Annotated in this window: 35 protein-coding genes, 2 tRNA genes and 1 riboswitch; of the genes, 28 read left to right on the plus strand and 9 right to left on the minus strand. The window is 45.3% G+C overall.

The features are described 5' to 3' along the window. Positions 1-3 precede the first annotated feature (3 nt). The 8 genes from IEY09_RS18260 to IEY09_RS18295 all read left to right on the plus strand — a co-directional run bounded on the left by IEY09_RS18260 (position 4) and on the right by IEY09_RS18295 (position 7,367). A tRNA-Val gene (locus IEY09_RS18260) sits at positions 4-79 on the plus strand. A 25-nt stretch (positions 80-104) separates the two neighbouring features. Further along, positions 105-180, plus strand: a tRNA-Val gene (locus tag IEY09_RS18265). 150 nt (positions 181-330) lie between these two features. After that, positions 331-561, plus strand: coding sequence for a hypothetical protein (locus IEY09_RS18270; protein ID WP_011073026.1), 231 nt, complete (start codon positions 331-333; stop codon positions 559-561). Between the two features lie 392 nt (positions 562-953). Then, positions 954-1,973, plus strand: coding sequence for a TRAP transporter substrate-binding protein (locus IEY09_RS18275; RefSeq protein ID WP_037420553.1), 1,020 nt, complete (start codon positions 954-956; stop codon positions 1,971-1,973). 65 nt (positions 1,974-2,038) lie between these two features. Further along, positions 2,039-2,683: a TRAP transporter small permease gene (locus IEY09_RS18280; RefSeq protein ID WP_037420550.1), complete on the plus strand. Its 645-nt coding sequence runs from the start codon at positions 2,039-2,041 to the stop codon at positions 2,681-2,683. Beyond that, positions 2,683-4,080, plus strand: coding sequence for a TRAP transporter large permease (locus tag IEY09_RS18285; protein ID WP_037428311.1), 1,398 nt, complete (start codon positions 2,683-2,685; stop codon positions 4,078-4,080). Before IEY09_RS18280 ends, IEY09_RS18285 begins: the two co-directional genes overlap by 1 nt. 99 nt (positions 4,081-4,179) lie before the next feature. Further along, positions 4,180-5,991 (plus strand): sensor histidine kinase, encoded by a 1,812-nt coding sequence (locus IEY09_RS18290; protein ID WP_188872185.1) that lies wholly within the window; start codon positions 4,180-4,182, stop codon positions 5,989-5,991. After that, positions 5,988-7,367 carry a sigma-54-dependent transcriptional regulator gene (locus tag IEY09_RS18295; protein ID WP_037428305.1) on the plus strand — a complete coding sequence of 460 codons (1,380 nt, stop codon included), beginning with the start codon at positions 5,988-5,990 and terminating at the stop codon, positions 7,365-7,367. Before IEY09_RS18290 ends, IEY09_RS18295 begins: the two co-directional genes overlap by 4 nt. Before the next feature lie 125 nt (positions 7,368-7,492). On the opposite strand, the gene IEY09_RS18300 is transcribed toward IEY09_RS18295, so the two are convergent. After that, positions 7,493-10,564, minus strand: a complete 3,072-nt coding sequence (locus IEY09_RS18300) for a transglycosylase domain-containing protein (RefSeq protein WP_188872187.1) — start codon at positions 10,562-10,564, stop codon at positions 7,493-7,495. 283 nt (positions 10,565-10,847) lie between these two features. Beyond that, positions 10,848-11,426 (minus strand): thymidine kinase, encoded by a 579-nt coding sequence (locus IEY09_RS18305; RefSeq protein WP_037420539.1) that lies wholly within the window; start codon positions 11,424-11,426, stop codon positions 10,848-10,850. A 538-nt stretch (positions 11,427-11,964) separates the two neighbouring features. Here IEY09_RS18305 and IEY09_RS18310 point away from each other — a divergent pair. Next, positions 11,965-14,079, plus strand: a complete 2,115-nt coding sequence (locus tag IEY09_RS18310; RefSeq protein WP_188872190.1) for a multiheme c-type cytochrome — start codon at positions 11,965-11,967, stop codon at positions 14,077-14,079. Between the two features lie 171 nt (positions 14,080-14,250). Further along, positions 14,251-16,401, plus strand: coding sequence for a M3 family metallopeptidase (locus tag IEY09_RS18315; protein ID WP_047537187.1), 2,151 nt, complete (start codon positions 14,251-14,253; stop codon positions 16,399-16,401). Positions 16,402-16,493: 92 nt separating this feature from the next. Here IEY09_RS18315 and IEY09_RS18320 read toward each other — a convergent pair whose 3' ends face one another. The 3 genes from IEY09_RS18320 to IEY09_RS18330 all read right to left on the minus strand — a co-directional run bounded on the left by IEY09_RS18320 (position 16,494) and on the right by IEY09_RS18330 (position 20,110). After that, on the minus strand, positions 16,494-18,062 hold the full coding sequence (locus IEY09_RS18320; RefSeq protein WP_188872192.1) for a Na+/H+ antiporter NhaC family protein: 1,569 nt from the start codon (positions 18,060-18,062) through the stop codon (positions 16,494-16,496). Positions 18,063-18,141: 79 nt separating this feature from the next. Next, a riboswitch (Lysine riboswitch) is annotated at positions 18,142-18,338 on the minus strand. A 95-nt stretch (positions 18,339-18,433) separates the two neighbouring features. Then, on the minus strand, positions 18,434-19,360 hold the full coding sequence (locus IEY09_RS18325) for an electron transfer flavoprotein subunit alpha/FixB family protein (RefSeq protein WP_037420528.1): 927 nt from the start codon (positions 19,358-19,360) through the stop codon (positions 18,434-18,436). After that, positions 19,361-20,110 carry an electron transfer flavoprotein subunit beta/FixA family protein gene (locus IEY09_RS18330; protein ID WP_037420526.1) on the minus strand — a complete coding sequence of 250 codons (750 nt, stop codon included), beginning with the start codon at positions 20,108-20,110 and terminating at the stop codon, positions 19,361-19,363. 309 nt (positions 20,111-20,419) lie between these two features. Between IEY09_RS18330 and IEY09_RS18335 the strand changes: the two genes are divergently transcribed. The 12 genes from IEY09_RS18335 to IEY09_RS18390 all read left to right on the plus strand — a co-directional run bounded on the left by IEY09_RS18335 (position 20,420) and on the right by IEY09_RS18390 (position 35,147). After that, positions 20,420-20,812: an H-NS histone family protein gene (locus IEY09_RS18335; protein WP_037420523.1), complete on the plus strand. Its 393-nt coding sequence runs from the start codon at positions 20,420-20,422 to the stop codon at positions 20,810-20,812. A gap of 207 nt (positions 20,813-21,019) precedes the next feature. Continuing rightward, positions 21,020-24,094, plus strand: coding sequence for an amidohydrolase family protein (locus IEY09_RS18340; RefSeq protein ID WP_188872194.1), 3,075 nt, complete (start codon positions 21,020-21,022; stop codon positions 24,092-24,094). Beyond that, positions 24,094-25,383, plus strand: coding sequence for an amidohydrolase (locus IEY09_RS18345; protein WP_188872196.1), 1,290 nt, complete (start codon positions 24,094-24,096; stop codon positions 25,381-25,383). The genes IEY09_RS18340 and IEY09_RS18345 overlap by 1 nt, the downstream gene beginning before the upstream one ends. Before the next feature lie 77 nt (positions 25,384-25,460). Continuing rightward, a complete protein-coding gene (rcsF, locus tag IEY09_RS18350; protein WP_037420516.1) occupies positions 25,461-25,841 on the plus strand; it encodes an Rcs stress response system protein RcsF in 381 nt (126 codons plus the stop codon). 95 nt (positions 25,842-25,936) lie between these two features. Beyond that, positions 25,937-26,671 carry a tRNA (N6-threonylcarbamoyladenosine(37)-N6)-methyltransferase TrmO gene (tsaA, locus tag IEY09_RS18355; RefSeq protein ID WP_188872198.1) on the plus strand — a complete coding sequence of 245 codons (735 nt, stop codon included), beginning with the start codon at positions 25,937-25,939 and terminating at the stop codon, positions 26,669-26,671. Then, a complete protein-coding gene (locus IEY09_RS18360) occupies positions 26,672-27,301 on the plus strand; it encodes an acyltransferase (RefSeq protein ID WP_188872200.1) in 630 nt (209 codons plus the stop codon). It abuts the gene before it with no gap. 198 nt (positions 27,302-27,499) lie between these two features. Further along, positions 27,500-29,212, plus strand: coding sequence for a proline--tRNA ligase (locus IEY09_RS18365; protein WP_037428285.1), 1,713 nt, complete (start codon positions 27,500-27,502; stop codon positions 29,210-29,212). Positions 29,213-29,476: 264 nt separating this feature from the next. Then, positions 29,477-30,601 (plus strand): patatin-like phospholipase family protein, encoded by a 1,125-nt coding sequence (locus IEY09_RS18370; RefSeq protein WP_037428284.1) that lies wholly within the window; start codon positions 29,477-29,479, stop codon positions 30,599-30,601. 268 nt (positions 30,602-30,869) lie between these two features. Further along, positions 30,870-31,112: a hypothetical protein gene (locus tag IEY09_RS18375; protein ID WP_188872202.1), complete on the plus strand. Its 243-nt coding sequence runs from the start codon at positions 30,870-30,872 to the stop codon at positions 31,110-31,112. 150 nt (positions 31,113-31,262) lie between these two features. Continuing rightward, positions 31,263-31,973 (plus strand): YjbF family lipoprotein, encoded by a 711-nt coding sequence (locus IEY09_RS18380; protein ID WP_188872204.1) that lies wholly within the window; start codon positions 31,263-31,265, stop codon positions 31,971-31,973. Between the two features lie 10 nt (positions 31,974-31,983). Beyond that, positions 31,984-32,769, plus strand: a complete 786-nt coding sequence (locus IEY09_RS18385; protein ID WP_169547767.1) for a capsule biosynthesis GfcC family protein — start codon at positions 31,984-31,986, stop codon at positions 32,767-32,769. Next, positions 32,769-35,147 (plus strand): YjbH domain-containing protein, encoded by a 2,379-nt coding sequence (locus IEY09_RS18390; protein ID WP_188872206.1) that lies wholly within the window; start codon positions 32,769-32,771, stop codon positions 35,145-35,147. The genes IEY09_RS18385 and IEY09_RS18390 overlap by 1 nt, the downstream gene beginning before the upstream one ends. Positions 35,148-35,166: 19 nt before the next feature. Here the strand turns inward: IEY09_RS18390 and rfbC are convergent, their stop codons facing one another. The 3 genes from rfbC to IEY09_RS18405 all read right to left on the minus strand — a co-directional run bounded on the left by rfbC (position 35,167) and on the right by IEY09_RS18405 (position 38,170). Next, positions 35,167-35,709: a dTDP-4-dehydrorhamnose 3,5-epimerase gene (gene rfbC / locus IEY09_RS18395; protein ID WP_188872207.1), complete on the minus strand. Its 543-nt coding sequence runs from the start codon at positions 35,707-35,709 to the stop codon at positions 35,167-35,169. Continuing rightward, positions 35,696-36,586: a glucose-1-phosphate thymidylyltransferase RfbA gene (gene rfbA / locus IEY09_RS18400; protein ID WP_188872209.1), complete on the minus strand. Its 891-nt coding sequence runs from the start codon at positions 36,584-36,586 to the stop codon at positions 35,696-35,698. Before rfbA ends, rfbC begins: the two co-directional genes overlap by 14 nt. Positions 36,587-36,808: 222 nt before the next feature. Continuing rightward, positions 36,809-38,170: a sensor histidine kinase gene (locus IEY09_RS18405; protein ID WP_188872211.1), complete on the minus strand. Its 1,362-nt coding sequence runs from the start codon at positions 38,168-38,170 to the stop codon at positions 36,809-36,811. A 390-nt stretch (positions 38,171-38,560) separates the two neighbouring features. Between IEY09_RS18405 and IEY09_RS18410 the strand changes: the two genes are divergently transcribed. Both IEY09_RS18410 and IEY09_RS18415 read left to right on the plus strand, forming a co-directional pair. Then, positions 38,561-39,007 carry a copper resistance protein NlpE gene (locus IEY09_RS18410; protein ID WP_037420570.1) on the plus strand — a complete coding sequence of 149 codons (447 nt, stop codon included), beginning with the start codon at positions 38,561-38,563 and terminating at the stop codon, positions 39,005-39,007. 155 nt (positions 39,008-39,162) lie between these two features. Beyond that, a complete protein-coding gene (locus IEY09_RS18415; RefSeq protein WP_055646648.1) occupies positions 39,163-39,930 on the plus strand; it encodes a HutD/Ves family protein in 768 nt (255 codons plus the stop codon). Positions 39,931-40,043: 113 nt separating this feature from the next. Here IEY09_RS18415 and rfbB read toward each other — a convergent pair whose 3' ends face one another. Continuing rightward, positions 40,044-41,063, minus strand: a complete 1,020-nt coding sequence (gene rfbB, locus IEY09_RS18420; protein ID WP_188872213.1) for a dTDP-glucose 4,6-dehydratase — start codon at positions 41,061-41,063, stop codon at positions 40,044-40,046. A 545-nt stretch (positions 41,064-41,608) separates the two neighbouring features. On the opposite strand from rfbB, the gene IEY09_RS18425 reads away from it, so the two are divergent. The 4 genes from IEY09_RS18425 to IEY09_RS18440 all read left to right on the plus strand — a co-directional run bounded on the left by IEY09_RS18425 (position 41,609) and on the right by IEY09_RS18440 (position 43,713). Beyond that, the gene (locus IEY09_RS18425) at positions 41,609-41,911 is read left to right on the plus strand and encodes a cyclic-phosphate processing receiver domain-containing protein (RefSeq protein ID WP_188872215.1); all 303 of its coding nucleotides are present in this window, start codon (positions 41,609-41,611) and stop codon (positions 41,909-41,911) included. Next, positions 41,908-42,321 (plus strand): hypothetical protein, encoded by a 414-nt coding sequence (locus tag IEY09_RS18430; protein ID WP_188872217.1) that lies wholly within the window; start codon positions 41,908-41,910, stop codon positions 42,319-42,321. The genes IEY09_RS18425 and IEY09_RS18430 overlap by 4 nt, the downstream gene beginning before the upstream one ends. Positions 42,322-42,329: 8 nt before the next feature. Then, positions 42,330-42,929, plus strand: coding sequence for a metallophosphoesterase family protein (locus IEY09_RS18435; RefSeq protein ID WP_069454911.1), 600 nt, complete (start codon positions 42,330-42,332; stop codon positions 42,927-42,929). A gap of 103 nt (positions 42,930-43,032) precedes the next feature. Beyond that, complete coding sequence (locus tag IEY09_RS18440) at positions 43,033-43,713, plus strand: SIR2 family NAD-dependent protein deacylase (RefSeq protein ID WP_037428263.1); 681 nt, start codon at positions 43,033-43,035, stop codon at positions 43,711-43,713. Positions 43,714-43,862: the final 149 nt, after the last annotated feature.

Genomic DNA, 43,862 nt, shown 5'->3' on the forward strand with positions numbered 1-43,862 from the left:
CCGGGTCGCTTAGCTCAGCCGGGAGAGCACCTCCCTTACAAGGAGGGGGTCACTGGTTCGATCCCAGTAGCGACCACCATATTCTGCACTACTGATTTACCCCGGGTCGCTTAGCTCAGCCGGGAGAGCACCTCCCTTACAAGGAGGGGGTCACTGGTTCGATCCCAGTAGCGACCACCATATTTACCTCAAAAACTTTACCGCCTTAGTATCTCAACTATGCTTGTTCTAAATCAGCATGACGTTAATTGAGTCCATTACCTAGTATTTACCCTGATTTTGGCTAAAACGCGCTGATCCATTGTCTTGAGCTATTTGGAGATCAGCACTATGGCTAGCGTCAGTCAATCCGCATCCCTCACCAATATCGCCGCTTATCTTAAACATACTCATGCCTGTGACGAGCAAACTGCCTTAAGAGAAGCCCGTGAGGTCATGCAAAACCTTGTGAGTATGCGCCAAAAAGGGTTTATTACTGGCTGGTATTTCGATGAACGTGGACACTTGGAGTTACTCCCAAGTGATGAGATCTTAAAAAGAATAGGCGAAGATCACGGCTGACCGTCACTGTGCTTTATTTTATCCATGTCACCTCCCCCTACTCCACAGTCATTTTTCAAACCGTTTTTGATCTAAAAGCAACTTATTTTGCTCAGTTAACCATCAAGCTAAAAACCTCAGCTCATATCTCACAAAATGCAGTTTGGGTGGATTTCCACCCATAGGCAAAATCAACGTGAGCGAGATCTCACCCACAAAACTAAAAGTGTGACAAACGTCAAATGAACTACACTTTATTAACCAAACACTTACAGAATCCATCGTAAGTTGGCGTGGTATTTGCCTTTATTAAGACAGACCTCAGGGAAATCAAGGCTGTATTCCTACTCACACTTGGTAACAAACTAACCAAGGCTGAGGACAAATCCTAACAACAGAAAAAGGAACTCAAAATGACATTGAATCAACAAACTGGATTGACCCGTCCACTCAAAACCTTAGTCAAAATGCTCGCCGTTGCCTCCGTATTCGCAACCAGCTTTAACGTATTTGCAGAACCGATTGAAATTAAGTTTTCACACGTTGTGGCAGAAAATACGCCTAAAGGCCAAATGGCACTGAAGTTTAAAGAACTCGTTGAGCAACGTTTACCGGGTGAATACAAGGTCAGTGTATTTCCTAACTCACAGTTATTTGGGGATAACAACGAGTTAGCAGCACTATTGCTAAACGATGTGCAATTTGTAGCACCTTCACTCTCAAAATTTGAACGTTACACCAAACGCTTACAAGTTTTCGACTTACCTTTCCTGTTCAATGACATGGATGCAGTAAACCGTTTCCAACAGGGTGAAGCTGGTCAAGCACTACTCAACTCAATGAGCCGCAAAGGTATTGTGGGTTTAGGCTATTTACACAATGGTATGAAGCAGTTTTCTGCTAACGCACCACTCAAGCAACCTTCTGATGCTAAAGGCTTAAAATTCCGCGTGATGGCATCTGACGTATTAGCCGCACAGTTTGATGCAGTTGGCGCTATCCCCGTGAAAAAACCATTCTCAGAAGTGTTCACCCTGCTACAAACCCGCGCAATCGACGGTCAAGAAAACACTTGGTCTAACACTTACTCACAAAAATTCTATGAAGTTCAAAGCCATATTACAGAAAGTAACCATGGCGTATTGGATTACATGGTCGTGACCTCTGATGCCTTCTGGAAAAGCTTACCTGCGGACAAACGTAAAGTGATCAAAGAAGCATTAGACGAATCTATCGCTTTAGGTAACAAGATCGCTGCAGAAAAAGATAACGAAGACAAGCAATTAATCCTTGATTCAAAACGTTCTCAATTGGTGACCTTAACCCCAGCAGAACGTCAACAATGGGTTGATGTGATGAAACCAGTATGGGCTAAGTTTGAAGATCAAGTCGGTAAAGATGTGATTGAAGCCGCTGTTGCTGCAAATAAATAATAATGAAATAAGCCGCTTAATCTCATTTTGAGGTTAAGCGGTATTTGAGCGAGGGGAGTACAGCTGTGATATCGCGAATTTTTGGTTACTTTGAAGAAGGGGTGCTCAATCTCTTGATCACCTTAATGACACTCTTAGTGTTTACAGAGGTAGTGGCACGATTTTTCTTCAATACCGGTTTCTTATGGATCCAAGAACTCACCTTAACCCTGTGTGGTTGGTTTGTACTCTTTGGTATGTCCTATGGGGTGAAAGTCGGCGCTCACATCGGTGTTGATGCGTTTGTAAAAAATCTACCACCTAAAGCTAAAAAGCTCACATCTCTAGTGACAGCATTGATTTGCTTGGCTTATTGCGGACTATTTCTAAAAGGTAGCTGGCAATATCTGTCGCAGATGTACCAAATTGGCGTTCCGATGGAAGATATTCATTTCCCTAAGTTTTTGTTAAACAGCTTAGATCCTGACTTTGCTTGGAACACATTAAAAATTGATATTGAAGACGGCGCTGTGCCAATTTGGTTATCCCAAAGCATTCTATTGATTGGTTTTAGCATGTTGACTTGGCGTTTCTTAGAACTGTTTATCGCTATCCTGCGCAACCAAGTCTCTGGGTTCCAATTTGCCGATGAAGCGAAAGAAAGCATGCATTTAATTGATGAAGCTGCTCAGCACGCACAACAAGAAACAGACAATAAGGAAGCGAAGTAATGGCCATTGCGACCCTCTTTACTGCCCTACTCGTCTGTATGTTTTTAGGTATGCCTATCGCAATTGCGTTAGGTTTCTCGAGCATGCTGACGATTTTATTCTTTTCCAACGATTCCCTCGCCTCTGTGGCATTAAAACTTTATGAGTCATCGTCAGAGCACTACACCCTGCTGGCGATCCCTTTCTTTATTCTGTCCTCGGCTTTCCTATCAACAGGTGGCGTGGCAAGGCGGATCATCGACTTTGCAATGGATAGTATCGGCCATATCCGTGGCGGTTTAGCCATGGCCTCTGTGATGGCCTGTATGTTATTTGCCGCGGTTTCAGGTTCTTCCCCAGCGACAGTAGCCGCAATTGGCTCAATTGTTATCGTTGGCATGGTAAAAGCAGGTTATCCCGAAAAGTTTGCTTCAGGGGTAATTACCACCTCTGGCACTTTAGGGATTTTGATCCCACCTTCAATCGTGATGCTAGTATATGCAGCGGCGACAGAAGTCTCTGCGGCTAAAATGTTCATGGCGGGTTTAATCCCAGGCTTAATGATGGGTTTCCTACTGATGATAGTGATTTATATCGTCGCCCGTTTTAAGAATCTGCCATCACGTCCCTTCCCTGGCTTTAAGCAACTGGGAATTTCAAGTGCCAAAGCCTTAGGCGGTCTGGCGCTGATCTTTATCGTGTTAGGTTCAATCTACGGCGGTGTAGCCAGCCCAACTGAAGCCTCTGCCGTGGCTTGTATGTATGCATACTTTATTGCGGTATTTGGATATCGTGATATTGGTCCATTGAAAAATGTCGCATGGCGTAACCCTAATGAAGCCATCCCAAGCGCGATCGCTCGTAACTTAGGTCATATGGTGCTGGGGCTGATAAAAACCCCAATCGACAAAGAAATTCGCCATGTGGTGCGTGATGGTGCCAAGGTCAGCATCATGCTGCTGTTTATTATTGCCAACGCCATGTTGTTTGCACACGTGCTCACCACTGAACGTATTCCCCATATTATTGCCGAGTATATTGTGGGGATGGGGCTACCCGCTTGGGGCTTCTTAATCATTGTTAACTTACTGCTATTAGCGGCGGGTAACTTTATGGAGCCATCAGCGATCGTGTTAATTATGGCGCCAATTCTATTTCCGATTGCCACTCAACTTGGTATTGATCCTATCCACTTAGGCATCATTATGGTGGTCAACATGGAGATTGGTATGCTAACGCCGCCTGTTGGGCTTAACCTCTTTGTGACAGCGGGGATCACTGGCCGCAGCATTGGTTGGGTGATCCAATCCGTACTGCCATGGTTAGCACTGATGTTGGCCTTCCTGGCGCTGATCACCTACGTGCCACAAATCTCGCTATTCTTGCCAGAATTACTGGATAAGCTTAATGGATATTAATCTTCAGGAATAAAGATTATTCCTTGATTCTAGATAGTTTTTAAGCGAGCCTACTCAGGCTCGCTTTGTTTTATTCAGTGTGGATCAGGATCGCCTGCTATGTTGCCCATGACGCCTAAAGCCAAAAAACGTCTATTCATGACCATAGTGCTACTTGCGGGTTTGTTTGCCATCTTAAAATTAACGTACTGGGTGCATTTTTATCAGGGAAAAATAGACATCCAACAACAATCTGAGAAACAACTCAAAGAGCTAGTCAGCTTCTTAGATGGCGCCCTGTCACGCTATGAAAGCATCCCTCATGTACTCTCAACCAATCCCATGCTCGCCAATGTGCTCAACGATCAACAAAATGCCAAGAAGGTGCAAGAGCTCAACCTGTATTTAGAGGAAATTCAGCATGTGACAGAGGCGTCTGATATTTATCTTATTGATGCCCTCGGCATTGCAGTCGCAGCCAGCAACTGGCAACAGCCCTTTTCATTTATCGGCAAAGACTACTCCTTCAGACCCTATTACACCGATGCGATTTCGGGCAATTTAGGCCGCTACTATGCGGTGGGCACTAGCTCGGATAAACGCGGTTTTTACTTTTCTTATCCTATTTATCAGCAAGGCGGAAAAGGCATTCTGGGTGCCATTATTGTAAAAGTGGATATCGCCGATATTGAACAGCAAAGCACCAGTATTGCAATGGCTGGCCAATACCAATTTTTAATCAGCGATCCCGACGATATCGTTTTTATTTCAAGTGTAGATGAATGGCGCTTAACCTCACTCACACCACTGACTCAGGCCAAACAATATGCCTTAAATGCCTCAAAGCGTTACGCCGAACGCCCGATAGGTGAACTATTAATAAAACCGCAATATCAAGAAAATAGCCTCAGCAGCGGCCATATCTACCAAATCCGCCAAGGCAATAATCAATCGCAATATATGGATACCCACCATTTGATGACTAAAGCGGGTTGGCGAGTACATATTCTTGCACCATTAAAACCGCTACATGACTCTTTACCTGCACTGATGCTGCTATCGGCATCTATCTACTTGCTGCTTGCCTTAGGTTTACTCTTTAGCAGCGAGCGGCGCCGTAACTTGCAGCGTATGCAATTAGCACAAAGTTTGTTAGAGCAACGGGTCGAGGAGCGTACCCAAGATCTGCAGCAGGCAAATGATCGCCTAAAAGATACCCAAGATGAACTGATCCAAGCCGCTAAGCTGACCGTGATTGGTAGTTTATCCGCCAGTATCAATCATGAGCTTAATCAGCCCTTAGCGGCCCTTCGCAGCTACGCGCAAAATACTCAAACTTTCCTTGCCCGCAATATGCAAGATAAGGCACTGGATAACCTGAAAATTATTATTGAGCTGACCGACCGCTTAGCCGATATTGTTGGGCAATTTAAAAGCTTTACCCGTAAGAGCAAAGGTGCGGATAGTGCCACCGATCTAAAGGGCTGTATAAAACAAGCTCTGACCATAGTGCAGCCCGAAATCGACAAACAAGGGGTTGAACTCGATGTATTGCTACCTGAAGGCCAATATCAGGTTTGGGGCGACAAAGTGCGCTTGCAGCAAGTGTTTGTCAATATTATGAGCAATGCGGTAGTCGCCATGCAGCAATCTCCAAAACGTACACTGAGTATTAGGGTAAACTGCCAAGACAAGTTCTGTATCAGTATTCAAGATTCTGGCCCTGGAGTACGCGAAAGCCAAATGGAGAAAATTTTTGAGCCTTATTTTACCACTAGCGAGCGTACAGGACTTGGCCTAGGTTTATCCATTTCCCAGCGCATTATTGAGTCTATGCAGGGGCAGATTAATGTTGCCAATGCCGAGGACGGCGGCGCCATTTTCCACATTATTTTACCGATTTATTTAGCTGAGGAACGCCAGTCATCATGAGTCTTCCCAATTCAATTCAAGACTATAGCGTACTGATCATCGACGATGAGCCCCATATTGGCACAGTCCTGGTACAACTGTTTGAGCTTGAAGGCATCAAAGCCTTTGCCACCACCGATCCTAAAGGCATTGCTAAACTCCTTGATAGAGACTGGGCAGGTGTGGTGATTTCAGATGTGAATATGCCGCAACTCGATGGCATCAGCCTAATGCAGCAAATTCGCCAGCAAGATCCCGATTTACCCGTCGTGCTACTCACTGGCTTTGGCGATATCGCTATGGCAGTCAATGCGTTAAAGCAAGGTGCCTACGATTTTCTCGAAAAACCCTTTAACAACGAGCATATGTTAGATGTGGTGAAACGTGCCTTGGATAAACGCAGCCTTACCCTCGAAAACCGCAAGTTAAAGAAAGAGTTAGAAAGCCATAACGTGCCAGGGCCAAGAATATTAGGCCACAGCGTCGGCATTTTGCGTATGCGCCATATTATCGACCAAGTTATCGATACCCCCGCAGATGTGCTTATCGAAGGTGAAACTGGCACGGGTAAAGAATTGGTCGCACGCTATCTGCATGACCACAGTAGTCGCAATCAGGCCAACTTTGTCGCTATTAACTGCGGCGCTATTCCTGAAAATTTAATTGAGAGCGAACTCTTTGGTGCCGAAGCTGGCGCGTTTACCGGCGTCGATAAGCTAAGGATAGGTAAGTTTGAGTACGCTAATGGCGGTACACTCTTTTTAGATGAAATCGAAAGTACACCGCTGTCGTTGCAAGTCAAACTGCTGCGGGTACTCGAAGATCGCAAGGTCGAACGCCTAGGCTCCAATAAAAGCATCCATTTGGACATTCGGGTGATTGCCGCCACTAAAGTGGATTTAAAGTCCCTATGTGACACAGGGGAATTCCGCCAAGACTTGCTCTATCGCTTGAATCTGGTGACTGTGCCAATTCCACCACTCAGGGATCGCCGCGAAGATATCCCTTTATTGTTCTTACATTTTGCTCGTATGGCATCAGCGCGCTATCACAAGGCCTTGATTGCCCTCAATGCCGAGCAAAATGCCATCCTTACCTCCCACGATTGGCCGGGTAATGTGCGCGAACTTAGAAATCTGGCAGAGCGTTATGTGTTACTCGGTGGTGAAGCCGCCTTCGCTGGCACCTTAGGTAATGCACCGAGTCTGCATACCAGTATGTCCTTACTGCAACGGGTTGAGTTTTTTGAGCGAGTCTTGATTGAAGAGGCCTTAAGTCATAACAAGGGCAGTATTAAGCAAACCATGGAACAACTCGAACTGCCCCGCAAAACCTTGTACGACAAGATGCGTAAGTACGATTTAGACCGCAAGCAATATATCAACGCCGACGAATAAGCTTGTCGGTGCCAATAAAAACCCCGCAAACCGGTTCACGGCTGCGGGGTTTGCTTTATCTAAGGAACTTCAAACTCGCATTACAATGCTTATGTTTCAAAAACGCATATTGCAAAAGTGAGTCATTACTCATCCCGCACGCACATACCTTTTGATGATTTCACATAAGGCGCAAGAATAGGCATCATCCCTTTCATCACTTGTAATGGCAGCGCCGAGGTAAAACTAAAATCATCGGACTTACTGCCCGGCACAAAGGCAGTTAAGGTGCCGAAGTAGTTATCACCTAAGTAAAACACAAAAGTCGCAGTACGGTTCATCGCCGTGGTAGCGACTTTTCGGCCCTGCTGCATCTGGGTCACAATACGGTTGTCGCCCGTACCCGTTTTACCGCCAATGGCCAGCATCTCGCCGTTATCATCGGTAAAGATACCCTTAAGACGTCGTGCAGTACCGTTTTGAACGACATTTGCCAACGCCGCCTTTAACGCCTGGGCGACTTCATGACGCATCACTCGTTCGCCTTGGGTATTTTGGTTTTCGAGCCGTACTTCATAGGGCGTACCTTCAGCAAAGTGCAATTGATTAATCCGTACCGTCGGTAAACGATAACCATCGTTTTGAATAATCCCCATTAATTCCGCTAAAGCAGCAGGTCTGTCGCCCGAGCTGCCGAGCGCCGAACCTAAAGAAGGCACCATAGATTCAAAGGGATAGCCTAAACGCGCCCAACGCTGATGAATATCAAGGAAAGCTTCAACCTCCAGCATTACTTGTACACGCACATCCCGCGCGTTTTTGTGCCGAGTTCTAAACAGCCAGCGATAGACTTCCTGACGCTCATCTTTACTGGCCTCTTTCACATCGTTGAGGTTAGCTTCAGGATGTTGATTCAAATAATCGAGTACCCAGAGTTCAAGCGGATGCACCCGCGCGATATAGCCTTGATCTGGGAGGTTATATTTTTCGGGGCCGTACTTGTTATATAGCTCTTTGATGCGCTTATCGGTGTAACTATTTTGTGGTAGCCGCTGCTGTAAAAAGGCCTTAAAGGCGACGATAGACTCATTAGGCTGCAAATAACGATAAGCCGCAGTGAGTTGTTGTTCAGCTTGGGTTTGACCATCGAAAAACAGTTCTAAACGCTCATTGGGTGCCACTTTCTTATATTTACGGTAGAACTTAGTCACGAAGGTATTGCCTTCACGATCAGCAAATACCCGCAGATATTCCTCTCGGCGCGGATCCTTATCATTGCGCAGTAAGCGCGCCATATTGCCTTCGTTTTGCATGCTGCTGCTGTAGTTGACAATGTCACGCATTAAACGCACGAAGGGCAAGTTGATCGAGTCTTGCAGTGCTTGATACATGGTCGGAATCTTAAGATCTTCCGTTTTCTTAAAGTTATTAAATACATGCAAACCACCGCCAGTGAAGAACTGCTCATTAGGCGAGGCGGAATATTCCCGTTGCAGCGCAGCATCGAGCATACGATCAAGGCGCCTATCGGGATTGACAATCAAATAGTCAATCGCCCAGCGCGTGAGATGATCGCGAGGTTCAATCACAATCGACTCCAACTCAATGCCGTGTTTTTTCGAATACTTATCGTGAATTTCAGCAATGATCTCAAGGTAAGTCGCGAGCACCCTAAGCTTTGCCGTCGATCCGAGCTCCAACTTACTACCTTCGTTAATATCGAAAGGTTGGTCAGTACTGTCTGTTTGTACCCGTACACGATTGGCCGTGGCGGTTTTTTCATACAGCGTAAAACTGTAGAGTACGTTTTGCAGTTGGCTAGGTTCGAGTAAACGCTCACCTAAAAGTCCGACTTTTTCAGCCGTTGAAGTTTGCCCAAGGCTGCGTAAGTAGTTACTTACTTGCTGTTGTAACTCACTGTGTAGACTACTATTCACGGTTAAATCGAGTCGGTCCAAATCATATAAGCCGACATTCAACATACCCGCTGTACGAATACGGATAGTGTTAACGCCCTTGTCTGCGCCCGATTGGGTATTACGCTGAGGTTTAGCGACTTTAAACTGTAATTTTTGTCCTAGTGCGGCATCCCTGAGTTTACGGTCAATCAGATAATATTGGCCGAGTAAACGGATATGGCTATCAACTAGATTCTCTAAATCTTCATGTCCCTGTAATAGGTAATAGGATGGACGACGCTGAGCAATCATCAGTGCCACCACCTGGCGAAACACTTGGCCACGTTTGGCTGTATTAGCTTTAATTTGGGGGGAAGACAACAGTTGGTTTGCTGTATCGAAATCTGTACCAAACCAAGCCCATAGGCCGTCACCTATGCCATGCACTTCACCATGGTTAGGGGCTGAGGATAAAGGCACTGTGTTTAAGTAATCTTGGATGATACGTTTACGGGCAGGTTCAGTGATTTCTCCCTGTTGGTACACTCGCACTGTTGCTGAGGCTATTTGCAGCAATTTATCCTTGATACTTAAAGTTAATCCCTGAGAAGAATGGCGGAACTTCTCAATTTGCGTCGCCAGTGTACTGCCACCCGCAGTTGAGACATTCATCCCCACCATTTCAGCGATTTGGCTCATCCCCGCCACAATAAAACGTGGCCAATCAATCACCGGATTTAGTTTTGGCTCTGTGGTCCACAACTCGCGGTTTTCAATAAACAGCAAAGTATTGACGATTTCATTAGGGATTTTATCGTCATCCTGATACACACGTTTTGGATAAGTGAACTCGTAGAGATCGGTATTGCGACAGTCAAGCAAAGTCAAACCCGATTGTGCTTTCTCATGGTAAGGCGGGAAAAAGCCTATCTGGGCGTATTCCTGCAACGCAGGAGAAAACTCAACCTGCTGTGTCACTTGGAAATTACGTTGCAATAAGCGATCAATATATTGTGGCAACTTACTGTAGCCATGACGCTCATCGAAGGGGCCATAACTTGGATAGATAATCGACTGAGTAGGCTCGTTTTTCAGCTCATAGGTCAGAGTTTTAGCGTATTGGTGAATATACTTAGACTGGTAATAAGAGGTTTTGACCTCCTGACCAATCAAAATCGCTAAACAAAAAACCAGAATAAATAATAGAAACCAAGCACGCCCTTTAGATCTAGGCTTACGCTCACGCTTTGCCTTAGGCTCGGGTTGTGGCGGACGAGGACGATAGTTTTCAAATTGCATTTCTTGCGTAGAATTAGGCAAAACGGCTCCAAAAAATCACTTAACACATCCTTTCTACGTGGGATTTTTCCCAACTTATGCTTAATACATCAACATGAAGTACAACGGCAAAACTCACACTTATGCTTATCTGAGTGTATCGCCGCGATACATTCTTATTACCTTGCTCGAACAAGATCTAACTGCTCTTGGATGATGGATTATATGTGTTATATCTCACCATATTTTAATGACTTGGCAGCAAGCCTCAAAGTGGTTAGCACAAAAATTCTTATATTTTGGTTAAGTGCTAACCGAGCTTAGGTTAATCCCAAATAAACTCACGAAAATGTTTACGGCATACCGATTCGTAACTTTCATTACCGCCAATTGCGACCTGCTCACCTTCGCGCATGACTTTTCCTTCACCATCTAGCCGCACCACCATATTCGCTTTGCGACCACAGTGACAAATGGTTTTTAGCTCAATTAATTTATCTGCCCAAGCTAATAAATAATGACTACCACTAAAAAGCTCACCTTGAAAGTCAGTCCTCAATCCATAGCACAATACAGGGATATCTATATTATCAACAATGTATGTAAGTTGTTTGACTTGTTCTTTAGTTAAAAACTGGCATTCGTCTACCAACACACAACTCAGATGATTCACTTGATGGGCAGCGGTAATCATTTCAATCAAGTTGTCATCACGGCTAAAAACCTGCGCCTCGGTCTCAATACCAATCCGCGAAGCTACTTTGCCCTTACCGTATCGATCATCGATAGAAGCCGTCATCACTAACGTATTCATACCGCGCTCACGGTAGTTATAGGAAGATTGTAATAAAGAGGTAGATTTACCCGCATTCATTGCTGAATAGTAAAAGTACAATTGCGCCAAAATGAATCCCTTTTTCAAACTGATTGATCATATCTCTGTCACCAGAGTTTATGCCGCTTAGTTTAGCATTGCGCTTGACCCTAGCACACTAGGCCTTTCTCAGCTTTTATACTGAAATCTCAATCTAAATATCTAGAATGGATATTTTAGTGATTTCATGGTCAATCAACTTTGAAAATCATTGTTCGTATTTCTGTTCAACGCTCAACATATGGAAACAGATAAAGCCATAAAAGCGCAATTGTTACAACAACCTTAATTTAACCTTAAATATTGTTTTAATTAAGAAAAATCACATTAACAAAAGTTTAGAAATGCGATCTACCTCCAAAGTTATAGTCCTAAATGCGGTTTGGTTCAAAAAACAAACATATCAATAACAGTAATATTTCATCCGAGACCAAAAGTACTCAATTTAAAAAATAAAAGTATTCGATGCTTGCAAATGAAATCAGCGGTTCAAAGCACTAATCTCCCCTGCAAACGTTAGTGCTGCAATCCGTGCCTTTAAATGCGTATTGGATTAATGGAGATTATGATGAGAATATTCACCTCTAAAAAACTGGCATACGTTGTCGCCTTAGCACTTACCGGTGCTCTCGTAGGTTGCGGCAGTGATGGTAAAGATGGTGTAGATGGCGCGCCAGGCACTCCGGGGACACCTGGCACACCGGGAACACCGGGTGAACCTTGGGTTCCACCACCAGTCACGAGTTCAACAGTCACCAATGTAAAAGTACTGAACTATAGCTTTGGTGAAGGCAATATCACCTATGAATTTAAGATCACTGACGAAAATGGCAACTTAATCAATGGACTGAAAAATGCTGAAGCCAAAGTTGCAGCATTAACCGATAAAGGCTTTATCAATAATAGAAATGAAGCCGACAAAACCGACGCAAGTGGCAATCCTGTCAAAGATAACGTCAATATCGGTGGCGCTGCAACTCAAGCAACTGAGGGCGCTTTGCTCACTTCATTAGGCGATGGTCACTATAGCTTTAAAGCCCCAATGAAAGGTGTTAACGCTGGTACCGAAGGTATTGTATGGCTCAGAGTCGGCGGTAATGCTGAAACTGGCATTGCTCGCTCAGCACCGCTGGTGGTGAACAAGCCAGAGGGAACTCATTCAACCACGACCGATAGTTGCTATTCCTGTCACGTAGACTATTCAACAAGCCCACGTCGTCACGCTAGTTATGTAGCAACCGGTATGGACAGCGAAGTTACCTTTGTTGAAGGCTGTTTAGTCTGTCACGGCTCAGTTAGCTTTGCAGCAAAAAATGCCGAAGGCTTCTCTATCGGCGGTTACGCCACCAATACACTGTCTAAAATTGGCCACATTAATCACCAGAAATTCACTAAAGATTTCAGCGTGATGAACTGTACTTCTTGCCACGTTGAAGCGCCAACCAATATCAGCGTTTCAGGCCCTGGTTGTATCGACTGCCACAACACTGGCGGCGTACCAGGTGCGATTGTGCCAAGTAACGGTGCCGATGTGCGCCCAATGCATGAAGGCAAAGAAGGCATTACCGAGCGTCAAGCTATCCGTGCTAAGTACCAAGTAACACTCTCAACCCCCGTAAAAGTGGATGATATTTCCACCTTAACCGACCACTATGCGCCCGATGGCTCAAGCGTAGCGAAAGCAGAACCCGGTTGGTGTACCACCATCACAGTGAAAGACACTGACGGCAACATCTTTAGCATTAAAGATAACTTCAACTACTCAGATCCTCTGGTATTTGATGCCAAGAAGCCGATTGTCTACGCTGGTGCCTATCTGCATGCTTATGACAACAACACCTTAGTAGGCCGTCCAGGTGACCGTACTAAGTACTACTATGGTTACAACACCGATGGTACTAAGAATATCTGTCACCTACTAACTAATATCAGCGCAGTAAACGCTAACTATGCCTACTCTGCACGGGTCACCTTCAGCACCGCAGGTTGGATGGAGTACGACGGTAACCAACGCTATCAAAGCAATGGCAGCCTCAGAGCCAATGGCTATGACGGCTCAATGGGGGTCTCGTTCACCGCATACTCTGATGTAGTCGATCCTGCGACAGCAACCAAAGTATCCGCCTTTGAACGTCGCACCGTAGTCAGTGATAACAGCTGTACTACTTGCCACAATGATGCCACCGCATTCCACAAAAATGGCGCATTTGACGAAGGCGGTAAGGCTTGCGTAGCTTGCCATGATAACGGTATGGCACGGACTTCGGCCACTCTGGGTGCTGGTTTTGGTCCTATGGTGCACAGCTGGCACTGGGGCAACGGTGCGAATGTCGGTGAGATGAAGGCCGATGGCACTCAAGCGAAAACCGCTAACGGTGCAGGTGCAATCAACCCAGTCACAAGCTGTGTTGCCTGTCACGAAACCGCGATTGATTTAAACAAAATACCAAACCAATACATCCTTGAACCTGGTAGCAAAATGACCAGCCCTGTCACCGCTAACTGCTATGCTTGCCACACAGGCGATGCAGTCAAAGCTCACATGGCTAGCAATGGTGGCGAGATCAGCGTTCCTGCCGTAGGTGATTGGTTCAAACAACCAACAGGAGAAGCATGTGCTGTTTGCCATAACACAGGTAGCAGCTCAGGTATCGACAAATACCACAACTTCACCCGTAAATAGTTAATCGTCCCGCTATTTTCCCTGCAAGAAAATAGTTCAAAGCGCCCCGTAACCTTGGGGCGCTTTTTTTGTTTACTTTTACTTACAACTTCACCCCATAGGTTTTCAGTCCTATTTAAGTTAGTAACGCTAGAGTCACAAAAACTACAATTCTAAGGAAATCACTCAACTATGCGTAAAAGTTTTATTGCCATCGCCATTGGCGCCACACTGATGACCGGAGCACTCGCAGGCTGTAGCACTCAAGATACAAAAGCTGCAAATGTCACCGCAGTACAAACCCAAAACCCCTTATTCCAAGCCAGTACACTGCAATATCAAGCACCTGATTTTAGTGTTATTAAAGACGAGCATTTTCAGCCCGCTTTAGAACAAGGTATTAAAGAGCAGTATCAAGAAATTTTAGCGATTGCTAACAATCCTGCTGCGCCGACCTTTGATAACACAATTGTCGCCATGGAAAAAAGCGGCGCCCTGCTCAACCGTGCATCGAGCGTGTTTTACAACCTCGCAGGTTCGAACAGCAATCCAGCCCTGCGTAAAATCCAAGGTGAAATGGCCCCCAAAATGGCTGCTCACTCGGATAACATCAACCTTAATCCTGCACTATTCGCTCGTATTGAAGCCATCTATAACGACCGCAATAACTTAGGTTTAACGCCTGAAGCGGTACGTTTGGTTGAGGTGTATCACCAGCGCTTTATCATGGCTGGCGCTAAGCTGACCGATGAGCAAAAAGTGAAGATCCGTGCCTTAAACGAAGAGCAATCGACGCTGACCAACGAGTTCTCTCAACGTTTACTACGCTTAACCAAAGAAATCGCTATTGTTGTCGATAGCAAAGAACAACTGGCTGGCCTAAGTGACAGCGAAATCACCTCGGCAGCAAATGATGCCAAGGCAGCAGGCCATGAAGGTAAGTACTTAATCAATATCACCAACACTACTCGCCAGCCAATACTCGCCTCTTTAGAGAACCGTGAACTGCGCCAGCGCATTTGGGAAGCCTCGGCAAACCGTGGCTTAACGGGTGAAAACGAGACCGCATCTTTAGTGTCTCGCTTAGCCCAATTACGTGCCGAGCGCGCCGCTCTCTTAGGTTATGAGAACTGGGCTAGCTATCGCCTTGCACCGCAAATGGCAAAAACGCCAGAAGCGGTTTACAGCATGTTTGGCTCTATGGTGCCAGCCGTAGTCGCCAACACAGAGAAAGAAGCGGCCGATATCCAAGCGATGATCAACAAGACCGGTGGCAAGTTTGAGCTCGCACCATGGGACTGGGAGTTTTACGCAGAGAAAGTCCGCCAAGAAAAATACGCTCTTGATGCCAATAGCATTCGCCCCTACTTCGAATTTAACCGCGTCCTAGAAGACGGCGTGTTCTATACGCTTAAAGAGTTGTATGGCGTGACGTTAAAACCACGTCCAGATTTGCCTGTATACCACCCAGATGTGAAAGCCTATGAAATGTTTGATGCCGATGGCTCAAGCATGGCGATTTTCTATGCTGATTACTTTGCCCGTGAAGGCAAACGCGGTGGCGCATGGATGAGCTCGTTTGTAGGGCAATCCTTCCTCGAAGGTACTAAGCCCGTCGTAGTTAACGTGATGAACATTAAAAAGGCGCCTGAAGGCCAACCTACCTTCGTCAGCTATAACGAAGTCACCACCATGTTCCATGAAATGGGCCACGGTACCCACGGTATGTTCTCCAAAGTGACTTACCCAAGTCTTTCTGGGACTTCGGTATCCCGTGACTTTGTGGAATTTCCATCGACTTTCGAAGAAGATTGGGCGGCCCACCCTAAAGTGTTAGCCAACTACGCCAAGCACTACGAAACAGGCAAGCCTATCCCTGATGAGTTACTGCAAAAACTGTTAAAATCCGGCAGTTTTAACCAAGGCTTCGATACGTTAGAGTATATGGCTGCGGCGCTAGTGGATATGGAATGGCACTCATTAAGCCCTGATGCACCATTGCAAGATGTAGCGACCTTTGAGGCTAATGCGCTGAAAAAGCACGGCTTAAATATCACCGCCGTACCACCACGTTATAAGTCAACTTACTTTGCCCACGCCTTCCCAGGTGGTTACTCAGCAAGTTACTACGCGTATATGTGGAGTGAAATTTTAGCGGCTGACGCCTTTGCCTATGTGCAAACCCAAGGCGGCCTAAACCGTGAGATCGGCATGAAATATCGTAAGACCATTCGCGAAGTGGGCAACAGTATTGCGCCAATGGAAGCTTACAAGAACTTCCGCGGCCAAGAGCCTACCACTGAAGGTTTACTCAACCGCCGTGGACTCAATCAGACTCAGTAATCTTAGATACTGAGTAGATAAAAATCAGCCAGCATAGTTGCTGGCTGATTTGTTTTACATTCTCAATATAAGAGCGAAGTTAAATCACGGACTTATAAAGCCGTACTTTTGGATTTAATGTGCAAACCAAAAATCGTCAATACAAACAATATGCTACAAGTCACTAATCCCGCATTGACCGATTCAGTTAAGCCAAGCACTACGTAGCCGATCATGCTGATCAGCGCAACGATTACGGCGTAGGGAAGCTGCGTCACTACGTGGTCGATATGATGGCAACTGGCCCCCGTCGACGACAAAATAGTGGTATCAGAAATCGGTGAACAATGATCACCAAATACCGCCCCCGCTAATACCGAAGCCAGCATAGGTAACATCATGGCTGTGTGACTGCCCATCGCCATATCGGCGGCAATCGGCAGCATAATCCCGAACGTACCCCAACTGGTTCCTGTAGAGAATGCAGTCAGGCCCGCTAACACAAACATTAATGCAGGTAAGAAAGCAAAGGGAATATTCCCAGTGGCTAGGCTAGCCATAAACTTACCGGTTTCAAGCTGGCCGATCACAGCTGCAATGGTCCAAGCAAATAACAAGATGTAAATCGCAGGCAACATAGAGCGAGCGCCCTGCACTACACCTTTTAATACCATTGATTTTTCAACGCCTTGCACTAAGTTAAGTACCAGCGCAACCGCTAAACCAATCAGGGCACCAAAGAACAGTGATGAACTCACATCGGTTTTCTCGAAAGCAGAAATAATATTAAATTCAATGCCTTCTTTAGCTAATACTTGAGCACCGCTATCGATCATAAAATACAGGGTCGCAAATACCAGTACTGTGATAGGTAGGAATAACCCGAGGATTTTACCTGTTTCAGCTTCGGGTAAATCAGCATTAGCACCTGGCGGTAAACCTTTAGTCTCATCGTATAAATTACCGCGCATGGCATTTAATTCATGTTCACGCATAGGGCCAACATCTAAGCCCATAAACGCCACACAAAGCAGTAATAATAAAGAGAAAATTGCGTAGAAATTCATAGGGATCATTTGAATAAATACACTCAAATGACCAGAGTCCGCAAAACCATGTGCTGTTAATATACCGCCAATTAACGCAATAATATAAGCGCCCCAACTTGATACCGGTGAAATGACACAAACTGGTGCTGCGGTAGAATCTAATAAATAAGCTAACTTAGCGCGGGAAATATGGTAACGGTCGGTAACAGGCCTTGCGACAGACCCAACGACTAAGCTATTGAAATAATCGTCAATAAAAACAACACAGCCTAAAAACATGGTCAGTAATTTCGCATCGCGCTTATTACGAATATGTAACCTTGCCCAATCAGCAAATGCCCGTGCACTACCACTCACAGTAATTAGAGCGGTGATCATCCCCAATACAATCAAGAAACCGAGAATGTATAAATTCCAAGAATTTACGCCATCATCCGACCAAAAAAGTCCTTTTACACTGTTAAATAAAAACTCACCGCTGGCCACAGGAGAAAATTGATTGAGCAATAATACTCCAATCACAATTCCTAAACCGAGGGAAAGAAGCACTCGGCGAGTAAAAATCGCCAATACAATTGCAACCACAGGCGGGAGCAAAGAAAGCGCCGAATCGGCATAACTAACTACAGTCATTGATTATTTCTTCGTCAAAATACGAATGGAGGGCGACTGAACTGGTGGGAAAAGGCAATAGATACCCAAGATCACCTGTCCTATCAGTAGCGCTCCATAGTAACTATTCCTAATATCCGTATCTGGAAATACTATGGCAGTGTTGTACCTATTAGACACAACCCCAGCAGTTGATCGTGATAAATCAAACTACTTCGGCACCAAATCCTTTCGTGAACGATCAACGGAATCACCCTACTGATCACTACTGATATTTGGTGCGCCTCTACTTCTAAGAACGCCCATACATGGGCGTGAGGCTCATAAAAACATAAGCGGCTAAGCAGTTACCACCGCGAAGCCGCTTACTTTGACTTAGCTCACAAATAAAATCAACTTAAGCTTGCAATCAACTGCGGAACGGCTTCGAACAGGTCAGCTTCGAGGCCATAATCGGCAACTTGGAAGATAGGCGCTTCAGGGTCTTTGTTGATAGCCACAATCACCTTAGCGTCTTTCATTCCCGCTAAATGTTGGATCGCGCCTGAAATACCTACTGCAATATAGAGATTAGGTGCGACAATTTTACCGGTTTGACCGACTTGCAAGTCATTCGGAACAAAGCCTGCGTCAACCGCCGCACGCGAAGCACCTACTGCGGCACCAAGCTTATCAGCCAGTTGCTCTAACATGCCGAAGTTTTCACCGCTGCCCATGCCACGGCCACCAGATACGATAATGCCAGCATTTCCTAACTCTGGACGTGCTGAAACTGTCAGCGCTTGAGACACAAACTGAGCTTTGGCTTCAAACACTTTATCCAAGGTAGTCACAGCAGCATTATTACCCTGTGTCACCGCATCGAACGCACTGGCACGCACTGTCATCACTTTGATAGCGTCATGGCTTTGAACTGTCGCTAAGGCGTTACCCGCATAAATCGGGCGAACAAAGGTATCGCTACTCACCACGCCAATCACTTCCGAAATTTGCGCCACATCTAAAAGTGCTGCCACACGCGGTAACGTGTCTTTACCCGCACTCGATGCCGCTGCGAGAATATGGCTGTAGTTTGGTGCTAAGTCCACCAGCAATTTAGCCACGTTTTCGGCTAAATGCGCTTCATAAGCACTGTTATCGGCAACTAATACTTGCGCGACACCTTGTAGAGCTTGAGCAGCTTGCACCACTGCACCACATTGATGGCCCACCACCAATACATGTACATCACCGCCGATCGCACGAGCTGCGGTGACAACTTTAGCGGTATCCAATTTCAGCGCCGCATTATCGTGTTCTGCTAATACTAAAATGGCCATTTAGATCACCTTCGCTTCATTCTTTAACTTTTCAACCAGCTCTGCTACCGACGCAACCATAATACCGGCCTTACGTTCAGCAGGCGGCGTTACCTTGATCACCGTTTGATGCGCTTTGAGCGTCACACCTAAATCAGCTACCGTCAGCACATCTAATGGCTTACGTTTGGCTTTCATGATATTAGGTAATGAGGCATAACGTGGCTCATTCAAACGTAAATCCGCAGTCACCACAGCTGGCAACGGTAGATTTAAGGTTTGCATACCACCATCTATCTCACGAGCAACTTGAAGTGAATTACCTTCAACTTTAATTGCTGAAGCAAAAGTCGCTTGCGGCATATCCGTTAATGCAGCAAACATTTGGCCCGTTTGGTTATTATCACCATCAATGGATTGCTTACCAAACAGCACTAATTGCGCTTGTTCTTTTTCTTGTACTGCTTTAAGTAATTTGGCAATTGATACTGGTGCTAACTCTTCTTCAGTATCAATGTGAATCGCGCGATCAGCACCTAGTGCTAATGCGGTACGCAATTGTTCTTGAACGGCTTTATTGCCGATGCTGACGACCACTACTTCAGTAGCACTGCCCGCTTCTTTTAAACGAACCGCTTCTTCTACTGCAATTTCACAAAAAGGGTTCAACGCCATTTTGAGGTTTGCGGTATCAACGCTGGTGTTGTCAGCTTTTACCCTGACCTTCACATTGGCATCAACTACGCGCTTAACAGGCACCAATACTTTCATAGGGCTTCCTTCCTACACTTTCATGTACATGGACAAAACATTGGTGATCACCAATGCAGGATAGAGCCACTTTACGTCCTGTTAACGTTAACGTCAACCAAAGTCAAACGCTTGTTTGCATTTTTAAGACTGTCGTATTGGCCACATTTTTGAACACTTATTTGCCATATATAAAAAGTTCAAAAATTAAATAATATTTAATTTTTGTTTATTGCATAATTTTATTTGATTCGAGCAATATTAGTTTCTATCATTTAGCTGTTGTTCACCATTATCCTGTAATAAAAATAGAGTGGGACGAAAATAGATATGAGCGAATTTTTAGAGATATTAACTCACGGTCGTCGTTTTAAAGCTGCGGTAAAAGATCTTAGCGTTGAAGAACTGCGTGATTTAGCGGCTAAACTAGATAAAATTTTAGTTGAGCGTGAGTCAATGGAAGCAGAAGAACAGCAAGCTATTGCTGCTCGTAATGCAAAAATTGAAGAAATCCGTCAACAAATGGAAGCCGTTGGTTTATCAATCGACGATTTAGGTGGTGTTGCAGTTAAAGCCTCGAGCAAGAAACGCGCTCCTCGTCCAGCGAAATACCAAATTGAAGTTGATGGCGAAGTGATCCAGTGGACAGGTCAAGGCCGTATGCCAACAGTATTTAAGAACGAAGTCAATAAAGGCCGTTCTATGGATGATTTCTTAATCTAATCCAATACCGTAATGGTAATGACAATAGCCATTCGCTATTATCATTGAGTAACATAAAAAAGCTCGCGCCCTGCGAGCTTTTTTATGCCTATCCCACCCCGCCCATTGTCATTCAAGTAAATGCTTAAATTGCGTTACAATTCATCTTTAGTATTTACATCTACTTTAGGTTACTCTTTATTCACCCTCCGTCTAAGTGAATAAAAAATGCAGATAAACAATAAGATAATAATAAGCTGCGGCATAATAAGTAGTTTTGTATCTCAACCCATTTTTGCCGAGGCCAATCCCATCACCCCCGTCAATAAGTTAACTGCATTGACCAATGCAGAATTAATTCTTGCACCGGGGAAACGACTCTCAAATGCCACATTATTAGTTGAAAACAATCGGATCAAAGCCATTATTGACCAAGGTGATATCCCCGCGGCGGCATTAAAGGTCAATCTCAGTGGTTATACTATTTATCCCGGTTTTATCGATCCCTTTACCGATTATGCTATCGAGTTTGAATATCCAAAATTGGGGCTAACTCGTCCGGTATATGATATTAAACGTATCGGTGGCAATGCTGAGAATGGTGCAATTCACGCTGAAAAAGAATGGTTTAATTACATTTACCCCAATAAGCAACGTGCTAAAGATTGGATCGTAAACGGTTTTACCAGTGTGCAAAGCAGTAAGCTTGATGGTATTTTCCGAGGCACGGGTGTCAGCCTATCATTAGCCGATAAAAATGCTAACGAGGTGATTTATCGGGCGCGCAGCCAACCTTTTATGGCCTTTGATAAAGGCACCTCCGAGCAAGATTATCCCAATTCCTTAATGGGCAGTATTGCGCTTATCAGGCAAACCTTTGCCGATGCTAACTGGTATAACCAAAATAAGCACAAATCGGTTAATAGTTCAGCTACACCTCAAATTGAATTTAATATTGCCTTCGAACGTTTAGATAACTTAGCCGAGAAACCAATCGTATTTGAAACAAAAAATCTGAACGATTTATTGCGTGCAGCTAACCTACTCAAAGAACATAAGCAGCCCGCCAACTTACTCGCAAGTGGCCAAGAATATGCTCGGATCAACGAATTAAAGGCTCTGAATTATCCTTTAATTCTTCCTCTTAATTACCCACAAGCACCCGAAGTGGGTACCGATGATGCCGATCGCGAAGTCTCCCTTGCAGAACTCAGACAATGGGAGCGCGCGCCCACAAACCCTGCCGCAGTAGCAAATGCAGGTATCCCCTTTGCGTTTACCCAATTTGGCATTAAGACCGAGGCGTTTTGGCCACGCCTTCGTCAAGCGATTGCGCAAGGACTCAGCGAAGATAAAGCCCTCGCGGCCCTCACCACTCAAGCTGCTGAAATGGCAGGAACCGCTGACTTGACCGGAAAACTTGCCCCGGGCTATATGGCGGACTTTGTCATTACTAAGGGCAATATTTTTAAAGACGGACAGATTTACAGTGTCTGGCTACAGGGACAAGAACAAGCCATCCGCTCACTTTCACAAGCCAAGATGTTGGGTGACTATCAGCTGACGTTGAATAATTTAACTTTAGATTTGAGCCTTGAAGAAGCAGACAAAGCAGGTAAAACCACTTTGCAAGGAAATCTGAGCAGTGGCGAGAAGAGTATTCCACTCTCCAACCTCAAGCTTGAAGACGACGGCCGCGTCAGCTTTAACGCCAATTTAACTGATGCAGGCATTCATGGGATCAGCCGTTTTACCCTCTGGTTTGCCAAAGACGGCATTCAAGGCCGGATGGTAGACGCCCAAAGTCGTAGCATTAATGTTGCTGGTATTGCCCTTACGCCTCCGCTAAAGACGGAGCAAGTAAGCACGCCTAAAGCCGATGCAACGCAAACCTTAGTCAGTCAACTTACCTACCCTAACGTCGCCTATGGTTTAAGTGAGGCGCCCAAAGCCGAGAAACTCCATATTAAAAATGCCACCCTCTGGACCTCAGATAAACAAGGTATCTTGGAACATGCGGATCTGCTAATGGCCAATGGCAAGATTGAAAAAATCGGCCAGCAACTCAACACGCCTTCTGGATATCAAGTCCTCGATGCAACGGGCAAGCACTTAACAGCGGGGATTGTCGATGAGCATTCCCATATTGCCATCAACGGCGGCACTAACGAAGGCACAGACGCAGTCACCTCTGAAGTGCGGATTGGCGATGTGATTAATCCTGAAGATGTCTCCATCTATCGCGCACTCGCGGGCGGCGTGACCAGCGCACAATTACTCCATGGCAGCGCTAATCCTATTGGTGGCCAATCCCAGTTAATAAAAATGAAGTGGGGAGAAAGCGCAGAACAGCTAAAGTTTGCCAATGCCCCTGCCAGTATCAAATTCGCCCTTGGCGAAAACGTCAAACAGAGTAACTGGGGCGAAAAGTTTGTGCAGCGCTTCCCGCAGACACGCATGGGGGTAAAAGCCTTATTTGAAGAAACCTTCGATGCAGCACTCGCCTATGAGAATGCGCTGAAGGATTATGATGATTTACGCAGCAGTGAGAAGAAGAAAACCCTCGCACCGCGCCCAAGTTATCGCTTGCAGGCGGTGGCCGAAGTGCTTAAGCAACAGCGCGATGTGCATATTCACTCTTATGTACAGTCGGAAATCTTAATGTTCCTGCGCTTAGCCGAAGCCTACCACTTTAAAGTGCAAACCTTTACCCATGTGCTTGAAGGTTACAAGGTTGCCAGTGAACTGGCTGCCCATGGTGCGGGCGCCTCGACCTTTGCCGATTGGTGGGCCTATAAGTTCGAAGTCTATGATGCGATCCCTCAAAACGCGTGCCTAATGCAAAAACAAGGTGTGCTGACGAGTATCAATTCCGATGACTACGAAATGCAGCGCAGACTCAACCAAGAAGCAGCTAAGTCAATGATGTATTGCGGTATGTCAAAGGAAGATGCCTGGAATATGGTGACCATCAACCCAGCGAAACAGCTCAGAGTCGATGAGTATGTCGGCTCACTCACCCCAGGCAAAATGGCCGATATCGTGCTATGGAACGCCGAGCCGCTGTCGATTTATGCCAAAGTGACCCAGGCTTGGGTTGAAGGCAAACGCTACTTCGATCGCGACCAAGACCAGCTTGCCCAGCAGCAAGTGGTGGCTGAGCGTGCCGCTCTTATCCAAAAAATTCTCAGTAGTGATGATAACGCTAAGGCGGGTGAAAAAGTTACACCGCTTAACGAGCCACAATGGCACTGCGATACCCATTATCAGGCTTGGGGCCAACATCATCAGGGAGCAAAATAATGAAGCACTTACCCACGACCTTGCTGCTGTCGACACTGGCCATCACCTTGTCCGTGCAGGCACATGATCTCATCCCTACGCCTAAACAAACTCACGGTGTGTTGATTAAAAACGCCACTGTGCATACGGTCAGCCAAGGGGTTTTAACCAATACCGATGTCTTGATTGAAAACGGCAAAATCAGTGCGCTAGGACCACAGTTACACGTCAACGGGGCTGATGGTAAAGCACAGGTTATCGATGCCACGGGCAAACACTTATATCCCGGCCTTATTGCACTGGATACCAGTCTTGGCTTAGTGGAAATCGAGATGGTTCGCCCGACCGTAGATAACGCTGAAGTCGGTGACTTTAACCCGCAAATTACTGCAGCAACGGCTTACAACCCGGATTCGGAGCTGCTGCCAACCATTCGCTATAATGGCATCACTCACGCACAAATTGTCCCCAGTGGTGAGGGATTAGCGGGGCAATCGGTGGTCGTCGATCTCGATGCGTGGACCATTGAAGATGCATTGCACCCCAGTGAAGGCCAATTTCATGTTTACTGGCCACAGATAAAACGCATGCCAGAGGATGAAAAAGGAAAAGCCAAAGCGATTGAAAAAAATCAGCAGGCGATCAATCAACTCATCACAGCCTTTGAAGATGGTTACCGCTACTTTTTGAGCCAAAATACACCGGATGCCGACCACAAGCCCAATCTGCGTTGGCAGGCCATGTTGCCACTGTATCAAGGTAAAGCAACGCTATTTGCCCACGCAGACAGTGTTAACCAAATCGAGCAAGTAATTGCCCTGACTAAAAAATATCAATTTAAATTGGTCATTGTCGGCGGTTATGATGCATGGCGACTGGCCTCAAGTTTAAGGGAAGTGAATGCCAGTGTGATTTACCCGCACACCCTAAGCCTACCTAAACGCACAGATGAACCGGTAGATTTACCGTTTAAAATCCCTTCGTTGCTAGCAAATGCCGGCATTCCCTATGCCCTTGGTTTTTCATCGGATTGGAACAGTCGTAACCTACCCTATGCCGCAGGTTACAGCGCAGCTTATGGCGTTACGGCAGAGCAAGCGTTGAAATCTGTCACGTTAGATGCAGCAAAGCTGTTAGGGATTAACGATTTAGGCGCTATCGAAGTAGGCTATCAGGGCAGCGTTGTGCTGAGTGACGGAGATATCCTCGACCCCATGAGTAACAAAATTGATGCGATCTGGATTGAAGGAAGACAAATAGATCTGAATAATCGCCACCAGCAGCTTTATCAAAAGTATCTTAAGCGATAGAATTTACTGAGATAAATCGCACAGCACCGCGCAGTCCATGGGACTGCGCTTCTTTACCCTTAATCTCAGGTCAAACCATGAAAATCATCCTCTCAAGTGCATTAGTGCTCCTGCTTAGCGCCTGTGCCAGCGACTACAGTTTTAATAGCAATTTAGACGGTGAGGCGATTAGTGACTACTTCAAGGCAGGCGATGTTACGCTATTTGAAGGTGATAGTTTGCCTAAAGGCCACTACGAGTTGAAAGGCTTAGTGCAAGGAGAATCTTGCCAAGCGGATGTAAATGGCGTGCCAGCATCCTTAAGCGAAGCGAGAACCGAAGCCCGCCGCGCTGCGGCTGATAAAGGTGCTAACGGTATCATCATCAAACAATGCGTGATGATGGAAGAAGCTGCGCAAGGCTGTATCAGCCGCGCGTTATGTGTCGGTCAAGCGATTAAAATGGCCACCGCCGACTAGTTCATCGCGTGTATACTGCACGCCATTCTTGTTGTACTTTACAACCTAAGCCATCTGAGTTTGGGTTGTTGCTCCTTCCTTTAGGTGTTTTTTGCATGACATTTACCAACCAAATTACCGCTGTGGCCACCTGCCGTACCCCCTACAAACAAAAATTTGGCATTCCAAGGCAACCTGGTTTGGTGGAAGCACGCGGTTATGTTGAGCTGGAAGGCCATATCAATCATCTCGACGCCGTGCGTGGCATCGAGCAATATTCCCACCTTTGGCTGCTGTTTTGTTTCCATGAAAATCTCGCCCAAGGCTGGAAAACCACAGTTCGCCCACCGCGTTTAGGTGGTAATGAAAAACTCGGTGTATTCGCAACCCGCTCGACGTTTCGCCCAAACGGCATTGGCCAATCCGTGGTAAAACTCCACCGAGTGGTGCAACGTAAAGGCAAAGTATGCCTGGAGATTTCAGGCATGGATCTTGTCGATGGCACGCCGATTATCGATATAAAGCCCTATATTCCCTTCTCAGATTCGATTGAAGGTGCCGTCGGCGGTATCGCTCAAGAAGCGCCTAAGCTGATTAGAGTGGTGTTTTCCGAGCTCGCGGCAACGCAGATTAACACCTACAGCAAACAGGACGCTTATACTGATTTGGCCGAACTTATCCGCGGCGTACTCGGACAAGACCCTCGCCCTGCCTATAAAAAAGCCAAGGATGATCCCAAGTTATATCAAGTGGCTTTGTATGATTTAGATATCTTTTGGCGGATGGCGGTTGATGAGGATGATCGGGAATATATTCAAGTGCTCGAACTCAAACCCGGGAAATGTGGCTAAATGCACACGCTAAACACAACCGCATTGCCTGATTATCAGAGCCAACACAAAAAGCGTCTGTCTTGGATGCCCTGGCTGTATTTTTCACTCAAAGAAAAACACTTAGTCTGGGCTAAACCTTGGCAGGATGAAATTCAAACCAACCTTTGCGCCCTCGAAACCGTCACCATTGGTGATAACTGTTTTATCGCTCCCGAGGCACAGTTATTTGCCGAGCCCAATCGCGATATTAAGATAGGTAATCACTGCATGATTGCCGCCGAATGTTTTTTACATGGCCCTATCACCCTTGGTAATGAAGTCGCCATCAATCATGGCTGCTCCTTCGATGGCGGTCGAGTGGGGATTCAAATTGGCTCCCAAACTCGCATTGCTAACCATGTGACAATCTACGCCTTTAATCATGGCATGGCGCCCGATACGCCCATTTATCAACAAGCCTCCCACTCTAAAGGCGTCGTGATAGGTAAAGATGTGTGGATTGGCGCACAGGCCGGGATAGTTGATGGTGTCACCATTGGCGACCATGCGGTGATTGGCATGGGCTGTATTGTCACTAAAGATGTCCCCGCATGGGCTATCGTCGCCGGTAATCCGGCACGGGTGATTGGCGATCGGCGAAATAAGTAAGCAGCGACGAGAATCTAGATACGAGCAATGACGAAGTCGCACCCTAACGGCGCAGCGCTTATCTTTGCTTTAACCGTTATCCAGCATCAAAAATGCTATTTGTCTCCCAGCTAGTTGAATTTAACCTAAATCCATAGGTGACATCATCAAAGCAGGTGATAAAATGGCGCCCATTCAACTCAAATTTGGACATCGGTAATGCGCGTTAGCAAATACCTACTTTCTACTCAAAAAGAAACACCTGCGAATGCAGAAGTCATCAGCCATCAATTAATGCTACGTGCGGGTATGATCCGCCGTAACGCTTCAGGCCTATACAGCTACCTGCCCACGGGCCTGCGTGTATTACGTAAAGTCGAAGCGATTGTTCGTGAAGAGATGAACAAAGCGGGCGCGATTGAAATCCTTATGCCTATGGTGCAACCGGCTGATTTATGGGTAGAAACAGGTCGCTGGGACAAGTTTGGTCCTGAACTACTGCGTTTTAAAGACCGTCATAGCCGTGACTTCGTTCTGGGACCAACCCACGAAGAAGTGATCACCGACTTAATCCGCAAAGAAGTCAGCTCATACAAACAATTACCGCTGAATCTTTATCAAATTCAAACTAAATTCCGCGACGAAGTTCGCCCACGCTTTGGCGTGATGCGTTCTCGCGAGTTCCTGATGAAAGATGCTTATTCTTTCCATCTTGATGTGGACACCATGAATGAAACCTATGAGGCGATGTATCAAGCCTATAGCAACATTCTGTCGCGCATGGGCTTAGCCTTCCGTCCGGTTTTAGCGGACACCGGTTCTATCGGTGGCAGCATGTCACACGAGTTCCATGTATTAGCGCAAAGCGGTGAAGACTTAATCGCCTACTCTACGGGTAGCGATTATGCCGCTAACATCGAGAAAGCCGAATCGCCAATGCCAACCGAAACGCGCGGCGCGGCGACTGAAGCATTACGTTTAGTCGATACCCCAAATGCGAAAACCATTGCCGAGTTAGTTGAGCAATTCGGTTTAGATATCACTAAAACAGTGAAAACCTTGATTGTTAAGGGTGCGACTGAAGCGGCGCCACTGGTTGCGCTGATTGTACGTGGTGACCACGAGCTAAATGAAATCAAGGCAGATAAATTAGATTTAGTGGCATCACCATTAGAATTTGCCCCAGAAGCCCTGATCCGTGACGCCATTGGCGCAGGTCCAGGCTCATTAGGCCCTGTCGGCCTGAATATGCCGATCATCATCGACCACAGTGTTAGCGTGATGAGCGATTTTGCTGCCGGCGCAAACGTGGATGATAAACACTACTTTGGTATCAACTGGGAGCGCGATCTGCCACTAGCACAAGCGGCCGATATCCGTAACGTGGTTGAAGGCGAGCCAACACCGGATGGTTTAGGTACCTATGCCATGGCTCGAGGTATCGAAGTGGGTCATATCTTCCAACTCGGGACTAACTATTCTAAATCGATGAATGCGACTGTTCTCGATGAGAACGGTAAATCACAGGTGCTGCTGATGGGTTGTTACGGTGTTGGCGTGAGCCGTATCGTGGCTGCTGCGATTGAGCAAAACTTTGATGACCGTGGCATTGTATGGCCAGAAGCGATTGCACCATTTAGTGTGGGCATTCTGCCAATGAATATGCACAAGTCGCACCGCGTCACCGATATCGCCGAGCAGTTATACAAAGACTTAAGCGCTGCGGGTATTGATGTCCTGTTGGATGACCGTAAAGAGCGTCCAGGCGTGATGTTCGCCGATATGGAGCTCATTGGTATTCCTCACACTGTGGTGATTGGTGATCGCAATATCGACGCGGGTGTATTTGAATACAAAAACCGCCGCACCGGTGAAAAACAAGACGTGCCATTCGACCAAATCGTCGATTTCTTAAAGAATCTGCAAGCTTAAGCACTGTCTTTTGCGCTGAATACACATTCGCCAGTGCGAGTTAATGGCTACCATTAACCTCTCAATACAGCAACGCACTTAGGTTTAACTTAAGTGCGTTTTTTATTTCCCGTCTGTTGATGACAAACAAGCTCTCAAGTGCTTGCCTTTGACTCTTCTCATCAAAAACTAAAGAAATGTCATTAAGATAACTGCTCAGACTTGCTTTTTTAGACAAGGCATTGCTTTAATAAAATCATAATAACAAGTCGTTGAGTATTAAGATTGCCAACATCAACAGCATTAGTTCTCGGTGGCGGTGGCGCTCGTGCCGCCTATCAAGTGGGAGTGTTAAAAGCACTGGTCCAGCTTTATCCTCGCAACCATGGCATTCCCTTCAAAATCATATGTGGCACTTCCGCTGGTGCCATTAATGGTACTTCAATCGCCACCCATGCCTCATGTTTTCATTTAGGTGTCAAAAAACTCGAATGGGTATGGCGTCATTTTGAAACTAGAAAAGTGTACCGAGCCACTCTTCCAGGCGTGTTAAAACACCTCTCAAAAATGGCGCTAAAGGGCTTACAGGACGATAAGGTCAATACAGATGCTGGCAGCCTGCTCGATAATGAACCTTTACGGCACTTATTGAATGAACTTATCGATTTTAAAAGAATTGATCGCAATATCCGCAACGGCGCTTTAACCGCTCTGAGTGTCGATACCTCCTGCTATAACAACTCGCGTTCGGTGACGTTTTTTCAAGCGGCACGGGATATTGAAAACTGGACCCGCGCCAGACGCAGCGGTGAGCGGCGCATGTTAAATACCGAGCACTTGTTAGCAAGCTCAGCCATTCCCATGGTGTTCCCGTCAATTAAACTTAATCAAGCTTATTATGGTGACGGCTCAGTCCACCAGCTCGCGCCGCTTTCAAGTCCAATCCATTTGGGGGCGAATAAGCTATTGGTGATAAACCTAGACAGTCCCCATAAGCATTTTCCGATGGAGCTAGAATATCATCCGAAGACAGCGACCATCGCGGGTCATCTGTTGGATACCATCTTTTCCGATACCTTAAATAGCGATTTAGAGCGCCTAGAGCGCATAAATCATACGCTTTCCCTTATTCCAGAAGAAAGCCGTGCGCAACTAGCATTGCACCCCATAAAAACCTTAGTGATAAAACCCAGCGAAGATTTAAGTAAAATCGCCGCCCGCTTCTATGACGATATGCCCTGGGCAATTAAAACCTTACTGGGATTTTTTGGTATCGATAGGCAGTCTGACTCAAGTATTGTGTCTTATCTCTTGTTTGAAAAATCCTATACCAGCGCATTGATAGATTTAGGTTATCAAGACGGTATGGCGCACCTTGACGAACTTAAAGCATTTTTCAATTTAGCCTAATGCGATGACTCACAATAAAAAGGCTGAGTAAAATCGAATTGAAGCCCGCATCTTGCCGTGTTATAAATTAAGCGATGACATAATTTCTTAACCACAATGTGCGAAACTCATTAAAAATTAAGGATTATTCAGTAGCAGCTAAGCTGTAAATCAGTCTAAAGTCTGAGTAGCGGAAAAGATTTAACATTGATCATTTAAGTTGAATCGCCTATCATGCTGTACTAGATTAGCTAAAAATTAGGTTAATTTTTTCTAAAAGGGAATCACGATGAAAAAAACTTCATTAGCACTTATTGCTGCTATTTCAATGTTAGGTTCAGTTGCTGCTAACGCTAACACAACTGGTACAACTACTGGTGGTACTGGTACCGGTGGCGCTACTGGTGCTATCGTTGCTGGTGGTATTGCAGCTGGTGCAGTTGTAACTGGTGTTTTAGTTGCTGCAAATGGCTCAGATGGCAACCCAATCACCACATCTAACAGCAACTCTACATCAGTGTCATCTAACTAATTATCAGTTAGTACATATCGTTAATAACCGCCTTTTGGCGGTTGTTTTTTTTAAAGCATTCAAATGTTCTAAGTAAAAAGTGAAAGCTTGAAATCACTACGACATATATCTACATTGTTCATCTACCATTATTGAGAATAAGCAACTCGGATGCGTATATATAAAAGAATTTTCCCCATTATTGCCATTTCGGCAGTTATCGTAGGGCTATCGGGCTGTAGTCAACGAATTAGCGCATTAAACGATACCGCAAAACTCGCCTTTTTTGGGAGTGACGATGTGGTTCTCTCCCCTGAGCAAGTATCGGCTAATCCTTATGCCAGCATCTATGTAAAACTTGAAGATACGGCTCAGGCATTTGTGGTTTTAGCCTTTGCAGAGCCTAAAATCAGCCTATCTTCAGTAAAAAACTCGCCCGAAGCACTCGAACTTAAGTGGTTATCTGCAGATAAAGGCATGTTGATTACGGTTAACGGCCGTTTAGTCAAAACCCATAATCTGCTTGCAGGTAACTTAAGTGCTGTTGAAAGTAATGAGCCAGATCCACTGTTATTAGGATTGCATTTAAGCAATACCCCTAAAACCTGGACTCGCACCCTCGATTGGCAACCTGGTTATCATTATGGCTACCGAGCAACATCAGAATTTAAATTGATTGGTGACGAAAATATTCTAATCAATGGCGCTCCCACACAAGCTTTGCATTTTAGTGAAAACGTCTCTGTGGATGCACTCAATATCCAATATCAAAATGAGTTTTGGCTAGATCCACAAACAGGCAACGTTATTAAAAGCCATCAGAAAATTGCGCCCAATCTGCCGTTTATTGATATCACCTTACTGAAGCCTTTTGCTGCTTAGTGGAGCCATAATGAGATCTTACATCACCCCGTTGGCACTGCTAGTAGGTTCACTGTTTTTACCCGCTGTAGAAGCCAATACCCAACTTGCTGTCAGTACCACTGCGTCTAACACGCCGCAGCTACACATTACCTATCCCTCAGCCATTCGAGTTGGACAAGCCGTTCAGGATGGGTTAACCCAGCTTCCTCTTTATAATCAGCCAACAAAAAATGAGGCTGTGGCAATTTATTGGCTAGGTGCGGCACTTTTAGATATAAAAAATACTGCAGCATTAGAGGCCACTCGTCAGCAAGTATTGCAACAATTGGCTACGATGGGTGAGCAAATCGATAATGGTAACTACATTGCAAAACTGAGCAAGCTTGCTCAGTTTTTACGCACCATCAAACTTGGCCAGCGAGTTAATCAGCCGTTAGATCTCGACTTAGTCCGGATTACCGACGCTTATAATCCGGTTATCGATGGTGATTTTTTACTGGTGCTACCACCTCGACCAACTACGGTCACAGTCGTTGGCGCGGTCGCGCAAACGGGTGAACAACCATGGCAATCGCGGGCCAGCAGTAAAGATTACCTAAAGCATGCGGGTTTACTCAATAACGCCGAAAATAGCTTTGTATGGATTATTCAACCCGATGGTAATGCAATAAAACAGCCTATCGCCTATTGGAATTATCAAGCTCAGGATATCGCCCCAGGTGCCATTCTCTTTGTTGAGTTTTCAGAGCTGTTTGCTGACCATGCAAAATTAAATAACAACATTATTGAATTACTCAAGAATCGGGCTCTGTAATGAAAAAGTCGACTCCCACTTTGCATACGTTCGGGCGTTTATCTGCGCTGTCATTAGCACTGCTACCTTTATTGCATGTTAGCGCCGATGAATTTTCTTATCCGACACTGTTGCCTTCACAATCAGATTTTGGTGGCGTTGGTTTAATGCAAATGCCTACAGGCCGTATGGCGCCTGAAGGTGAATTTAACTTTAAAACCACTTATAACGATGATTATCAGCACTTTAGTGCTTCAGTAGCGCTATTTCCGTGGTTTGAAACCACCATTCGCTACACCCTAGTACAAGACCTACTTTACAGTAACGACCCTAGCTTTAGCGGTAATACTAAATACACAGATAAAGGCATCGATTTTAAGGTTCGCTTACTGGAAGAAAGTAATTGGTTGCCCGAAACCTCGATTGGGGTTCGGGACTTTGGCGGCACAGGCTTATTTGATGGTGAGTTTATTGCCGCAACAAAACGAGTCGGCCCAGTGGATTTTACCCTCGGCATTGGCTGGGGCTATATTGGCAACAGTGGCAACCTCACTTCCGATAAAAAAGATCTTAATTACAACTGCGACAGAGATACCTCCTATGGTGGTAAAGGTGGTACGGTCGATTACCAACGTTGGTTTAAAGGGTGTGCAGCCCTTTTTGGCGGCGTTGAATATCAAACACCTTGGGAGCCACTACGTTTAAAAGTCGAATATGATGGCAATGACTATCAATCAGACTTTCCTGTGGTTCAAGGTAATATTGCTATGCCACAGGACAGCAAATTTAACTATGGACTACTCTATCGGTTTGGCGATTGGGGCGATCTGCATTTAAGTTATGAGCGCGGTAATACTTGGACGCTTGGCTTTAGTCTACAAACTAATTTTAATACCTTATCGCAGATTAAAACCGATCCTGCTGCCGCTAAATATAAGCCGCTTCCGGCTGCACCATTAACCCTTACGCAAACAGAATCCTCCGCACCGATAAACACACCAACAGTCGAACAAGCGACTGTTGGTGCTGATACTTCCGTGACTCACGATTCGAAAGTGCAAAGTGCTGAAGTAGTCAATCTAGAACCAGTAAACACGCCTAATCAGACGATGGCGGAAAGCCAAGTGGATTGGAACAAGGTCGCTCAAGACTTACAAACCATCGCAGGTTACGCAAACGCCAAAATTTATCTGGATAAAGACAGCATTACTGTCGTCGGTGAACAAACCAAATTCCGCGATAGAAATGAAGCACATCAACGAGCGGCCACCATTCTTGCCAACAATACAGATGTAACTCGTATTAAAGAGTACCGATTAATAGAAACTCGTTATAGCCAACCGATAACGGAAACCCGTATCGATGCCCCCAAATTTGCCCAAATCGCAAATTATGGCTATCTCAATGCCAAAGTAACTGACGCAAGTGTTATAAAAATTCCAAGCTTGCCACAGGGACAACTGGTCAATACTACTGATAAGGATTGGCTAGATAAGTTTAGCTTTGATGTTTCGCCAACCATGTCCCAATCCTTTGGCGGTTCCGAAGGATTTTACATGTTTAGTATTGGCATGACGGGTAGTGTAAATTACCGCTTTACCGATAATTTTGAGTTTTCTAGCTCCCTTTATCTCAACCTTTACGATAACTTTGATAAATTTTTATACGATGTACCGCCCGATGGTACTGACTTAAAACGGGTTCGCACCCTTGTTCGCCAGTATATTCATGATAATCCGGTTAGAGTGAATAACCTGCAACTGACTTGGATGGATAATTTAACCGATAATATTTCTTACCAAGCCTATGGTGGTTATTTAGAAATGATGTATGGCGGTGTGGGTGGCGAGGTTCTTTACCGCCCTCTAAACAGCCAATGGGCTTTTGGTGTTGATGTGAATTACGTTAAGCAGCGCGACCCCGATAGCATGCTCGGCTTGTTTACTGAGGAAAATCAATTTGATCCACTAACTAACCGCCCCTATCGAGTTCAAACGGGTACGGTAACTGGGCATGCATCAGTCTATTACCAACCCGATTGGTTCCCCAATACCTTATTAAGGATCAGTGCTGGCCAGTATCTGACTGAGGACAAAGGCGTAACAGTTGATTTCTCGAAACAGTTTGATAGCGGTGTGATTGTGGGCGCCTTTGCCACAAAGACTAACCTCTCAGCGGAAGAATATGGTGAGGGTAGCTTTACTAAAGGCTTCTACGTGTCAGTACCATTTGATTTAATGACCATTAAATCAACCCATAGTCGGGCGACAATCAGTTGGATGCCTCTTACTCGCGATGGTGGCCAAACATTAGGGCGCAAGTACAGCCTTTATGACGTAATGGATGCAAGAGATCCTTGGTTCACTCGCCCCAGCACTGAAAATAAGCCTGTAAAATAACCGAAACCGCCGTTAGCGTCTAAACGCTAACGGCGGCATTGGCATCTCTTGCGGAAAGAATGGGTCTGTTGTTTAACAGTGGCCACTCAATCGTAAACTCGGCACTATTCCAAGCAAGTACATATTCATCATCCGGCGCATAATAATCGCTGCAACGATACAGCACATCAGCATACTCACTTAACACATAAAACCCGTGGGCAAATCCTGGGGGGATCCACATTTGCAAATGATTATCCGCAGAAAGAATCCTGCCAACCCATTTGCCATAGGTCGCGGATTGTGGACGAATATCGACGGCAACATCAAAAATACTGCCAGCACACACTCGGACTAATTTGCCCTGCGGATATTGTTGCTGGTAATGCAATCCACGCAATACATGCTGCTGCGAGCGACTATAGTTATCTTGCACTAACGCTGGCGCTTCAAATCCGCGACTCCGCAAGCACTCAGTAAAATACGCTTGCCGAAAGGTTTCCATAAAAAAGCCACGCTCATCGCCAAATACCTTAGGTTCAAAGACTAGTACTTCAGCCAGCTCGGTTTCAACGCACTTCATTAAACACCTGTTTATTTAATAAGCCTAAAAGATACTCACCGTAGCCACTTTTAAGTAAAGGTTGAGCTAAGGCAGCTAGCTGCGAGGCATCAATCCAGCCACAATGGAATGCCACTTCCTCCGGGCAATTCACTTTCAAGCCCTGTCGTTTCTCAATAGCGGCAATAAATTGGGTCGCTTCAGCCATCGCATCGGGCGTGCCAGTATCCAGCCAAGCGGTCCCCCGCCCCATGATTTCAACCTGCAACTCCCCAAGCAGCAGATACTGATTGATCACATCCACAATTTCTAGCTCACCTCGCGCAGAGGGAGCAACCGTTTTAGCCAGTTGACTGGCTCTATGATCAAAGAAATATAAACCGGGAATGGCATAGGAAGAGCGGGCTGCGCGCGGTTTCTCTTCGATGGAAATGGCTTTGCCATTAGCATCAAACTCAACGACGCCATAAGCATTAGGATTCGCCACATGATAGCCAAATACGGTGGCGCCAACGGCTAACTGGGTCGCCTTTTGTAAGTTGGTGTTAAGTTGCTGGCCATAAAATAAGTTATCGCCAAGAATTAACGCACAGGAGTGGCCAGCAAGAAAGGGTTCAGCGATGATAAGGGCCTCAGCTAATCCCCTTGGTGAAGGCTGTACAGCATATTCAAGCTGGATCCCCCAACGCTGACCATTACCCAGTAATGCCTTAAAAAGTGGCAAATCATTAGGAGTACAAATAATCAAAATGTCTCTAATGCCCGTCTGCATCAGAGTCACCAATGGGTAATAGATCATTGGCTTATCGTAGATAGGCAATAATTGCTTACACACAACCTGCGTCATAGGATAAAGGCGAGAGCCTGTACCACCCGCCAATAGAATGCCTTTTCTCATTGATATATCGAGGATTAGTGAATTGAATCAAGGCGCAGATTGTAGCATATAACTGCAAACTAAGCGCAGCCAATGGCTTACGAGAAAAAACAGAACGTTGCTATGCGACTTCTAGGCTTATAGGTTCTAGGTTCTAGGTTCTAGGTTCTAGGTTCTAGGTTCTAGGTTCTAGGTTCTAGGTTCTAGGTTCTAGGTTCTAGGTTCTAGGTTCTAGGTTCAGCTTTATTTCTCAGGAAGTTGTATGTCGACTTTTACGCCTTGGTTAGGCGAAGAGGTCAGAATAATACTGCCATGGAGCTTTTGGGTAACCAAATTGTAGATAATTGACATTCCTAAGCCTGTGCCGCCATCTTTGCGAGCGGTGGTAAAAAAAGGCTCAAAGGCTTTCATCTTGACCTCATCAGTCATGCCGACACCATTATCTTGATAACTCATGAAAACGTTCGAGCCTTGCTGTTCAACTCGGATAGTAATTTGTTTATCACCAGCAAAATTGTCAGGAAACCCATGCCGAAAGCTATTGGCAACTAGATTGGTAAAAATTTGCGCTATTGCCCCAGGGTAAGACTCGATGAAAATTTGGTCATCAAGGTCAACGGTTAAGGTAATATTCTTCTTACGCATTAATGGCCTTAATGAGCTAAAAATCTGGAAAAGATAAGTCTTTAAATTAAATCGCTCACGTTCAAGTACCGACTGATCCGCCGCGGTTCGCTTAAAGTTGTGGACTAACTCCGCTGCTCGCGCCAAATTTCGCTCTATCAGTCCCAAACCATCTTGCATCGTATTGATAAAGTTTAAAAACTTATCTTCGTCGAGTTCATTTTGCTCAAATGTACTTTTTAACAATGCGACCTCATCTAAACAATGAGTTACGGAGGTAACAGCAATCCCCAAAGGCGTATTGACCTCATGGGCAACCCCTGCCACTAAACTCCCTAAAGCCGCCATTTTCTCATTTTCAATCAAATGATGTTGTGTTGAACGTAAATCCGCCAATGCGGTTTCCAATTCTTGAGTTCTTAATTCAACTTGCGCTTCCAAATCCGCATTAATGGCTTTTAATTGCTGCTGATAATCTAAAATTTCCCTTGCACTCATTGCCCGACCAAATAAATCGGCCAAGGCGGAAGCAAAGGCTTTTTCATCGCGGGTCCATTCTCTTGACTCACCTTGATGTTCAGAACAAATAATGCCCACCATCTTACCGCGATGACGGATAGGGCTATCTAATATGGAGGTAATACCATTAGGCACTAAGTAAACCTTTACAAACTCATGGGTTGCTCTATCGGTTTGAGCCTGATTAGCCACTATCGCTCTTTCATTATCTAATAAACTGAAATAATAAGGATAATCAGCACGCGTTAAGACAAAAGCTTCTTGTCTTTGCATATTATCGAGCAGGTAAAAGCAGTGCATACTTTGATGATCTTCAGTCCATAACCAAATACTGGCACGGCTGATGTTTAAGCCTTGGCACACTGAAGCAACAATGAGTTGCGATGCCTCAGCTAAATCGCCACCATCAATAATTGAAGAGCGACTCACGTCAAATAAAATCCTATCTAACATCCGCGTCATAATGATGGAGTTCTCCGCGTGGCTTCACCAGACATTGAAATCTGACAATAGCTTCAGTAGCCAATGCTTATGCAAGAGTCTTAAGTACTAACCTTAAAGTGATAGTCTTTAGTATAGATTCTATCTGCAAACTCACTAGGTAGATTACTCTACAGAATAGCATTTCAGCTCTTCTAGCTCTCCCAGCTCAACTGCGATCGCGCCATATTATCGGATTTAACACTATAGCAATGAAGCCGTAAGCGCCGCTGAAATTAAGCGCCCAAATGCCATATCGAGCATAGCCTTAAGGCCTTTGATATGACCCCTTACCATAGTAAATAAGTTTGGTGCCATCGTAGATGGCGGTTATCATCCCTAATATCAATAAATCAGAGGCTTGAGATGAATATGCAACGTCCACTCTTTACTATCGCCTTAGTCGCAATCATGGCAACCGCTTGCAGCGATCCGCAACATGCAACAGATCAAAACTCCACAGCCAATACAGAAACTCAAAAGACCATCCCCCTTGGCGATACCAGCCAAAATGCACTCGATTGGCCAGGCATGTATGAAGGTGTTTTACCCTGTGCGAGTTGCGAAGGTATTCAAACCACGCTAACGCTACTGGCAGATAACAGCTTTGAATTAAAAAGTATTTATTTGGGCAAAGATGAGAGCATCTTCAAGGTGGCAGGAAAATTTGACTGGGATGGCAAGGGCTCAAAAATTACTTTATCCGATGGCAGTAAATACCTCGTCGGTGAAAACCAGCTATTTATGCTAGATAACGAAGGCAACCGGATCAGCGGCGAACTGGCTGAGCACTATATATTGAAAAAGAAAGGGATGTAGACAAGAGCTTTGCAGCGTCACAGTGAGAAGTTGAGTGCTCCACCCAGCTAGAACGCTACGGCTCTAGACTCTAGACTCTAAACTCTAAAGCAAGCTTGTCAGCGTTCTAGATTCTCACATCGGTGGTTACTCAAAATGAAAAGAGTTACTAAGACATGAACCCAGATATCCAAATTATCCGCTATCAAGACTGTGAATCGAGTTTATGGAAAAACGGCGGCGGTAGTACTAAACAACTGCTGATATGGCCAAAGGGGGCAGACCTCAGCAACTTTGATTTTAGGATCAGCATCGCCACCATTTCGAGCAACGGTCCCTTCTCACCATTTCCTGGCATCGATAGACAGTTGTGTATCTTGGAAGGCGAAGGCGTAAAGCTAATGATGTCTGACAATGCGGCTAAATCAAGCGAGTTAGTACTCCGCCCAAACCAACCTGCATTTTGTTTTAGCGGCGAAACTCAGATTGAAAGCCAACTCTTAGATAAACAAATTATCGACTTTAATGTGATGATCAAACGCGGCAAGTATCGCGCGCATATTGAGCGGCTGGAGTTGAATGGCTCGTTAAACCTTACGTCCTATGAAACCAGCCATGACGATAAGGTTTATCAAACAAAAAAACTGTACAACAACGAGTTGCAACAATGGCTACTTTGCCTTGAACCAATGTGCTTAGTTTATCAAGATCAAATGATCCAACTTAAGCGTTACGACATGGTGCAATACCCACAAGTCCAAAATTCAGCAGCACAATCGCCAGAAATACGGCTCTTAGAAGTAATAACTCCCGAAGCAAACCGTTCAAACAAGGGACAATCAACAATTAAGCAAACCAAAGCAGACAACCAGCATCCACTAAACCATACACAAAGCCAGGTGCTGCGTATCGTTATAGAATGCATAAAAGGATCTAGGTTCTAGAGCCACGAAGTGGCGTTCTAAAAGCCGTAGGCCGTCCTAGCAGTTGCGAAGCAACGCCCTAGATTCTAGACATGATGTTCGAGGATGAACTTGCGCACGCACTAAGCACTCGCTTAAAGATGTTGCTGGTTTATAATCCACTCCACCGTCTTTCTGAGACCTGACTCAAAAGACTCTTGCGCTCTCCAACCTAATTCACGTTGAATTTTACTGGCATCAATAGCATAGCGTACATCATGGCCAGGCCGGTCAACGACATACTGAATTAAATCAGCAAACCCCGCACTACCCTTTGCAAGAGATTGCGGATGAGTAGGCACTAACTCCTCTAATAAGGCGCAAATTTGCCGCACAACCGTCAAATTAGTTTGCTCACAGGAACCACCAATATTATAGGTTTGCCCAAGCTCCCCCTGAGTCGCAACTAAATAGAGCGCCTTAACGTGATCATCCACATACAACCAATCACGCACTTGCTGACCATTACCATAAATTGGCAACGGTTTACCCTGTAACGCATTGGTGACCATTAGGGGAATGAGCTTTTCAGGGTATTGAAAAGGGCCATAGTTATTGGAGCAGTTGGTCATCACTATCGGTAAAGCATAAGTTCGATGCCAAGCACGAACCAAATGATCCGCTGAAGCTTTACTTGCTGAATAAGGCGAGCTCGGATCATAAGCTGAGGTTTCACTAAACAATCCAGTTTCGGTCAGTGAACCAAAAACCTCATCGGTAGAAACATGATGAAATCTAAATAACCCTTTTCGCGTATCCGCTAATTGCTGCCAATATCGGCGCGAAGCTTCTAACAACGTATAGGTGCCCACAATGTTGGTTTGGATAAATGCAGCGGGTCCTTCAATTGAGCGATCAACATGACTTTCAGCCGCTAAATGCATTACCACATTGGGCTGATGAGCCTGAAAGACTTGCTCTAATGTCGCTCCATCACAAATATCCGCCTGTATGAAATGATAGCGCTCACTATCGGCAATAGCCGCTAAAGCCTCAGGATGACTGGCATAGGTTAACTTATCGACATTGATCACGATGCACATCGTTTGCTCAATCAGCATTCGCACTAATGCCGATCCAATAAACCCTGCACCACCGGTAATGAGTATTCGCATATCGCCTATCCCAAAGTAAAAGGTTAGAAAAATAAAAGGCCCGAAAGTATACAACTTTACCAGCAGAGCGACGTGACCTTTTTAAGTATGAGGAGCAAGAGAAATACAAGCTGTGCAGGGCGAAGCGAACACTTAGGCGAATGCGCACAATAGCTTGTGCCATTGATTAACGATAAACACCACGCTTAAGGAGTTAACGATTCAGGCATTGTTCTGAAGCGGGTCTGGGCTAGTACATTTACGTTAGTCGATAATTCACCTTTGACAACGGGGTATCAGTTGTTAATGGTTCACACTCTTGCGACATATATCCGGCGTCTGTTGCGCCCTAATGAGATCAAAATTGACATCTTACCCTCCTTGGCATCCACATGACCTCGAAGGCCACTTACACCGAAAATTTTATAGTCTCGCTTGAGCATACCCCCTTCCCGTTAGCAAAACTGCTTGGCTATGAACAATAGAAATAGACAAACGACATTACTTGTCGTCTCGCTGAATACACTATGTACATTAATGAGAATGGACGATGAAAACTACTTAAGATGAAAATATTTTTGGATGATGAACGACTCGCTCCTACTGGCTGGCTACACGTTCGATGGCCAGATGAAGTTATCTCCTGTTTAGCCAAAGGCATGGTAACCGATATTAGCCTAGACCATGATTTAGGGGATGATGCTAGAGGTACTGGCTACGATGTGCTGCTTTGGATTGAGCAAGCTATTGTTGATACAGGCTTTAAGCCTCCGAAAATTAATGTACATACGAGTAATCCTGCAGCAAGAATAAGAATGCTTGCTGCAGTAGAACAGATCACCCGCCTAGCTGAAATGAAATCACAATGACTGCACCTACAGTTGCACCTTTACTTTTATTGTCCGGCGATCCATTTCATCTGCTTGGCCAACTTTCAGCCTTTCATAGTCTGAAGCTAATTTGTCGGCTCAAACAAATCCTACCAGCTCACGTTGGTCGAACTGTCTCGAGTCATGCTGGCATCCCCGTGATCGCAGCAGATTTTGAATTGCGGATCATCGCAGAGGCATATAATTGTTTTGAGAATTTTGATGTTGAAATCTATTTGACGTTTCAGAGAGATCGCGATGCTTGGATGCATTATCAACAGAAGGCTAACGAAATGATTAAGTTAGGCCATTCGGTGTTAGTAACGGCTGAAATCTATAGCCACATTGACGGCTCGATATGTTTGTATGATCCACTACTCAAACCAACCGATATGCCTTTTATTCAATAGGACTGACAATGAAACTGCTCCATGTTTCCGATCTGCATTTCAACCAAGTTCAAATGCTATGGGTTACCGACAATGCATCCGAAGCTGACGTTGTTTGTCTAACAGGTGACTTCATTGATAGTCGATACAACTGCCCTACACCAATCGATGAGCAAGTGGCCGTTATCTCATGCTGGTTAAAACAGTTCAATCGTCCTATTTTTGTATGCTCGGGCAATCATGACCAATTAGGTGATGAACTCAATTCAACCTGGTTAAGGGAAATTGAGGGGATCTACGCAGATCAGGCTATAGCCTCAATCAATGGGGTGATATTCGGCAGCGCGTCATATGGTACATCTGACTTCACACCATTTTCTCGATGCAATGTACTGCTTCACCACGAGCCGCCTTCAGGGCTTAGTGTCGCGAAGCAATCGGGGAGAGATTTTGGCTCAAGGGACCTAACAACGGCAATTAAATCAGGCACCTTGTCTCTTGTATGGTTACTGACAGGTCACGTTCATCAACCAGAGAAATGCGCCTCCAAATTTCGCGGGTGCAGCATTTCAAATCCTGGAGCCAACAGTAAGAGTGAAGTCCCTAATCATCATTGGATCCGTATTTAAGCGTGCCTCAATGCTCAGAAGTACGTACAAAACTGTTCCATTAAAAAACAATATATAACTCCACATTGCGATTAAAAATCATGACATCTTAGGAGAAGTTATTTTGAGTAAACCAGAGATTGATCCAAACCATATTGTCGTTTTTACTGGAGCAGGAATATCAGCGGATCAGCTAGCGACATTTACTGATGATAATGGACTGTGGTTGAAGTATCGGGTTGAAGAGGTTTCTTCTGCTCAGGCCTTAAAAGCGTACCCAGAAAAAGTTATCGATTTCTATAATTTCCGCAAACAGGAAGTGTTGTCAGCACACCCTAATCCAGCACACATTGCCATTGCCGAACTTGAAAAAAAATACCGGGTTAGTGTTGTAACCAGTAATGTGGATAATCTTCACGAACGAGCAGGCTCAACTCAGGTTTATCACGTTCACGGAAGTCTATTTGAGGCTCGGCATTTAGAGAGTGATGTTTCATTTAGCATCGGCGATAGGCTTTATTCGCTCGAGAATAATGAAAGGCCTCACGTCGTTTTATTTGGGGAGCAGGTTCCTAATCTTTATGAAGTAAAAAAACTATTTAAAACAGCATCTAAGGTTTTGATTGTTGGCACTTCCCTTACCGTAAAGCCTGTATGTAATCTTCCAAAATATGCACGCGGAAGAGCAGAAAAAATTCTAGTCTCTAAACATGTCAACAAACGACCTTATGGTTTTGAGTTCATCCCCTTAGATGCAATTATTGCTGTACCGCTGATAGTAAAACGCTGGCTTAATCAACATTAATGGCGACCAACTCGCTCCCCACCGGCTTTGTTTCCTAAATCGATTCAGCGAACAAAGCCCCTCATAATCGTCTAAATATCAAACTACACGGTAAGTTACAGGCATGCCTAGCCCAGTAAGTTTGTTCAAAGCCCTAATCATCGCGTAAG

Origin of the sequence: Shewanella xiamenensis (assembly GCF_014647135.1) — a bacterium.
In the GTDB taxonomy this organism is placed as follows: Bacteria; Pseudomonadota; Gammaproteobacteria; order Enterobacterales; family Shewanellaceae; genus Shewanella; species Shewanella xiamenensis.

Coding starts and splice junctions, on each gene's coding strand:
- IEY09_RS18275 (WP_037420553.1), top strand. CDS start 954: ATGACATTGAATCAACAAACTGGATTGACCCGTCCACTCAAAACCTTA.
- IEY09_RS18330 (WP_037420526.1), bottom strand. CDS start 20,110: ATGAAAGTATTGGTGCCTGTTAAGCGCGTAGTTGATGCCAATGTGAAG.
- IEY09_RS18390 (WP_188872206.1), top strand. CDS start 32,769: ATGAAAAAGTCGACTCCCACTTTGCATACGTTCGGGCGTTTATCTGCG.
- IEY09_RS18425 (WP_188872215.1), top strand. CDS start 41,609: ATGAAAATATTTTTGGATGATGAACGACTCGCTCCTACTGGCTGGCTA.
- IEY09_RS18405 (WP_188872211.1), bottom strand. CDS start 38,170: ATGACGCGGATGTTAGATAGGATTTTATTTGACGTGAGTCGCTCTTCA.
- IEY09_RS18410 (WP_037420570.1), top strand. CDS start 38,561: ATGCAACGTCCACTCTTTACTATCGCCTTAGTCGCAATCATGGCAACC.
- IEY09_RS18415 (WP_055646648.1), top strand. CDS start 39,163: ATGAACCCAGATATCCAAATTATCCGCTATCAAGACTGTGAATCGAGT.
- IEY09_RS18375 (WP_188872202.1), top strand. CDS start 30,870: ATGAAAAAAACTTCATTAGCACTTATTGCTGCTATTTCAATGTTAGGT.
- IEY09_RS18340 (WP_188872194.1), top strand. CDS start 21,020: ATGCAGATAAACAATAAGATAATAATAAGCTGCGGCATAATAAGTAGT.
- rfbA (WP_188872209.1), bottom strand. CDS start 36,586: ATGAGAAAAGGCATTCTATTGGCGGGTGGTACAGGCTCTCGCCTTTAT.
- IEY09_RS18285 (WP_037428311.1), top strand. CDS start 2,683: ATGGCCATTGCGACCCTCTTTACTGCCCTACTCGTCTGTATGTTTTTA.
- IEY09_RS18315 (WP_047537187.1), top strand. CDS start 14,251: ATGCGTAAAAGTTTTATTGCCATCGCCATTGGCGCCACACTGATGACC.
- IEY09_RS18435 (WP_069454911.1), top strand. CDS start 42,330: ATGAAACTGCTCCATGTTTCCGATCTGCATTTCAACCAAGTTCAAATG.
- IEY09_RS18290 (WP_188872185.1), top strand. CDS start 4,180: ATGTTGCCCATGACGCCTAAAGCCAAAAAACGTCTATTCATGACCATA.
- IEY09_RS18335 (WP_037420523.1), top strand. CDS start 20,420: ATGAGCGAATTTTTAGAGATATTAACTCACGGTCGTCGTTTTAAAGCT.
- IEY09_RS18320 (WP_188872192.1), bottom strand. CDS start 18,062: ATGACTGTAGTTAGTTATGCCGATTCGGCGCTTTCTTTGCTCCCGCCT.
- rfbC (WP_188872207.1), bottom strand. CDS start 35,709: ATGAAGTGCGTTGAAACCGAGCTGGCTGAAGTACTAGTCTTTGAACCT.
- IEY09_RS18430 (WP_188872217.1), top strand. CDS start 41,908: ATGACTGCACCTACAGTTGCACCTTTACTTTTATTGTCCGGCGATCCA.
- IEY09_RS18360 (WP_188872200.1), top strand. CDS start 26,672: ATGCACACGCTAAACACAACCGCATTGCCTGATTATCAGAGCCAACAC.
- IEY09_RS18345 (WP_188872196.1), top strand. CDS start 24,094: ATGAAGCACTTACCCACGACCTTGCTGCTGTCGACACTGGCCATCACC.
- rcsF (WP_037420516.1), top strand. CDS start 25,461: ATGAAAATCATCCTCTCAAGTGCATTAGTGCTCCTGCTTAGCGCCTGT.
- IEY09_RS18325 (WP_037420528.1), bottom strand. CDS start 19,360: ATGGCCATTTTAGTATTAGCAGAACACGATAATGCGGCGCTGAAATTG.
- rfbB (WP_188872213.1), bottom strand. CDS start 41,063: ATGCGAATACTCATTACCGGTGGTGCAGGGTTTATTGGATCGGCATTA.
- IEY09_RS18270 (WP_011073026.1), top strand. CDS start 331: ATGGCTAGCGTCAGTCAATCCGCATCCCTCACCAATATCGCCGCTTAT.
- IEY09_RS18385 (WP_169547767.1), top strand. CDS start 31,984: ATGAGATCTTACATCACCCCGTTGGCACTGCTAGTAGGTTCACTGTTT.
- IEY09_RS18365 (WP_037428285.1), top strand. CDS start 27,500: ATGCGCGTTAGCAAATACCTACTTTCTACTCAAAAAGAAACACCTGCG.
- tsaA (WP_188872198.1), top strand. CDS start 25,937: ATGACATTTACCAACCAAATTACCGCTGTGGCCACCTGCCGTACCCCC.
- IEY09_RS18295 (WP_037428305.1), top strand. CDS start 5,988: ATGAGTCTTCCCAATTCAATTCAAGACTATAGCGTACTGATCATCGAC.
- IEY09_RS18380 (WP_188872204.1), top strand. CDS start 31,263: ATGCGTATATATAAAAGAATTTTCCCCATTATTGCCATTTCGGCAGTT.
- IEY09_RS18310 (WP_188872190.1), top strand. CDS start 11,965: ATGAGAATATTCACCTCTAAAAAACTGGCATACGTTGTCGCCTTAGCA.